A 57671-nucleotide genomic window follows, 5' to 3' on the forward strand; every position below is an offset into this window, starting at 1 on the left:
ATCCCGAACAGGACCGTGAAACGACTCTGCGCCAATGATAGTGCTGCAACCAGTGTGAAAGTAGGTTATCGTCAGGCTTGTATTCTGCGAACCCCCCGTTACTAGCGTAACGGGGGGTTTTGCTTTTTGCGCGCAGGATTATCATGTTTCGGCGCTGGTGGCTTTATTTCTGATCCCGACGCCTCTTCCCATTACCACTCCTTATTCAGCCGTCTTCTGCTCTTCGATCTTACTGACCAGCGGTCAGTACGCCGGGTAAAGAAAAAGGAGCCCGCAGGCTCCTTTGTTTGCTTTGCTGCCCCGATTCTCTACAACTTAGAAGTGGTAGCCAACTTTAACCGTGGCGACATTTACCCCGGGGTTGGGCTTTTTAATAGCGCCGTTGGAGAAATGCTGAATCTTGAGGCCTGCTTCCCAGCCGTTGTTGAACACGTAGCCTACGCCGATGTGATCTCCGAACTGGAATGCGGTGGAAAAGGCGCGGCCGTTATTTTACTGGTTTACGACTACGCTTTATTGCCAGCAATTCTGGCTAAGACTTCGTAAAGGATAGCGCGGTTGATTGGTTTGGTGAGGTATCCATCAAGGCCGGATTTTAATGCTTCTTCTTTTTCGTCCAACATCGCCGAAGCTGTTAATGCGTATATCGGTATTTTGTAAGCGGTCTTTTTTTCTTCTTCAAATTTACGTATTTCTTTCGTTGCTTCCATGCCCCCCATGACTGGCATTTGCATGTCCATTAAAATCAGATCAAATTCATTTTCTTTCCAGTAATTAATCGCTTCCAAGCCATTATTTGCCAAAGTAGTGGAGTGTCCTTGCCGTTCAACTAAATTTGTAATCAGCGTTTGATTAACGAGATTGTCCTCAGCAATTAAAACTTTTAACTGACGTTGAACTGAACTTTGATGTTGACGTTGTTTCCGTTCGCCTGACAGGGTTTGTTTCTCAGAAAATTTCAATGGAAAACTGAATGTGAACTTACTTCCTTTTCCTACTTCACTTTGTATGGAAATGCGCCCACCCATGAGTTGTGCCAGTTTATGGCTGATACTGAGCCCCAGGCCTGTGCCGCCAAAGCGACGTGTGGTAGAGGCATCTTGCTGAGAAAATGCGTCAAAGATATAGGTTTGTTCTGATGCCGGGATACCAATACCTGAGTCAGTAACTGAAACGAGTAACTGAGGCGCATCTTTTACATCGCGACTAACGGCAACATCGAAATGAACGCCTCCCCGATCTGTAAATTTCACTGCATTCGCAAGCAGATTGTGAACGATCTGGCGGATGCGAACTGGATCGCCGACGATGACATCGGGTAAATCTTCAGCGAAATGACATTGCATACTGAGGTTTTTCTTATGAGCGCTAATTTCGTGTAACTTGAATATTTCATGCAATAAGTCATGCAGTTCAATATCGATGAACTCCAGTTCAATTTTGTCGGCCTCTATTTTGCTGAAATCAAGAATATCGTTGATGATGACCAGCAAATTTTTAGCGGAACTATGCGCCATATTCAGGAATTCTCGTTGCTCAGCCGTGAGTGGCGTATCCATGCTTAGCTCCAGCATGCCGATCACACCATTCATTGGTGTCCGTATCTCGTGACTCATATTCGCGAGGAATGCACTCTTTGCCTTGTTGGCTCCTTCCGCAGCTTCTTTCGCTGTTATCAGATCCTGTCGTATCTGTTCGGCTTCAGCTACCAGTTTTTCTATGCTGCTCAGAATGACGGAAATATTTTCTCCTTCTATAGGTTTATCTTTGACGTCAGGTAGCAGGCTGATCAGAATTTGTTTGAGTGAAGTGAGGGTGTTTTCGCGTTCATTGAGTTCAGTGCGCAGTTGACTCGCAGTGTTTTGCAAGGCGATCAGTGTTGCTCTGATTTCCAGTGGTGCATTCTGGATCAGTTTGGCATATTCACTGTCGTGACCGCTCAGTGTTCCCAGTTGTAAAACCTTTGATTTTTGCAGACTTCCCAGCCAGAGTTTAAGGGGGAACCAAATCAATATCAGACCGAACAGGAAACTCGCTAACGTCAATGCTGACGCTACCTGCATCATTTGCCACATTCGATAAGCAATTTGGGCGTCATCGTAAACCAGTCGCAATACTCCGTAATCTTCGCCGCCGACTTTGATGACGCGATTATCGTCATACAGATGATCTTCTACCCGACGAATAATCCACGAAGGAATATCATTTTTATTGATGTTGCTTCTCTGAGAGCTTTCGATAAGACCTTGCTGCATGGGGATGAATTTTGCTGCAGCAAAATTAGGGCTGAGTACCATGCTGTCTAGCGTATGTTTGATACTGTCATAATCCCCGATGACGGCGCTGTCGGTAACGGTTCTCGCTGCGACTTCTAGCATGGAACTGGCGGATTCCTGCACCTCTTCAATTTCCTGCGTAAAACGCGTTTCGTAATATAAGGCAACGCCGGTACACATCAATAACAGCCAGGTGGCGGAGTACAGCAAGTACACTCGCAGTACCAGCGATTTCGGTAGAAAAAATCTTGAGAGTCGCACGTGATGGGCTTTTTAAGAAAGATTCAACGTAAGCTTGCAGGAGCCGATTGATAAAATTTTCTGTAACTCGCGTATTCACTGCCATCCGATGGGATGAAGTAAGTATCGCCCGTCAGGCCGATTTTTGTGGACGCCTGATGCAATATCTCTTTTCCTTGCGGATCATTTTTCATATTGAAGAAAGCGTCTGAGACTGCTTTTAAATCGGCTGGTTTTACTTTATTCGACGCCATCAATGCCAGATCATAATAAGGTTCAGACGACCACAGAATGCGGAATTTTTTCTTTTCGCGGGTTGAATAAGCAGCGATTAATTGCGAATTACCGCCGGTCGCCTGCACTTTACCTGCCAGTAACTGTGCGAGGGCGCCGTTCTGATTGCCGCCAAAAATAACATTCACGTCAATACCTTTGCTGATCAGGTGTGCCATCGGCACTTTGTAAGCGACCAGCGCTTCAGGGCCAGGAAAAGTGATGTCCTTACCTTTCAGTTGACTGATGTCGGTAATTGGTGAATCTTCAGGGACGACGATTTGGCCGCTGACGGGCGGCACATTTCTGCGACCAAACACTTTCCAGCCTAACTTTTCGCGATCAGGGGAAAATAAATGATTGGTAAATGCAAAATCGACTTCTTTGGCCAAAACAAAACTGGTTGTATCAGCAGATGTTCTGCCTATTTTTAAACTTAGTTTGACGCCGCTTTTCTCTGAGACATAATTAATGATCGGATTCCAGTATGCGGCGGTCAGATTGATGTCGTATTGATTGACCGGCGAGAAGCGGTACGCGGTATTTTCAGCGTATCCTTTCAATGGAACGAAGGTACAGACGATCAAGGCGACAGAGAGTAATTGTTGCCAGTAGTGGCGAAAAACAGTCGGATTCAACATGATTGACCTGATCAGATATGGTTGTCAGTGGAAGATTATAGTCATGTTGAAAAATGACAATGTAAATTCTCTATTCGTCGGATTGCTTACGAATGAATCGCCGTGAAGGAAATAGAGGATATCTTGCGCTTCAGTTTCATATCCGTGTCAACATGCGGCGGCACTTTTGCGTTATTACTGGATGCGATCTTTTTGGGAGTCAGACATGCGAACTAAAATACTGGTAACGACGTTGGTGATTACGGCACTTTCCGGCTGTGCAAATCAACGCTATACCGAAAACTACCCACAGCAATATCCAAATCAATATCCGCACCAGCATTCCCGACAATATCCGGATCGTCAGCCGAATACATATCCTCAGTATCAGAATCAATACCAGAACCAGTATCAGAATCAGCAAAATTATGGCGAACTGGCAACAATCGTCGGTATGCGTAATGTTGCTGTTGACGGAAATGTATCGGGTGCGGGAACCGTGGTTGGTGCGCTGGTTGGTGGTGTGCTTGGACATCAGGTCGGTAAAGGCACTGGCAATGACCTGGCAACGATAGGCGGTGCCATTGCTGGCGGTATCGTCGGTAACCAGATGGAGCGTGGTTCGGTAGGGCAGAAAATGCGCACCGAACTGACCGTACAATTTCCTAACGGCGAGACACGCACCATGCTGATCGATAACCACGCCGGTTACCGTGTCGGCGACCGGATACGGGTGACAACGCAAAACGGTCAGCTCGTCCCGATGCAGTAAGTTATCTATCGTGTCTATCTTCGGAAAACGAAGGGGCTATCACAGCATGGTCACGTTTTTAAGATAACAAAAGTCAATGTTGAGCGTCGATCAGGCGCTCAATTTTTTACCATCAACAATAGAGTCAGATCAAGCCGTGGTGGATGAAATCTGTTTAACCTCGTGCGTCACTTATCTAGTGCGGTAGTTTGTTACATTTCGCTTCTACTGGTAGGGTCCCGTCCTTGAATCTAAGAGGCTCATCGCATAGCACGTTGTGAGTACTTCGCGTATGAATGAGCCAGCGCGCGTTTTTCGAGCACATTCAACGAGTTCACTTATAGATTGCTTTGATGCTCATTGTAAATGTTGCATCTGTGTGATCTATTTATTGTTGCTTTATACTTTCTTACCGCTTATTAAAAAGCATCATATATTTCTTGAGTTATCATAATTTAATTAATAACAATCTGTGAGGGTTGCAATGACGTTTGCCAAGTTGAATCAATTCGTCTTCGGTGTTGTGGCATTGTTTGCCATTAGTGGTGCTGCCCAAGCGGAACTTTGCCCGGGTGTGCAAAAGATCAGCCTTATGTATGGCGGCAATGAATTGACCCATTGGGAAGGTAGCTCCAGTCAGATCCACAAGCTGACGTTGCCCAATGGTTTTGTGCTGGGTGTGAAAACCGAGCAGGGGGCAAGGGAAATTTATGAGCGCGATTTTCAGCGCAGTCTGACGCAGACAACAGAATTGGTCAAAATCAGTCTGTATGATTATTCTGCCGCCGTACCACGTTATCTGACATCGACCTGGGGCGGCAGCCAATCCCAGCAGGGCTATGGCCCCAAGGGCGGTGCTGACCGCGTGGATGAATTGGGAAGCGGCATCGTCCTGAATCTGGAGAAGCCAGCCTGCACTATTACCAAACTGGATCTGGCGGCCATCCCGACGGAAAAAGAACTGGGGCAAAGCAGTGAATCAATGATTCCGGATGAAAAAACAAAACAATGGATGCAGGTTGCCCAGCAGGACATCGCAAAAAAACGTTATGTGCTGTCGATGTTTAAAGATAGCCTGCCACCTGAGGTGGGAACCAGGTTAGCACAGTTGCTGAACAAGGACGGTATTGAGCTGGAACTCATAAAGTCTGGCGATGCGCATGATGCTAAAGCGTATATGGTGGGCTATGCTCAAACCATGCTAAGCGCTATTGAGACTCAATTCGGCAAAGAACATGGTAGAGATATCGAGCGCCAGTTAAAGTCTGAATTTGGGTTTTGATAAATTACGTGTATTCAATGATTGTTAGCCAAGTTAGCTAGTACTGTGTCATCTAAAGGTAGCAGTGTGTCATTGCTGCCTTCGGGATACAATGCGGGAATACGTACTTCATCATTCCTGAGCATGTGATATGACCGAAAAAAAATCTATGTTGAGCGTCGATCAGGCGCTCAATTTTTTATTGTCAGCGGCACGCCCGCTGGCTGACACCAATCTCATTCCGACGATCGATGCGCATGGCCGCGTGCTGGCACAGACACAGTCTTCACTGCTGCACGTGCCACCGATAGACAACACGCAAATGGACGGCTACGCGGTGCGGGCAGCCGATTGCGCCAGCGGCGAAGCGCGCCTGCGGGTCGCTCAGCGGATTCCAGCCGGACATATAAGCACGCCATTGGAAGCCGGAACGGCTGCACGTATTTTTACCGGAGCGATGATCCCAGCCGGAGCCGACGCAGTCGTCATGCAAGAGCAATGCGTGGTTGACGGTGACTATGTCGTCATCCGTCATCAACCGCAAACTGGCGAATGGATACGCCGTCAGGGTGAAGATATCGCTGCTGGTGCGACCATATTACAACCCGGAACCCGCTTGCGGGCGCAGGAACTTGGGCTGGCGGCCTCGGTTGGACTGGCGCAATTACCCGTCATCCGCAAACCACGGGTTGCGGTGTTTTTTACCGGTGACGAACTGGCGATGCCGGGTGAAGCGTTGAAACCGGGTGCAATCTATAACTCCAATCGTTTTACGCTCACTGGTCTGCTACAAGACATGGGCTGCGACATCACCGACTACGGCATCGTGCCGGACACACTGGCGGCGACGCGCGAAACCTTGTGTAAAGCGGCACAGGCACATGATTTGATTATTACCTCCGGTGGTGTTTCCGTCGGTGAAGAGGATCACATCAAGCCGGCGGTGGAAGCCGAAGGGCGCCTGAACATGTGGCAGATCGCTGTCAAGCCCGGTAAGCCGCTCGCCTTTGGCGAGGTTGGGCAGGCGTTTTTCCTCGGTCTGCCGGGAAATCCGGTGTCGAGTTATGTGACTTTCCTGTTATTTGTGCGCCCGTTTCTGTTACGTATGCAAGGTGTTGAGCAGGTCGCGCCGCAATCTTACGTCATGCGTGCCGATTTCAACTGGCCTAAACCCGATCGCCGTAATGAGTTTTTGCGCGCCCGCATCAATCCGCAAGGCGGGCTGGATTTATTCCCGAATCAGAGTTCAGGCGTGCTGACATCTACCGTCTGGGGCGATGGTCTGATTGACGTGGCACCGGGACAGGTCATTCAGGCTGGCGACCAGGTACGTTTTTTACCGTTCGCATCATTTTAGATTTTTCCGCCTTACCGATAAAATTGCATCATGAAAATTCAATTACGTTTTTTTGCCAGCGTTCGTGAAAAACTCGGCTTATCTGAAGAAACCGTTACTTTGCCGGATGAAGTCACCACCGTCGGCGGTGTGCGGGCGTATCTGCAGTCGCGTGGCGGTCTCTGGGCCGACGTGCTGGCCGATGACCGCGCGTTGCGCATGGCGTTTGCACATGTGATGTGCGATGCGGAAACACCCATCAGCGAAGGCGGTGAAGTGGCATTCTTCCCACCTGTGACCGGAGGTTAAATCATGACTGTGCGCGTGCAGACAGCAGATTTTGATCTGAGTACCGAAGTCGCCAACCTGCGTAAAAACAATACCGCGATTGGTGCCATCGTCAGTTTTGTCGGCGTTGTGCGTGATCTGAATGATGGTCAGAATGTGTCAGCGATGGAGCTGGAACATTATCCCGTGATGACGGAAAAAGCACTCGACGACATCGTTGCACAGGCAAACGCGCGCTGGGCGCTGCTCGATACGCTGGTCATTCATCGCGTCGGTGCTTTGATGCCTGCCGATCAGATCGTGCTCGTGGTTACTGCATCGAAGCACCGTGGCGAAGCATTTGCGGCCTGCGAATTCATCATGGATTATCTGAAAACGCAGGCGCCGTTCTGGAAAAAAGAACAGGCGCCGGAAGGAGCACGCTGGGTTGATGCGCGTGAAGCCGATGATCAGGCGTTGAACAAATGGGGCATCTCTGCAAACAATGCCGCGACAGATTCTGCCTCACCTGACGGAGCGTCAGCATGAACTGGCTGGGCTGGCTGGCGGTTGGCAGCGGTGCTGCAATAGGAGCGTGGGCACGCTGGGGACTGGGTTTGTGGCTCAATGGCGTAGTGGCCCAATTACCGGTGGGAACGTTGGCAGCAAATCTGGGCGGCGGTTATATCATCGGGCTGGCTGTGGCTTTCTTTACGGCTTACCCCGATTTGTCTCCGGCGTGGCGATTATTTCTGGTGACCGGATTTCTCGGTGGACTGACCACTTTCTCCACGTTTTCAGCAGAATCCATGACCTTGCTGCAGCGGGGCGAGTTTGGCTGGGCGCTGGCACATATCAGCGTGCATTTGCTGGGCTCTATTCTGTGCTGTTTTGCCGGCTTTGCCAGCTACCGCGCTATCGCTGGTTGAATTACTGAAAAAGGGGGAGTATGTGCTGTTTTTGCCTTATTCTCAGCGAAAACAAAGGGCTTTAAAATATACTCGGGGGAGTATATTTAGCTCTGAAAAGGCTGTTTTTTCTTGTTTTTGGCTTGCTGCAACTATTGCGCCGTGCCGGGTGTCCCCCTGCACATACTTTCCCTTCCGTAAACCACATCATCTGACTGAACTGACATCATGACAAGCGACACCATGCGCACTGTTTTTCCTGAAATCGAACCTTACCGAACCGGCACGCTGGCAGTGGATGAAATGCATACCCTGTACTGGGAAGAGTGCGGCAATCCTGATGGTCAGCCTGTGCTGTTCCTGCACGGTGGTCCCGGTGCGGGTACTTCACCGTCGCACCGACGCTTCTTTGATCCTGCGCATTACCGCATCGTGTTGTTCGATCAGCGTGGCGCCGGTAAATCTACCCCGCTGGGCGAATATCGGAATAACACCACAGCGCTGCTGATTGATGACATAGAAAAAATCCGCGTCATGCTCGGCATACAGCAATGGCTGGTCTTTGGCGGTTCCTGGGGTTCCACGCTGGCACTGGCGTACGGCGAAGCTCATCCTGAACGTTGTCTCGGCTTTGTCCTGCGTGGCATTTTCCTGTGCACCAGGGCCGAGGTTGATTGGTTCGTCAATGGCATGGGATATTTTTATCCTGAAATTCATCAGCGCTTTGCAGAAGCGATTCCTGTTGAAGAACGTGGTGATCTGCTGCAAGCGTATGTGAAGCGCCTGTTCTGTGATGACCCTGCGATCTACATGGAAGCAGCACGTAACTGGAGCCGCTACGAAGGTTCCTGCCTGTTTCTGAAACCGCAAGCTGAGGCAATTGCCAGTTTCGAGTCCGATGAGGTCAGTCTCGGCATCGGTCGCCTGGAAGCGCACTACATGCAGCATGGCGCTTTCATGGATGACGATGCCTTAATCCGCAACATCGCCAAAATCCGTCATCTGCCGGCCGTGATCGTACAAGGGCGTTATGACGTGATCTGTCCACCCGTATCGGCCTATCGCCTGCATCAGGCGTGGCCGGAAGCAGCCTACCATGTGGTTGGTGACGCCGGTCATGCCGCGATGGAGCCGGGGATTGCCTCTGCGCTGGTACAGGCCACCGAAGATTTCAAAACGCTGCGCCGATTTTCCTGAGCCCGGCCACATCTGTTGTAGTTGGTCATCGATTGCCTCTGAACTGTTCTTCTGAACAGCTCAGATTGTTTCTGACTTGCCAAAATTTGCGTCGTCAGAAAGTACCGCCGGAAAAGCGTGATATGGCGCAAACAAAGCGTAATTCAAGGCATATATTTTTAAATTTGATTTGCCGAAAAATAAGGCAGGCAGTATCGTTGAGAATGCTTGAAATCAGCATAGCCGTCCCAAATTGTAGCGATAATTCATCATACAGGAGCAGCAAATGCGTCTCGACAAACTCACTACCAAGTTGCAGGAAGCACTGGCTGACGCGCAAAGTCAGGCAGTCGGCAATGACAATCAATATATAGAGCCAGTACATGTGCTGCTGGCCTTAATCAATCAGGATGACGGCGGCAGCCGTTCACTGCTGCAGCGGGCGGGCGTGAATGTCAATGCGCTTGTGAACGCGCTGAAAAGTGCGGTGGACCGTCTGCCGAAAGTCACCGGCACCGATGGTCAGGTACAGATAGGCCGTGAATTAACGGGCTTATTGAATCTGGCCGACAAAGAATCGCAAAAACGTGGCGACGAGTTTCTTGCCAGCGAAATGGTGTTGCTGGCACTGACGGATGATAAGTCCGAAGCGGGTAAACTGGCGCGTGAAAACGGCCTGACCCGTAAATCCTTAGAGGCGGCGATTTCAGCGGTACGCGGTGGCGGTAACGTCAATTCGCAGGATGCCGAGGGACAGCGCGAAGCACTGAAAAAATACACACTCGATCTGACCGAACGGGCACGTCTGGGTAAGCTTGATCCTGTGATCGGGCGTGATGATGAAATCCGTCGCGCGATTCAGATTTTGCAGCGTCGCAGTAAAAATAATCCGGTGCTGATCGGTGAGCCTGGTGTCGGTAAAACCGCGATTGTCGAAGGTCTGGCGCAACGTATCGTGAATGGCGAAGTGCCGGATAGTCTGAAATCCAAACGCGTCTTATCACTCGATATGGCGGCATTGCTGGCCGGTGCCAAATTCCGTGGTGAATTTGAAGAGCGTCTGAAAGCAGTGCTGAAAGAAATCGCGCTCGATGAAGGGCAAACCATCGTCTTTATCGACGAGTTGCATACCATGGTCGGCGCGGGTAAAGCAGAAGGTGCGATGGATGCCGGCAATATGCTGAAACCGGCACTGGCACGCGGCGAATTGCATTGCGTCGGTGCGACCACGCTCGATGAATACCGCAAGTACATAGAAAAAGACGCGGCACTCGAGCGTCGTTTCCAGAAAATTATTGTTGATGAGCCTAGCGTCGAGGCAACGATTGCGATTCTGCGCGGCTTGCAGGAAAAATACGAAGTGCATCATGGTGTCGATATCACCGATCCGGCGATCGTCGCTGCGGCTGAATTGTCGCATCGCTATATCACCGACCGCTTTTTGCCTGATAAGGCAATTGATCTGATTGATGAAGCTGCATCAAAAATCAAGATCGAGATCGATTCGAAACCAGAGGTGATGGATAAGCTCGATCGTCGTCTGATTCAGTTGAAAATCGAACGTGAAGCGGTGAAACGTGAAAAGGATGAAGCGTCCCATAAACGTCTGGCGCTGATCGAGGAAGAAATCGACAAACTGTCGCGTGAATATGCTGATTTGGAAGAAGTCTGGAAAGCCGAAAAAGCCATGGTGCAGGGCAGTACGCACATCAAGGAAGAGATAGAGAAAATCCGCGTCCAGATGGAGGAGGCAAAACGCAAGGGTGACTGGCAAACCATGTCAGAGTTGCAGTACGGACGTTTGCCTGAGCTGGAGGCTCAGCTCAAACAAGCTGACAAACAGTCAGATAAAGAGCCCGAGGCTGACGGCAGCAAGCTGAAATTACTTCGTACGCAAGTGGGCGCAGAAGAAATTGCCGAAATTGTTTCACGTGCTACCGGTATCCCGGTTTCTCGCATGATGCAGGGCGAGCGCGAAAAATTGCTACACATGGAAGATGCGCTGCATGAACGCGTAGTTGGTCAGCACGAGGCGATCGTTGCTGTTTCTGATGCGATCCGCCGTTCGCGTGCCGGTCTGGGTGATCCTGGCCGTCCGTACGGTTCTTTCCTGTTCCTTGGCCCGACCGGTGTCGGTAAAACTGAGCTGTGTAAAGCGCTGGCAAATTTCATGTTCGATACCGAAGAGTCGTTGATTCGTATCGATATGAGTGAATTCATGGAAAAACACAGCGTGGCTCGGCTGATCGGTGCGCCTCCGGGTTATGTCGGCTATGAGGAGGGTGGTTATCTGACCGAAGCAGTACGCCGCAAACCATACAGTGTGATTTTGCTTGATGAGGTGGAAAAAGCACATCACGATGTATTTAATGTCTTGTTGCAGGTGCTGGACGATGGTCGTATGACCGACGGACAAGGTCGCACTGTGGACTTTAAAAATACCGTGATCGTAATGACATCGAATCTGGGCTCGCATCAGATACAGGCGATGGAAGGCAGTGATCCTGAGGTCGTGAAAATGGCAGTCATGGGCGAAGTGAAAACCCATTTCCGGCCTGAATTCATTAACCGGATTGATGAGATCGTGGTATTCCATGCGCTGGACGCTAAAAACATCGGTGCGATTGCGAAGATACAGCTCAAAACGCTGGAGCAACGTTTGTCGCAAATGGAGATGGGCTTACAAGTCAGCGATGCTGCCTTGCTGAAAATTGCCGAAGCTGGCTTCGATCCTGTGTATGGCGCACGTCCTTTGAAACGTGCGATACAGCAGGAAATCGAAAATGTTTTGTCGAAGCAAATTTTGCAAGGAAAATTCGGACCGAAAGATATTATTTCGGTTGATGCGAAAGATGGTGAACTTGTTTTCGGTAAAGTGTGATTAAATAGCCGGGAGCAAGTTACGGCGGTGCATCAGCACCGCCTTTTTTTATGTCTGCTGAATTGAGTTGCTGTTTTTTCTGCTGAGAGGTCTTCTATTAAAGAAAATAGTCGGAGTTGTACCCAGCGTCTTTTTGAACATCGCAGAAAAAGCAGACTGACTGGTATAGCCGAGTTCTGTTGCGACTTGTGATAATGACATGCCTGATGCGATGAGCGGCGTTGCCATCGCAAGACGCATTTGCTGACGCCAGTGACTGAAACTCATGCTTAGCTCTTTGTGAAATAAACGGCTCAGAGTTCGCGCTGATGCGCCACTATGTTTTGCCAACAGATCCAGACTTTCCTGATTGGCGGGATTGCTGAGCAGACGTTCGCATAAGTTTTTGAGCCTTTTGTCTTGAGGCATGGGTAAGTGAATGGGCAGCGGTCTGGCTGCCCGCAATTCGTCAAAGATCACTTCAAACAGGTGAGTTTCACGACTGCATCCCCGCTCAAATTGTGCCATTGCCGCGATCAGCTCGCGTAACAGGCCAGATACTTCGATGATTACGCAACTGTCGGTGGGAAATGGATTGAAATCCTTGTGTATTTGTAGCACGCGTAACTGCGAATTTGCAAAGGTGCGCACTTCATGCACCATGTCTGGCGGTATCCATACTGCACGCATTGGTGGTACAAACCAGATATTGCCATCAGCAAGCACCTGTAGCATTCCTTGAGGTGTATAGGTTAGTTGTCCCCATGCGTGCTGATGTGCTTCCAGATTTCTGGCATGTTTCATATCCCTGGAATTGAGCCGTATCGGACGCATTGGTGTCGGATGTCTTTCCGGCGGATGTGGTTGATAGCGCGTCAGTTGGCGAGTACGCATAATATGGCAGTTTTGAGATAAATAATGTCATGTTATCTTAAATCTGCCTGAGGGAAATTCCTTAGACTGACGCTGTTTTCTTCAAATTCCGGAGTTTTTATGTCTACAGCAGAAATTGTGCCCGGCTCGCCAGTGCCGCCTACTCAGGTAAAACAAGATGCGATGGTGATAGGTCTGGTCGGCGTCGCCCACGCTATTTCGCATTTTTTTCATATGATTCTGGCACCTTTGTTTCCCTGGATTAAAGAAGCCTTCAGTTTGTCGTATGCCGAACTTGGCTTGTTGATGACGGTGTTCTTTGTCATTTCAGGTATAGGGCAGGCTTTGTCCGGGTTTGTCGTCGATAAACTCGGTGCACGTACGGTCTTATTCTTTGGTATCAGTTGCCTTGGATTTGCCGCGCTGGTGCTGTCATCGGCACAAAATTATGCAATGTTGTTGCTGGGGGCGATGCTGGCCGGTGTTGGTAACAGTGTGTTCCATCCTTCTGACTATACTTTGCTGAATAAACGGGTGTCACCAGCGCGGCTGGGATACGCATTTTCTGTGCACGGCATCAGCGGTAATCTGGGCTGGGCTGCGGCGCCTGTTTTTCTGGTCACGATTGCGCAATTCACGACCTGGCGCACCGCCTTATTTTGTGCAGCCTTTCTGCCTTTCATGGTGCTGACGCTCTTGTTTATTTATCGCGATTTATTGCATACCGATATCGTTCATCCGGCGCATCCACATGCCAGTGCTCATACGAAAGAAGGTGTGCTGGATTTCCTGAAACTTCCCGCGATCTGGATGTGCTTCGGTTTCTTTTTTATGTCGGCGATGGCGCTGGGTGGCATACAAAGTTTTTCCGCCGCGGGTTTGCGTGACCTGTATGGCATGTCCTTAAACGCAGCGACCACGGCTTACACCATGTTCATGCTGGCGTCGGCATGCGGCATGTTGCTGGGCGGTTTTCTGGCCGCCAGAGCCAGTCACCACGACAGAATTATTACGCTTGCATTCAGTCTGGCCGGTGTGTTTTCACTGTTGCTGGCGACCGGTTGGTCGAACACGCTGATGGCGATAGTGCTGATGGCGGGAATCGGCTTTGGTTCCGGTATCGCCGGACCATCCCGTGATTTGTTGATTCGCGCTGCAACGCCGAAAAATGCGACTGGCCGCGTGTATGGCATCGTCTATTCCGGTCTGGATTCCGGGCTGGCAGTTGCGCCGTTGCTGTTTGGCGCCATCATGGATGGCCGTCATTCTTCGTGGGTGTTTATCTGCGTCGGTGTATTTCAGGTGCTGACGATACTGACTGCAGTCAATGTCGGCGGTCGTACCCGGGCATTGGCTGCCGCATAGTCTCAGGCTAAAATGATTCGGTCTGCCACTTTTGGCAGGCTTGAATAATAAGAAAGAGGACAACTCATGAGCTTTGCAAGCTGCGATATCTGTGATGCTAACGAAGATAAATTGGCGAGCGGTGAGCTGGCAGCACTGCCACCGGTATTCAAGAGTTACGGGGCGATGACAAAGTTCAGCGGACCTGCTACCACCCTGAAAGCGTTTGAAGATAATGGCATGGTGCGCTCAGTGCTGGAGACTCCGGGTAACGGTCATGTTCTCGTGATTGATGGCGGAGGAAGTCTGCGCTGTGCTTTAGTTGGCGGCAATCTGGCGGTGCTGGCTGAGAAAAATGGCTGGGCCGGTATCGTCGTTCATGGTTGTATTCGCGATGTCGATGAAATTAACGCCTGTAACATCGGTGTCCGCGCGTTGGCTGCGATGCCCGTCAAGAGCGTCAAACGGGGCGGCGGTGAGCAGAATCTGCGCATCGCTATTGCTGGCGTTGCGGTTTCTCCAGGAGACTGGATCTACGCGGATGCCGATGGCGTGCTGGTCGCCAGACAACAATTACACTGACCCGCAAACGCTGTGATACAGAAAAAGACTTAAGGAAAGTTATCTGCATGTGGATAGACACACACTGCCATCTTGATGCTTCTGAATTTGCCGGGGCATCCCTTGCTCTGGCTGAGGCAGCGGCGAAATCAGGTGTGTCTGCAATCGTGATTCCTGCAGTACATAAAAATAATTTTGCCGCCGTCGAAGCTTTATCGCAACAACGTGAGGATTGTTTTTACGCGCTCGGTATTCATCCTATGTATGTGCCGACTTCGGATGAAAAAGACTTATTGTTTTTGCGTGAAAAAGTGGCTGCATTGATGAACCGGGACAACACGTCAAATGTGGTGACAGATGTGCAGAATCAACAGCCTGCGAATCGCTTTGTCGCCATCGGTGAAATCGGGCTCGATTTTTTTGTCCCCGCGTTGAAAGAAAGTCCTTTGCGGGAAAAGCAGGAATTTTTTTTTAGCGAGCAACTGAAAATTGCCCGCGAGTTTGAACTTCCGGTGTTACTACATGTGCGACGTTCGCAGGACACGGTACTCAAGTATCTGCGCCGTATTCGCGTACTGGGTGGTATTGCCCATGCGTTTAACGGCAGCCATCAGCAGGCGCAGACATTTATCGATCTCGGTTTTAAGCTGGGGCTGGGTGGGGCGATGACCTATACGCGTGCGTTGCAAATCAGGCGGCTGGCGACAGAGTTACCCCTGACTTCGCTGGTGTTGGAAACAGATGCGCCGGACATGTCTCCGAGTTGGATTCCGCACGCGATCAATACACCGGCAGAATTGCCCGCCATTGCTGCGGTGCTTGCCGGGTTGCGCGGCGTGACGCCTGCCGACGTCGGCATGGCAACGACCGCCAATGCACAGGCGGTGCTGCCGCGCATGCGCAGATCCTGATATGCAGGCACTGTGCATCGGCCTTGCGATCGGTGTCACTTTGTTGCAGCAGCAAGCTGCCTTGCTGGAGGTGCATACTCTTTTCTTGATGTTGTTTGCTGCAGTCTTGCTGATGCTGGCAAGCTACCGTTTTTCTATCTATCAGAAACTGCCTGCCGTCGTAAGAGTGTTATGCCAGATGCTGTTTGCTGGCATTGTTGGCTTTGTCTGGGCCAGTCTGTTCGCCCATTTTTATCTGACGAGGTCTTTGCCGGCAAAGTATGAAGGCAAAGATCTGGTTGTGCTGGGAACGATAGATAGTTTGCCCGCAAATTTTGACCAGGGTGAACGATTTAATTTTGCTGTGGAACACGTTATCAGTCCCGATTTATCGGTCGACGAGCAGCGACATTTTCCAGAAAAACTCGCTCTGTCGGCGTATCAAGGCACTGAAGATTTGCATGTGCGGCCGGGCGAGCGTTGGCAATTCAATCTGCGTTTAAAACGCCCACATGGTTCTGCTAATCCACATGGCTTTGATTACGAGGTCTGGTTGCTGGAGCAGGGAATACGCGCAACGGGAACCGTCAGACCAGCATCATCTGCTTATCCGAATCAACGTCTGCAAGAATTTGTCTGGAATATTTCTAACGTCGTTGAGCGTTGCCGCGCCACGCTGCGCGATCATATTCATGCCGCGTTGCCCGGGAAAGCCTATGCCGGAGTGATTGTTGCGCTGGTGATCGGCGACCAGCGCGAAATCTCACAATCGGACTGGACGGTGTTCAATCGGGCAGGGATTGGGCACCTCATCAGCATCTCAGGATTACACATCACAATGATCGCCGGTTTGTTCGCCGGGCTGATTTCTTTTCTCTGGCGACATTCGTTTTTCCTCAACTTATCACTGCCGTTGATGGTGCCTGCGCAAAAAGTAGCGGCGCTTGCCGGAGCGGTTATTGCGTTTTTGTATGTGGCATTAGCGGGATTTGGTGTGCCCGCGCAGCGTACCTTATACATGCTGTGCGTCGTTGCGCTGGCCGTCTGGAATGGTCGGGTGACCAGTTTTTCATCGGTATTGTGTCTGGCACTGGGATTGGTTGTGGTACTTGATCCGTGGGCCGTGCTGTCGGCCGGATTTTGGCTTTCTTTCGGCGCGGTCGGCGTTATTTTATTTGCTGTAGTTGGCTATGAAGACAGTGGTGCTGTCACCCAGCGACAGCAGCTTGCATCGTCCTTGCGTGTGGCGACGCGAACGCAGTATGCCGTGACCGTGGGGTTGGTTCCTCTGACGATGTTTTTGTTTGGGCAGTTTTCCCTGATCAGTCCGCTTGCCAACGCCGTCGCGATTCCTCTGATCAGTTTTGTTGTGACACCTCTCGCTTTGCTGGGAAGCGTTCTGCCTTCAGGTGCGTCTGCTGTGGTGTTGTCGCTGGCGCATGACACTGTGCAAATGCTGGCAACTGTTCTGAGTTGGCTGAGCACTTTCCCGGCAGCCGTATGGACTGCGGCTTATCCTCCTTTCTGGGTGTTTGCGCTGGCACTGGCAGGTGTTGTCTGGATGCTGCTACCGAAAGCCTGGCCTATGCGCTGGCTAGGGATATTTTGCTGTCTGCCTTTAATTTCTTTTCAGCTCGTGCCAGTCGCTGAGGGGCAACTGAAAGTGACTGCGCTGGATGTTGGGCAGGGCATGGCTTTGTTAATCGAGACCAGCACACATCGGCTGTTGTATGACACCGGCCCGGCTTATTCTGCGGAATCGGATAGCGGCAGCAGAATTATTTTGCCTTACCTGAAAGCGCAAGGTATCAATGGGCTCGATGCCATGATCGTGTCGCATAACGACAGCGATCATTCGGGTGGTGCATTGAGCATACTGAAGCAAATGCCTGTCAGTCTGGTGCTGAGTTCATTGAATTCTGACAGTGCGATTGTGGCTGAATCGCGACAACATCGGCGTTGCCAGTCCGGTCAGGTATGGCGCTGGGATGGCATTTTGTTCGAGATATTGCAGCCGGGTGCGGCGAGCTATGACAGTACGAAATGGAAGCCGAATGCGCGCAGTTGCGTCTTGAAAGTATCGACCAGTCATTACGCCATGTTATTGCCGGGAGATATCGAGGCAGTGCAGGAAGATGAGCTGGTGAACAGTATTCCGGATAAGCTCAGAGCTGATGTGTTGCTGGCGCCGCATCACGGCAGCGGCACATCGTCCACGCCGGAGTTTCTGCAAGCTGTGCGGCCAGAGTTAGCTATTTTTCAGTTGGGCTATCTGAATCGTTACCACCATCCTAAAACTGAAGTGTGGAATCGCTACGCCGATTTTGGAATAAAACGTCTAAGAACCGATGAATCGGGTGCAATCACATTACAATTCGGTACATCATTGCAGTTTTCTCAATTCAGACAGGAGCATGCGCGTTATTGGTACGCACAATAATGCAGTATTCATTATGGTGGAAAAAACCGCTAAGCCAGTCCTTCATTTTGTTCATGGGAATAGTTTCCCTTCCGGTACTTACAGGCTTTTTCTTGATCAGTTGCGTGATGTCTATGATGTGCATTCCACGGATATGGTTGGTCATAACGCTGCTTATCCAGTGACGGATGGCTGGCCTTGCCTCGTGCAGGAATTGATAGCAACTCTGCTTGAACGCTACACACAACCAGTGATACTGGTGGGGCACTCTCTGGGCGGCATTCTCTGCTTGCTTGCTGCTTCTGAACGTCCAGATTTGGTAAGGGGCGTGGTTGTTCTGGATTCGCCTATCGTCGCTGGCTGGCGCGCTTTCCTGCTGCGTATATTCAAGGCATTTGATCTGGATAAAAAAGTGTCGCCAGCACGCTTTGCTGAAAAGCGCAGGCATATCTGGAAAGATAAGGAAGCAGCCTACCAGCATTTCGCTGCCAAAGAATTATTCGCCATCTGGCCGCCTGAGGTATTGTGGGATTACATACATGCAGGCGTTAAGCCTTGTCCTGAAGGTGTGACTTTACGTTTTACACGCGAAGTGGAAACAGCAATTTATCGTACCTTGCCGCACAATTTGGGACGTTTGCTGCGGCAGCCACCGCAGGTACCTATCGGTTTTGTCGGTGGAACTGAGTCTGTTGAGTGTCGTCAGGCGGGAGACTTTTACACTAAAAAACTGATGGGTAAGCACTACACCCTGATACAGGGTGGGCATCTGATCCCGATGGAAGTGCCCTTGCAAACAGCGGCTGCGGTTCTGCAGATGCTGACTGAATTAAATTTATATCCGAAATAAAAAATGATGAGATCAAGAAAATTAGTTTTATCTTTGTCTGCGCTGACGACGTTGTGTCTGAGCAGTTTTGCTTTTGCCGACGACAGCGTTATCTTGCCATCCTGGTCTGAATTTGTGCAGGTCAGGGAATCGGGAAAAGCCATCTGGCAACTGGAAATTGAAAACGATAGTCTGTTGATGAATAAGGACGATCGTTTTTATACCAGCGGTAATCATTTGCAGCAAAGCTTTGTCCGTCAGACAGCCGAGCAATCGACCGAATACGGATGGCGTATTGGGCAGGATTTATATACATCGTCCGACATCAAACTACTGCCGTCGCAGTTGGCGCGAAATGACCATCCCTATGCCGGCTGGTTATATGCCGGGGTGTTCGGTCAGAAAACGCAGATGACAGGACGCAGCTGGCGCTGGAGCGTGGATGTTGGCTGCCTCGGACCTTGCGCTGGCGGCGAGTGGACGCAAAATCATCTGCACCGTATTTTGCAGCAGGCGCAGCCTCAAGCCTGGAGCACGCAATTGCGCAACGAGTGGGGTCTGGTTTTGGGTACAGAAATGTCGCCGGGACGTTTATTGCCGTTTGAGGGAGTGGATATTTCGCCACGCTTCAAAGCGCGGTTCGGCAATATATTTACGGATGCCAGCGCACAACTGGAGTTGCGTGCCGGCACCTTGAATCGCCTGCCGCACCAGCCTGCAAGTTATGCATTTGCCAGAGCAGAGGCAAAAGTCGTGGGCTATAACGCAACGATACAAGGCGGCTACTTCAATAACGAACAGGGAAAGCTCACACCTAAACGATCTGGCGGCGAAATAGAGTTGGGTTATTTATGGCAGGCTGAAAAATATGCTGTCAGTGCATCCGTGTTGCGAAGAGCAAATGAAATCAAGGAAATATCGGATGCGACTGGCGCACAAAATTTTGTCAGATTGCAATTTTCTTATGCGATGTAAGGCAAAATAAGTTGTTAGTGCGAAGGGGGAATTCGCGTACATGTCCGAGAGTGATGTATAATTCGAATTTCCCGCTTGTGCCGTTCGGCACCTTCTGCAATGACTAAGTTTGTATTCGTTACGGGGGGCGTAGTCTCCTCATTGGGTAAAGGCATCGCTGCCGCCTCTCTCGCCGCCATCCTTGAATCGCGCGGCCTCAAAGTTACCATGCTCAAACTGGATCCGTACATTAACGTTGATCCGGGTACCATGAGCCCATTCCAGCACGGTGAAGTATTTGTGACCGATGACGGTGCTGAGACTGATCTGGATCTGGGACACTATGAGCGTTTTATTTCTTCAAAAATGAAGAAAGTAAACAATTTCACGACCGGTCAGATTTATGAATCTGTGATCCGCAAAGAACGTCGCGGCGAATATCTCGGTAAGACCGTGCAGGTGATTCCGCATATCACCAATGAAATTCAGGAATTTATTTACCGTGGTGCTGAAGGCGCAGATGTGGCGCTGGTTGAAATCGGTGGTACCGTCGGTGATATCGAATCATTGCCTTTCCTTGAAGCCGCACGTCAGTTGAGTCTGCGCGCAGGGCGCAACGCCGCTGCCTTCGTACATCTGACGCTGGTGCCTTACGTCGCCGCTGCCGGTGAATTGAAAACCAAACCAACGCAGCACAGCGTACAAAAACTGCGCGAGATCGGTATCTTCCCAGATGCCTTATTGTGCCGCGCTGACCGCCGTATCCCTGATGATGAACGGGCGAAAATTTCTTTGTTTGCCAACGTTGCAGAAGACGCAGTGATTTCTGTGTGGGATGCCGACACCATCTATAAAATTCCTCAGATGTTGCATGATCAGGGGCTGGATAAAATCGTATGTGACAAACTTGCTTTGTCACCGAAACCAGCAGATTTGTCCATGTGGGACAAACTGATCTATGCGCTGGAAAATCCAAAAGAAGAAGTGACTATCGGCATGGTTGGTAAGTATGTCGATCTGACCGAGTCTTATAAATCGTTGACAGAAGCGTTGCGTCACGCCGGTATTCATACCGAAAGCCGCGTGAATATCGAGTACGTTGATTCCGAAGAAATCGAAGCGCATGGTACAAAGGCGCTGGAAAAATATGATGCGATTCTGGTACCAGGCGGATTCGGTAAACGCGGCGTCGAAGGTAAGATTCTTGCTGCGCGCTATGCACGCGAAAACAAAATACCTTACCTCGGCATCTGCCTCGGTATGCAGGTTGCGTTGATTGAATATGCCCGTAACAAAGCTGGACTGACATTGGCAAATTCCACAGAGTTTGACCCTGAGACAGAGCAACCAGTGGTTGCGCTGATCAACGAATGGCAAAACCATGACGGCAAAGTTGAGAGTCGCGATGAAAATTCAGATCTTGGTGGCACGATGCGTTTAGGTGCGCAGACTTGCGAGATTAAACCAGGCACGCTGGCTGCAGAAATTTACGGTAGTGCAGTGACCGAGCGTCACCGTCACCGCTATGAAGCGAATAACCATTACCTGGATCGTGTTGAAGCGGCTGGTCTGGTGGTCTCTTCCCGTACAGCGACAGAAGGTCTGTGCGAGATCATGGAATTGCCGCGTGATGTGCATCCTTGGTACATGGGTGTTCAATACCATCCGGAATTCAAATCAACTCCACGTGATGGTCACCCATTGTTCATTTCTTTCGCCAAAGCTGCACTTGCCCATAAAAAGGCTCAAGGAAAATAAGCATGAAATTATGCGGATTTGATGTTGGTCTCGACCAGCCGTTCTTCTTAATCGCTGGTCCTTGTGTGATCGAATCTCAGCAAATGGCGTTTGATACTGCAGGTCAGTTGAAAGAGATTACGCAAGTATTGGGGATTCCGTTTATCTACAAATCCTCTTTTGACAAAGCGAATCGTTCGTCCGGTACTTCTTTCCGCGGCCTCGGCATGGAAAAGGGATTGGACATTCTGGCTGAAGTTAAAAAGCAGATTGGTGTTCCAGTATTGACGGACATCCATGCGATAGATGAAATCGCGCCAGTTGCGGCGGTGGTCGATGTGCTGCAAACGCCCGCTTTTCTGTGCCGTCAGACTGACTTCATCGAAGCTTGTGGTCGCTCCGGTAAGCCAGTGAATATCAAGAAGGGGCAGTTTCTGGCACCGCATGATATGGTCAACGTGATTGCTAAAGCGCGAGCAGCGGCGAAAGCGGCTGGTCTGAATGAAGATAATTTCATGGCCTGTGAACGTGGTGCTTCGTTCGGCTATAACAATCTGGTGTCAGATATGCGCTCGCTGGCGATTATGCGTGAAACCAATTGCCCGGTCGTTTTCGATGCAACGCATTCTGTGCAATTGCCAGGTGGGCAAGGTACAACATCAGGTGGGCAGCGTGAGTTCGTGCCTGTGCTGGCGCGTGCCGCGGTTGCGGTTGGCGTTTCTGGTTTGTTTATGGAAACACATCCGAATCCGGCGGTGGCAATGTCTGATGGTCCGAATGCAGTACCTTTGGGACGCATGAAAGAGTTGTTAGCCACTCTGATTGATCTGGATCGTGTGGTTAAAAAGAACGGATTCCTCGAATCCAGCTTCGCATAAATTGACATGTGCATGATTCGCCGCTGTCGACAGTGAATGGCAGCCGGCGAAAGATAAAGCGACGTTTTCTCCGCGATGTCCGGCTCTGTGATGAGTGGGGCGTCGCGATAGTTTTATCTGCAGCTTGGTTTTCCGCTGTGTGCAGAGTCAGAACAGGTTTTACTTTGTTATCTATATTGATCGTTGAGGAGAATTAAATGAGTGCCATCGTTGATATTATCGGTCGTGAAATTATCGATTCACGCGGTAACCCGACAGTTGAATGTGACGTTTTGCTGGAATCAGGCGTCATGGGGCGCGCGGCGGTACCATCCGGTGCTTCTACCGGTTCACGTGAAGCAATTGAATTGCGCGATGGCGACAAATCCCGTTACCTCGGTAAAGGCGTTTTGAAAGCCTGCGAACACATCAATACTGAAATCGCTGAAGCGATCATGGGTCTGGATGCAAACGAGCAAGCTTTTCTTGACCGCACGCTGATCGATCTCGACGGTACAGAAAACAAAGCCCGCCTCGGTGCCAATGCGATTCTGGCGGTATCGATGGCTGTGGCGAAAGCAGCAGCAGAAGAAGCTGGCTTGCCTTTGTATCGTTATTTCGGCGGTTCCGGCGCAATGCAATTGCCCGTGCCTATGATGAACGTCATCAACGGTGGTGCCCACGCAGACAATAATCTGGATATTCAGGAATTCATGATTATCCCGGTTGGCGCGCCGACTTTCCGTGAAGCGATTCGCTACGGCGCGGAAGTATTCCATGCCCTGAAAAAAATTCTGCACGACAAAGGTCTGACAACAGCCGTTGGTGATGAAGGTGGTTTTGCTCCTTCCGTTGATAATCATGAGTCTGCGATCAAAATGATCATACAGGCGATTGAAGCAGCAGGTTACGAGCCTGGTACACAGATTGCTCTGGGTCTGGATTGTGCTGCATCTGAATTCTACAAAGATGGCAAATACCACCTCGAAGGCGAAGGCCTGACACTGTCTTCTACAGATTTCACCAATCTGCTGGCGACTTGGGTCGATAAATATCCTATCATCTCTATCGAAGATGCAATGGCAGAAGGCGATTGGGAAGGTTGGGCGATTCTGACCGAAAAACTGGGTAAAAAAGTACAGTTAGTTGGCGACGATCTGTTCGTGACCAACACCAAGATCCTGAAAGAAGGCATACAGAAAAATATCGCCAATTCTATCCTGATCAAAATCAACCAGATCGGTACGCTGACTGAAACTTTTGCTGCGATTGAAATGGCAAAACGTGCTGGTTACACAGCAGTGATTTCTCATCGTTCCGGTGAAACTGAAGACAGCACGATTGCTGATATCGCTGTCGGTATGAATGCGTTGCAGATCAAAACCGGCTCCATGTCGCGTTCTGACCGCATGGCAAAATACAACCAGTTACTGCGTATTGAAGAAGATTTGGGTGAAATTGCGAGCTATCCAGGCCGTGATGCATTCTACAATCTGAAGTGATCTGGTAACATGGTGCAAAAAAGGGGAACGCTGTTCCCCTTTTTACTATTTTTATTCTGATGTGAGTCTTTGTGCGACTGATTGCTGTTTCCTTCGTTATTTTGCTGGCGCTGATCCAATATCCTTTGTGGTTGGGGAAGGGCGGCTGGTTGCGTGTGTGGGAATTTGAACGTCAGGTCGCTCAGGCGCAAAGTCAGAATGAAAAACTCAAAGAACGTAATGCCAAACTGGAATCGGAAGTCGCCGATCTGAAAACCGGTACCGACTCTGTCGAAGAGCGTGCCCGGTTTGAATTAGGCATGATCAAAAAAGATGAGATTTTTGTTCAGATTCTGGATAAAAATGCGCCATCTCCCGCTTCTGTCACCAGCACTTCTCCCGCCGAAAAGTCGCAAGCCGTCATTAGTCACTGATTCATCCCCGATTCGACGCTGATGCAACGCGGATGTTGTTGCTATTCTTTTTTCTGTTTTTTTCTTAGTTTTTTCTTTGCTTTATTAACGTGAAGTTGCCACGTCTCGCGTTATCATAAGAAAACAGTTGAAAAATATCCAATGATGTCAGTCTTTCTGTGTGCCTGAATTCTGCATGATGAAAACGGGCAAACAGCTTGAATGTAATGATGCAGGAGTCGTGAATATGATACGAGTAGTCGCTGTCGTTGGTGCCGGTGCGATGGGGCGCGGCATTGCGCAGATCAGTGCTCAGGCTGGCTTGCAGGTATTGTTATTCGACACAAATGCGGCGGTTGTTGAAAAAGCCCGGGCTGATATTTTTGCGCAGTGGGATAAGTTGCAGCAAAAAGAAAAAATCACCCATCATCAATGTTCTGTCGCTAAATCAAAACTACATATCGTCAATGAGTTGCAGGCACTGGCTGCCAGCGATCTGGTGATCGAAGCCGTCGTCGAAAATATTGACATCAAACGCGATCTTTTCCGCCAGCTTGATCAGATTGTTCGCGACGATTGCATACTGGCGACGAATACATCATCCCTTTCTGTGACTGCGATTGCCGCTTCCGGCAAGCTGCCGCAACGCGTGGCCGGACTACATTTTTTCAATCCCGTGCCGCTGATGAAAGTGGTTGAAGTGATCGACGGCTTGCTGACCGATGCGACGATAGCGCCACGGCTGATGAGTTTTGTTGGTGAGCTAGGTCATACGCCCGTCAGGGCAAAAGATACCCCCGGCTTTATCGTTAATCACGCTGGCCGCGCATACGTGACGGAGGCGTTGCGGCTGCTGCAGGAAAACGTGGCGGACTTTTCCCAGATCGACCAGATCATGCGCGACGCTGCGGGGTTCAGGCTGGGGCCGTTTGAATTGATGGATCTGACCGGCCTCGACGTCTCACATCCGGTGATGGAAGCGATCTACCACCAATATTATGAAGAGCCACGTTATCGCCCCAGCGTGATTGCCGCACAACGCGTGCAGGCGGGCATACTCGGGCGCAAAACCGGGCGCGGGTTTTACACGTATCCGGCGGAGCCAGTCGCACCACGGCTACCTGACAGCACAGCCTGGACAGGTAAAGTCTGGCTCAGTCATGAAAATATGCTGGCGTCAGATGCCCTGACTGATTTATTTGTGCGTAGTGACGTCATCATCGATGAGAATGAGGCGCCATCGCCAGAATCAATTTGCATCGTCAGCCCTGATGGCGAGGATGTGAGTACCTGTGTTGCGCGGCTGGGATTAGACGCTCGCCGTACGCTGGGAATCGATAGTCTGACCGGCTGTCACGGCCACCTGACTCTGATGTTGAATCCGGCATCCGATCCGGCTTTGGCACAGCGATTGGCGCTGAGTTTGGGTAAATATGGGCAGTCTGTGAGCCTGATACGCGATAGCTACGGCTTTGTCGTGCAGCGTATGCTGGCAAGTATCGTCAATGTTGCTTGCGATATTGTGCAGCAGGGCATCTGTACGCCGCAGGATCTGGATAAAGCGGTCGTTGCTGGCCTGGCTTATCCAATCGGGCCGCTCGCGTGGGGCGACAAACTGGGTGCTTTGCGTATACTATTGATACTAAGAAATTTGTTGAACAGCACAGGTGATCCCCGTTATCGCCCTAGTCCGTGGCTGGTGCGCAGGGCGCAACTGGGTTTATCGCTGTTGCACGTATCACCTGCAGAAGGAATCTCTGTCAGTTAAGAGATTCCGGTACGGTAGCCCGATACATGGAAAACAAATTTCAAGAGACAGCAATCAGAGTGGAAAGCAGTGCATGAATCAGGATAAATCACTGGCGTATGAAGGCATATCAAAATACGTTGTCAGCTTCATCCGTCCGGTGTATGCGGTTTATGTGCTTGCGGGATTCAGATTAATAAAATTCAAAAATCATTCAGGAGAATTTGATGGCCAAGGCAGTATTCAGTTGGGAAGATCCTTTATTGTTGTCCTCGCAGTTAACGGATGAAGAGCGCATGGTACAAGATGCCGCCCGCGCTTATTGCGAAGAAAAGCTGGCGCCGCGTGTGCTGGAGGCTTTCCGTCACGAGCGCACTGATCCATCGATTTTCCGTGAAATGGGCGAGCTGGGTCTGCTTGGTTCTATGATCCCTTCCCAATATGGTGGTGCGGGCCTGAATTACGTTTGTTATGGTCTGGTCGCGCGTGAAGTCGAGCGCATTGATTCCGGCTACCGCTCTATGATGAGCGTGCAAAGTTCGCTGGTGATGGTGCCTATCAATGAATTCGGTAGTGAAGCGCAAAAGCAGAAATATTTGCCGAAACTGGCGTCGGGTGAATACATAGGATGCTTCGGCCTGACAGAGCCAGATCACGGTTCTGACCCCGGCAGCATGGTCACTCGCGCCAAAACGGTACCGGGCGGCTATTTGCTGACGGGCGCCAAAATGTGGATCACCAATAGCCCGATTGCCGATATTTTTGTGGTGTGGGCAAAAACAGATGATGGCCGTATCCGCGGCTTTATTCTGGAAAAAGGCTGGGAAGGTCTGACTGCACCGGCGATACACGGCAAGGTAGGCTTACGTGCATCCATTACCGGTGAAATTGTGATGGATGAGGTTTTTGTTCCCGAAGAAAACCTGTTGCCGCATGTCGAAGGCTTGAAAGGGCCATTCACCTGTCTGAATTCAGCGCGTTATGGTATCGCTTGGGGTGCGTTGGGTGCGGCAGAATTTTGCTGGCACACGGCACGCCAGTACACACTCGACCGTCTGCAATTCGGTCGCCCGCTGGCGGCAAATCAGCTCGTGCAGAAAAAGCTGGCGGATATGCAGACCGAAATCACACTGGCGCTGCAAGGTTGCCTGCGCTTGGGACGCATGAAAGACGAAGGCACGGCCGCAGTCGAAATCACCTCTATCATGAAGCGTAATTCCTGCGGTAAGTCGCTCGAAATCGCCCGCACTGCACGCGATATGCTGGGCGGCAACGGTATTTCAGATGAGTATGGCATTGCGCGCCATCTGGTGAACCTGGAAGTTGTGAACACCTACGAGGGCACACATGATATTCACGCCCTGATTCTGGGCCGGGCGCAAACGGGGATCGCCGCATTCTGATTGCGTCGCCATTCAAAAAAAACCGCAGTGTTCGCTGCGGTTTTTTTATTTCTGGATACTGCTGACAACTGCATCGTATCGGCCGGGTGTGGCGCACACATCTGCCTTCCAGATTCAAAAAAAATAGCAATTCCAGGGGAGTATATTGCGTTTTTTGCTTATTCTCAGCGTAAATGCTGGGCTTTAAAATATACTCCGGGGAGTATATTTACCCTGTTTTTAGCTGTTTTCATTTGTTTTTGCCTGTCCGTGACGAGTTTTGCACAGTCAGCCTTGAAGAAAAAAATGGCGGCGAAATGCGTATTCCAGTAAAAACCAACCATTCATTCCAGTTCAAAAACAGCCAACCATTCTCGTTCAATGGCGGCCAGTGATTTCGATCCGCAGTAGTCCATTGATTCCAGTCGGATACCGAAACGCCAGAAGTGATCATGTGAATTTGGAATGATGATTTTATATAACCGACGGCTTTCGCCCCGTTGCGGACATACGATTTTCTCAATAGCGGACATTCAATTCGGCATAACTCACTGAATTTTTTCTTCGGATGGGCTAAAGCCAATAGGTGTTCAGTCGCAATGAATTTCGTAATTAGAGGTTACGCTCGTTAACAAGCTCCATTGTTAGCCGGGTCATATTTCAAGCGAACTTGCTCTGGTCGCAATATCTACAGGATAGTTTGGGGACACGTAAATCGTTGCTGTGGGACGCTCTGGACTCAGCTGATTGATGGCGATTGTGGCCAATTCAAGGTTGAACTTGTCCAAGTTGGCATTCATCGCTTCGAGAAAACCTTGGAAGCCATTGACTTCCCAATCAATGTCCATGCTGTGGAACTCCGCCATTATGTCGTACACATACTGGCCTTCGTTGAACGGCTTGCGCAACGCTACTTCAACGTTTTGAAATAAGCACCACGGCAGCCAATATGTCTCGCCAGTCTCAATAAGGCGCATTCCGACGGCCTCATTTTCATAAACCAACTCAAATGCGCGCGGACTACGTTTAACGGAAACCGGAGGCGTCTCGGTTGAGACCAATGGCTGTTCCGCCTTCGTTTTCTTTCCAAAAATTTTCGATAGGAAATTCATTCAAAATTCTAACGTTGTTATTCGCGGGTAAACATTTCATTTCACCTTCCGCTTCTGGCCGTCAATCGCCATCGCTCAATTTATCTATCAATACAGAATCGAACCATACATCCTCGTACTCAGGAGCCAGCAAGACACGCCATCCTGGCGGCAGAGCTAAGTATGGAACAATCTTAGGGCAGCGGTCCACTAGATGAGCAATGTGAAGTGGCTGATAAAAATCGGGACCGTCCGAACTCTCTCCTCCATAGATATACCAGCCGCTTGCGCCGTTCTCTGGGTTTATGCGAAGAGCATTAAGTGGTAATTTACCAAGGGAACCGAGAGCAATTCCTACCTTCTCATTTTCTTCAGGTGGCATGTGTCCTGCGCCGAAACGCTGACAGACACCCAACTGGCCATTTTCTTTCGTCATAAATTATCGATTACATGAACGGCAGCTTCTGGCCGACTAGTGCCTTTGTAAAGCGTCTAATGGCGGAAAGGAGCATTGATAAACCAGAACTACCTTTCGTCCTCTATTGAGGTCAAGGCACATTTCACCATCAATCATATAAAGATATTTACCGTCTGGCCCTATGTATAGTGGAGTTATTTCCAACCTAAAACCGGCGTCTAATTTCCGTACGGAATATTCAAAATCATATTTTTCTTTATTGACGTTGTAATTACTTGACGCCCAGCTTTTCGCGACAATTAGAACATCTTTATCTGCCGTATTAAGTACGTATGACTTCTTTGGAATCCATTTACTTTCATAGCTAACAAAAGCAAATGACGATGAAGATGTTACAAACAATAAGAATGCCCAGATGAATTTCATGCGTTGCTTCGCTAGTCAAGTTTGAAGGAGAGGCCAGATACATTATTACATAAAGTTAATAATATAGCATCTAATTGAGAGCATGGTCGAATGACCGTTATTGGCCGCTAGGCGCCTTTTTTGCGAGAAAAATTCTGCCAACAACTAATTAAAACTAATGCCAGAAATGCGGATGGGAATGCGGTCACCAAATGCTCAGGTAAGACAAACGGAAATACCTTGTCGAAAATTGTGTAGGCTAGTGAGAAGAACCAAGCCAACGACAAGACCCACTGCTTACGCCAAGCGTAGGCTGCGCTCGCAATAACAGTACCAACAAGAATCAAAATAGTAGCGATTTGCATTTTAAGCCTCATAAAAATTTGAGCGTCCGCTCCTGGCACATTCTTCCACTGGTACGCCTTGCGCTTCTCAACTGAAGAGGAACTTGCTGACCTCGAGATTGAGCTGGGCGAAAAACGGTTCGCGTTTCTCAATAGTATCTACGACGTTTGGCGGCAGTTCGTTCATGAAGGAGAAGTGACCTGCACCCTCAATAAAACGGGCGTCCACCAGCGAACCCAGGGTGTTTTTTAGAAATACGGTCTGAGACGGGAGGGTAATAGAATCTAGCAAACCGGCCCACGCTTGCATCGGAGTGCGCACCTCATCAAGAGCGCCAGGCACTGTGAAGAAATCCATTGCCGGAGTGAACACCACCATTCGTTCTATTCTTTTGTCTGCTTCAAAGTCTAGCTTTTTGCCGTCATGCATCCACATTTGACCGCCGGCCAAACCAATCAGTATCGCTGAGCCTATCGAATGTCCGACGGCGTAGATAGCTTGTTCCGCTCGCGCTGCGAAGTCGAGTGCGAGACGAAGCCTCCGAATCCTCATTGCCAGTTCAGTCGCCGAAACCAAGCGGCTAGTTATCCGCTCGAAGTGGGGCGCTATTACCGTACATCCCTGTTCAGCCAACATGTTCAACAGAGGCATGTGGCGACACGGGTTCCCACCGCCCCCCACTGCGAAAAGTACAGTCCGGGATGCACCAGGTGGCTGGAAGATGGAAACCGTAAATTCTCCCGTATCGTCTTTAAGTACAATTTGCTTGTTCATATTTCCGATATCCGAAAAAAGGCGTTTTATACTGTCACGATTCATTTGGCAGAACAACATCAGATTGGAGAGTGGCGTGATTGTCCGCAACTGGCCGAACTCGGACTGTGTCCGTAAGGATAGCATCTTGCTTCGCTGAAAAATAGGTGGAATATCACAACTTCGAATGGCGATGCCGACAATTCCACGAACACTAGCCGAGCTTCAAACTATCCTTAGAATGGATGGCATTGGGCCGGAACGAGCAGCATGGCTGGAGCGAGAACAGCCGACGGAAGTAGATGAGAATACGCAGTGAAATAAAAAAAGCTGCCAGAGTGTGGCAGCCTTCTTTGAAAAAGTACGGCAGATCAGTGCTTGCTGTCGCCCGGGGGCAGGATGCCTTCTGCCAATGTTTTAGCAACGAATAACTGGGCGCAATCAACCGGATCGAAACCGTAATGTTTGCCGCAAAAATCGCAATTGATATCGAGCTTGCCGAATTCTGCAATCGCGCTTTCCACTTCATCTATCCCCAGCATTTTCAGCATGTCGCCGACTTTTTCGCGGGTACAGCTGCAATGAAAACTCGGCTGCAGCGGGTCGAATACGCGCAGCGTCTGTTCCCAGAATAAGCGGTGCATCAGCGTTGCGATGTCGTGATTCAACATTTCGTCTTTTTTTAAAGTATCACCCAGCATCACCGCGTGATTCCAGGCTTCGGCTTCATCCTCGACCTGCGATTCGCTGCCACCGGTTTTCGGTAACTTTTGCAGCAACATACCGCGCGTGACTTTATCGTTGGCGGCCAGCCAGAGTTTGGTGTCTAGCTGTTCTGAACGCTGCATATAATTTTCAATGACGGTCGCAATGCTGTCGCCATCGAGCGGGACGATGCCCTGATACGCCTGTTGCCCCGGCATTTTGTCATTCGGATCCAGCGTAATCACAAAGCGCCCATGTCCGTGCGCATGCACCAGATCTTTCAGGGTTTCATGGTCTTCGATCACGGCGTCGTCGGCCAGTTTTGCCGTGGCACGCAGACGCAGTTCAGAGTCGCATTCAACCACCATCAATTTGACCGGGCCATCACCGTGAATCTGCATGATCATCGTGCCGTTGAACTTCAGATTGGCAGAGAGCAGGGCAGCGGCGGCCATCAGTTCGCCAAGCATCGTTTGCACCGCAGGCGGATAGGTTTGGTGCGACTGCATTTGTTGCCAGGCGCTTTCCATTTCGACCAGCTCGCCGCGTACGCCAGCGTGTTCGAACATAAATTTTTGTAAGGTGTCTGTCATGGTGATTCTGTTTTTCTGAAGCGGGTAAAAATTTTCAGGATGCCGCCAATACAAGCCAGCATCCTTTCATTTTTAATCAATACGTTTGAGTTGTGTTTTATACGCCTGGCCACGGCTGGCATAGTTTTCAGCGTTGTAGCGCATGCCCAGAATATCTTGTTCTGTCAGTTGGCGCACGGCTTTGGCCGGAGTGCCGATAATCAGCGAATTATCGGGGAATTCTTTGCCTTCGGTGACCAGCGCGCCAGCACCGACCAGACAATTTTTACCGATCTTCGCGCCATTCAATATCACTGCCTGTATGCCAACCAGTGAACCGTCACCGATGGTGCAGCCATGCAGCATCGCCTGATGGCCTATGGTCACGTTTTTGCCTACCGTCAGCGGGTAGCCGGGGTCGGTATGCAGGATGCAGCCTTCCTGCACATTGCTTTTTTCGCTGATCGTGATCAGTTCATTGTCGCCGCGTATCGTGACATCAAACCAGATGCTGGCTTGCGCTTCGATTTTCACCTTGCCGATAATTTTTGCGGTATCGGTGATGTAAGCGGAGGCATCGATTTCCGGCGCGATATCGCCTAATTGGTAGATGGGCATGATAATTCCGTAAAATAGCGGCTGATAAAACTTCGTTTGCGGTCGCTCACACAAGCAAGGGCATAGTTGTGTGACGATAGTAACAAAGACTGCGTTTCGAACTGGTATCGATGCAGCATGACCGTGACTCGGATGAAGCTGCGGACTGGCCTGGCCTTGCTGATGCATCGACAAGTATTTAACCCGTTATTTTAACGCTCCGCGCCCGATGATGCCGGAGTAATTAGGATTGACGGAAAATTGCCCCGGCAAGGCGTGGCGACGAAGACAGTACGAATGTACGGCTAGGAGCCATAACGCAGCTGGGGCGGTTTTCCGTTAGTCCGATAATCGATAAGAAGAGTATTTTGCAAACAAATTCACCTATGGAATTACGCGCTGCGGCACTGTCTGCTTTGTTGGCCAACGACACCGGCGTTAAATGCGCAACCCTGCGGGCGATAGCGGATGATGCGCCCATCGATACGCAGCAGCAGTTCGCGATTCCCGACGGCATCCCCGGGCGTCCTGCCAAGCCAGAGCTGATTCCTCCCGGTCAGGTCGGGCGTAGGTCGATGCAGACGCTGGAGGGCAGACGCATCCTGATCCACGCACTCGCGCATATCGAGATGAATGCGATTAATCTGGCAGCTGATATTCTGTGGCGCTTTGCCGGGATGCCAGAGCAGTTTTATCGTGACTGGCTGAAAGTGGCGAAAGAAGAGGCATATCACTTTCAGTTGCTGGAAACGCATTTGCATTCGATGGATAGTTACTACGGCGCTTATCCTGCCCACAATAGTTTGTGGGAAATGGCAGAAAAAACCCGCGACGATTTGCTGGCAAGGCTGGCGCTGGTGCCGCGCACACTCGAAGCACGCGGGCTCGATGTCACGCCCGGTGTTTCTGCGAAACTGGCGCAGGCAGGGGATAAAGCCGGTGCTGATATTCTGATGATTATTTATCGCGATGAAATCGGCCATGTCGCGATTGGCAATGCATGGTACAAGCGTCTGTGTGATGAGCAGGGGCTGGATGTGATTGCGACCTATGCGCGCCTGGCCACACAATACGCAGCACCGAAATTACGCGGCCCTTTCAATCTGGAAGCCAGACGTAGCGCCGGTTTCAATGAAGATGAGCTGACGGCATTGCATCAGGCCTAACCTGCGTTTCTCTGCCTGATTTGCCAGTTATCGTTCAAGCAGCATTGACGCAAAAAATCCCCGGAAGGCAGTCTTCCGGGGTAAAACCCTCCTGCTATTACTCTTGCTCGCGGCGACTAAGGAATAAACCGCCGCGTGTATTTGATCTGCATTTGATCTGCACGCCATTGCGCTCGATCTACACTCAGTCGCCCGCCTTGATGCTGCCTATGCCTTCGACCGATTTACTCAGGCTGCGCGGATTGCCGTAATACGTCAGACTGCCTATGCCCTGTACCGAAGCATTCAGCCTGTCACGCGCATACACAGAAACGGCACCCACGCCTTCGATGTTGACATCAGCACGCTCTGCTATTAATTCCTTGGTGTCGACTAAACCGATACCGCGTGCCGCGAGATGCAGCGAGCGGGTTTTGCCGCTGGCCACCAGCTTGCCTGCACCTTCATAAGAAATAGAAAAATCATTGGCATTGATATTTTTCAGCCGCGTCACACCCGCACCTTCCATTTTGAAACTATTTAATTCCGGCACTGTGATGATGACTTGTGCGTCATCGGCAATCCGCACCGAATTTTTTTCTTTATACGAGATCAGCAGTTCATTGCCGAATACTTCGGTCACCACCTTGCCGGTAAATTTGTCATTGCCACGGATAGTGATGGACTGCGCTTTGCCGACTTCGACCGTGACATTAAACGCACTGCGGCTGCGGATGGTATTGAAGGCAGGCACATCGCGGCTGACATCTTCAGCCGATGCAAGGCATGAGATGAACAGTAAAGGCAAAATCAACATATAGCGCATGAGGCTCTCCGGTAAAGTTGAAACGGTAGTGATCCACTATGAATCCTTGCATCAACGATGCGTGATCGCTGAGTGATGGGGCAGAGTATGTGCCGCGAAAAATGGAAAGCCCAGCGATTTGCGATGGAATGCAAAATCCGTGGTTTGGGCTGCGTAATCGACGAACCATCCGGTGGGGCGTGGTGATGAACGTTTCCCAGTTCTATCGCTTTAGTACGCTAAAAATGATGTGCGTTGGTAGTGTGCTTCCCATGCACTAACTCCCAATGGAAACGTCAGCGAAAATTAATAGTCACAAGCATTTTGAGAGGGGTGAAACCTTGTTGCTAAAATTGCATTGGTATGTTAACGTCGGTTTTTTTCGCTTTAAAACAAGTTATGTCGTTCAATAGGAGTCGACGCAATGAGTAGCACAAAGGAATGGTGGTTTGACCAAATCGAATCTAAGAGAAACAAGCGGTTAGCTGATCTACTCGGCATCACCAATGACGAGCTTGAGCAGATCAGCTACGAAATCGACGTTGATCAGAGCGATGACGGGTTGGTGTATGGCCACATTGTGCAGTTTGATGCCGACAACAACCCAGCAATAATGTCAAAGATTATTGGACTTGAATCTGGCTCATATGTGAGCTTGTCGCCATGGGATCTAGATGACCCTGAAGAGGATGAGCTTGAGTGGGAGGTTGATAACTCCGAGCAGCTTAGAACGTTCAACAAGCATTTATCCAAAGTGCCGCAACTCCTCCTAATTGACGTAGATGTGAATATTCAATTCAGTCTTCTTGTCATGATGCAAGTCCATATTGTTTCCGCTCTTGAGCAATTCTTGTCTGCAACATTCATACACAACGTAACTAACTCGGATGTCCTGACGAGAAAGCTATTAGAAACAGACCCTGAGTTTGGATGTCGAAAATTCACTATCAACGAGATCTACGCTCAATATAGCAATATCAAGTCGACAGTGGCCGTGTACCTGAAGGATATAATTTTTCATGACATGCGTAAGGTCAAGCCAATGTATGCAAATGTGCTCGGTTATGATTTTGGAGACATTGCGTGGCTATTTAAGGCAGTGCGTCTAAGGCATGATTGTGCTCACAGGGCAGGTTATGACAAGGAAGGCAATCAAGTTTCCGTGTCGGTGGCGAGCATCAATGAGCTGGTTGCACAATGTCGGCATTTGGCTGAGAGCATAGATGCGCATGTTCAGAAAATTAACACACAATGACATACCTTTCGCTCAACACACACCCGCGCAAACCCGGCGCGCGCCGGTTAGCTCGGATGTTAGGCTCATCCGCACCACACGCAAACCAATCATCGTCATAAGCGCTCAGATAATCGCGAACTCGCTCCCATGTTTTTCGTAATGCAGTAAATCCATCCAGACACCGTGGCGCAATACTGCTTGCCGTGAGTGGCCGTATTGTTGGAATCCGCATTTGCGCATCACGGCCTGTGATTGCAGATTATCGGCAATCACCACGGCTTCAATGCGCCAGAGATTGAGTGAGCGGAACGCTTCTTCGACCACATGATTGACCGCCTGACTGGCGTAGCCTTTGCCGCCGTGCTGTGCGCTGAAACGATAGCCGAGCGAGGCTTTGAAATAATGTTCGCGTTCTGCGCCGCGCAGAGTCACGCGACCGACGATGGCATCGTTGACCCAGGCCAGATAGTGATATTCCTTTTGCGCATTTCTTGCCCATTGCGCCTGTTCCAGACTGCTGCGAACGGCTGTAGCATTATAAAAAGCATCGCCGCGGCTGGCGATCCATTGTTCAAAATGCGTGCGGTTGTCGAGTTCAAAGGCGAGCAGGGCATCGGTGTGCTCTGGCATGGCGAGTGTGATGCGTAAGTCGTGGTTCATGTGCGTTTCAGATCGGGGTGTTATCGTTTGATGTCTCATTGATGTAGGGCTTACGCAAAGTTGTACCAGCAAGGCATGGCGACGAAGACAGTACGAAAGTACGGCTAGGAGCCACAACGCCGCTGGGGCGGCTTTGCGTAAGCCCTGTGATGGTTCAGCGATATTTCAGCGGTATTTAAGGTGAAATATAAGCGTGCCATCCGTTTCTGTTTGCAGTTTATCTGAATCCGGCGGGCTGCTATGATGAAACGGTATTTAAACGGTATTCAACCTGAGAGAAAATCATGCGCGTTTATCGATTGGCGGTCATTCACTATTTTTTGCTTACTCTCGCCTGCATCACGCCTTTGATCGTGCATGCGCAGACGCCTGAGTTATCGCCGGATGGCGCGCGCAGTATTTTGTTGACGGGGTTTGCGGTGAACAAGCAGGCACAACTGAAAGACATTGATAATATTGCGCAAGGCATGCCAAGGGAAATCGGACATCGCCTTGAAAAGCAGTTATGGAAAGTGAAAACGACGCCGGATTTATTATCGACGGAGTGGCGCTTGTCTCCGGCGAGCCCGCAACTGTTGGGGCAAATCGCCGGTTTATATGATGTGCGCTATGTGGTCGCGGGTGAAGTCCGCGATGCCGGTATCAGCACGCAGTCGATGTTGTGGGGATTGCGTGAGAAGCAGAGCCGGGTGATTGATATTGAGATCAGGGTTTATGATGCGCGCGCTGGCAGTTTGCTGGGGCGTTTTGATTTCAGCGGCAAGGCCAGCGGTGATGTGCTGATCGGGGCGGAACATGTCTTCGCCGGTGATGCTTTCCGTTCAACCGCGTATGGCAAGGCGATTGATGAAGTGATAGAGCAGGCGGCGCAGGCGATCAGCGCCACCTTGCTGAGTCAGGCGCAATAAGCCGCTGCTTATCTGCTACGCCTTTGCTGCTTAATCGCCGTTTTTATTCGCACGTTCCAGCTCCTGCAAACGTAATACCCGTCTTTGCACTTTGCCTGTCGTTGTCATCGGCAGGGCGGCGATAAATTCAATTTCTTTTGGATATTCATACGGTGCGAGTTTGCCGCGCACATGCGCCTGCAATTCCTTGGTCAGCTTGTCATTCGCTTTGATGCCGGGGCTTAATACGACGTAGGCTTTGACCAGATTGCCGCGCTCTTTGTCTGGCTTGGGTACGACAGCGACGTTGGCGACCGCCGGGTGTTTGATCAGGCAGTTTTCTATTTCAGACGGGCCGATTCTGTAACCGGCAGCTTTAAACATATCGTCGGCACGACCCTGATACCAGAGATAACCGTCGTCGTCGCGCAGAGCCAGATCACCGGTACGGCACCAGTCGCCGGTAAATTTATTACGGGTTGCTTCATCGTTTTTCCAGTAGCCGAGAAAAAACACAGGATCAGGGTGACCATGAATGTCGTAGCGGTTCACGGCGACTTCACCGGTTTCGCCAGTGCTGACTTCATGCCCGTCATCGTCAATCACTGCAACCCTGTGGCCGGGATACGGGCGTCCCATGCTGCCGGGCTTTGCGGGCCATTGCTGATGGCTATTGCCGACGATGTAATTCATTTCTGTTTGTCCGAACATTTCATTCGGCGTGACTTTCAGTGCTTTTTCACACCAGTGAAACACGGTGTCGCCAACGGCTTCGCCTGCGCTCATGATGGCGCGCAATTTCAGCCTGTATTTGTCGCGTGGGGCGGGGACTGCCTTCATCATCATTTTCAGGGCAGTCGGGAACAAAAAGGTGTTGGTCACCTTGTATTTATCGAGCAGGTAAAACGCGGTTTCAGCGGTAAATCTGCCCTGATAGCCAACGATAGGTTTGCCAAAATACAGTGCCGGTAACAATGCATCCATCAGGCCACCAGTCCAGGCCCAGTCTGCCGGTGACCAGAACACATCGTGCTTTTTAGGGAACCAGTTTTGCGAAGCGACGAAGCCGCTGAGATTGCCTATCATCGCTGAATGCGGAATCAGTGCGCCTTTTGGTGCCCCGGTGGTGCCGCTGGTGTAAATCAGAATCGCGGGGTCGGTCGCCCGCGTTTTTTCACAGGTGAATTCAGCGGGCATGTTGGCGGTATAGGCTTCCCATTCCAGCGGATGAAAATCGGCAGGCGCATCGGGACAATCGACCGTGATCACCGTTTTTAAATGCGGGCAACGCGCTGCAATCTCCAGATAGGCATCCAGGCCACTGGCATCGAGCACCAGTGCAACGGCTTCACTATGCTGCAAGCGATATTCCAGTGCTTCCGGGCCAAACAAAAATGACAGCGGCATCGCAATCGCACCCAGTTGCAGGCAAGCCATCAGCGTAATGGCTGTTTCGGGGCGTTGCGGCATGATGCTGGCGACGACATCGCCGCGATCCACCCCTTGTAGACGGAGTAAATTAGCGAGCTGATTTGCCTGTCTTTGCAGCTCTGCATAGGTCAGACGACCGCTGATTCCTTCGCTGTTTTCATGAAAAATAGCAACGCGTTTTGGGTCGTCGGCCCAACGATGGCAGCAGACTTCGGCGATATTAAAATGTTCGGGAACGTTCCAGCGGAAGTCTTGGTACAGTTGCGGATAGTGATCAGTTGGCGTTGATTTTTTCTTTGAGGATGTTGTTTTCAGCGGCTTCATTCTGTCTCCGTTATAATTATCGAACGGTCGTTCTATTGTTGTTATTGTTTTGACGGCCTACATTTGCATCCTACTGCATATCTCTGCGTCTGAAGATGGATGGCACAGAGTTTCTTGATGAAAAAAATTAATTTGCCATGACAATTGCCCGTAATGCCTCCCGCTCTGAATTCATTCCCATCCGTGGTTTGCAATACCATATCCGCCACTGGGGTAATGAAGACGCGCCAAAAATCTTTATGCTGCATGGCTGGATGGATGTGTCTGCCTCGTTTCAGTTTGTCGTTGATCATCTGCAGCAAGACTGGCACGTGATCGCGCCTGATTTGCGCGGCTTTGGTCTGACGGAAGCGCCGGGCAGCGACACCTACTGGTTTCCTGATTATCTGGGTGATCTGGATGCGATTTTGCTGCACTACGCACCGGAAGGCGCAATCAATTTGCTGGGTCACAGTATGGGTGCAAACGTGGTCGGCTTGTATGCCGGTGTGCGCCCTGAGCGGGTGCGTCGATTGGTGAATCTGGAAGGGTTTGGTTTGCCGACGACATTCCCGGCACAGGCACCGGGGCGCTATGCGAAATGGCTGAATGAATTGCGCCAGCCGCCGGTATTGCGCACTTATGCTTCGCAAGCGGAGGTGGCAGCACGTCTGCAAAAAACTAATCCGCGTTTATCGGATGAGCGTGCCAACTTTTTATCGGCGTTCTGGTCGAAACAGAATGCCGACGGGCGCTGGGAAATTCTCGGTGATCCTGCGCATAAACAAACCAGCCCTTTGTTGTTTCAGGTAGAAGAGGTGATGGCGTGCTGGAAAAAAATCAGCGCGCCGGTACTGTGGATGCAGGCCGATGATACCGATGTCTGGCACTGGATGGGACCAAGAGAGCAGGCACAGGTAGAAATTGACCGTCGTCTGACCCATATTCCTGATCTGCAAAAAGAAATGATCGCTGATGCAGGACACATGTTGCATCACGATCAGCCTGAATTACTGGCACAATTGATTGAAGCGTTTTTCTTAAAATAAAGCACGTCCGGCACGCTATCGATGGCCGTGTAATTTGTATCAGTGCTGCGGTCTCAAACGATATGTTTTAAAAGATGTCATTTAAAGGATGTGTTTTGCCGGATCAGAATTTATTTGTCTCAACTGTTGACGAAGCACGGCCAGAGCGCGCGCCTGACAATGAACAGTTTCAGCGTTGTCTGGTCATGGCGGGCGGTGGTTTTCGGTTTGGCTATTATCTCGGCATGTATCGCGCATGTCAGTTGCAGGGAAAAGCGCCGGATGTGATCGTTGCCAGTTGCGGTGCGGCAATTGCCGGCGCACTGATTCGCCATCTGCCGGACGATGAGCAACGTCTGGCGTGGATCAGTTCGCCGCAGATGCATTCGTTCTGGCGTGGCTTGCAAGCCAATCCCGATATCAGTTTGTGGCGCGCAATCCGGGCCTTAGCCCAGCGCGCTTTGTTCGCCAACGATGCCAGACGTATTCCTGATCTGTTTCAGGATTATTTGTTCGATATTCCACCTGATTTACCGCTGCCGCCGGAAATGAGTTATCCCGCTGCGCCTGCGCTGGCGATTGTTGCGGGGCGTTTGTTATACGGGCAGGACGAAGTAGGCACACTCCGGGGCGGGAAAAAATTATTTGCTGAAACCATTTTTACGGAGCCGCGCGTTGCTGGGTTGTTAGCTGGTATGCCTTCGCCGATTGCCAGCAATGCCCACAAAAACAGCGTGGTTGCGCCGCAAATCGAGTTTGAAACGCAGATCGCGGTTGCCGATGCGGTGCGCGCCTCGATTGCGGATATGTATTATTTCCGTTGCCATCAGATCGGTGAGCATTATTATTCGGGCGGTGTGATTGATCTGTTTCCGATAGAAATCGCCCGCCGTCTGGCGAAGGAAGTCATGATGGAACGCAAGGGCTGGTATGGCCGACATATAGAGTTGCCTGCTTTACGCATGGTGTTGGGCATCAACGGTAATCACCGTCTGCGCCATGTCTTGCAGCAAGAAGCGGATGTCTGGATCGATACGGCGGATATGGAAACGGCGTTGGTGCAGCATCAGATCAGCAAGCAAATTCAGTGGCTGCGCAATCGTATCGTCTTGCGTGTGCCGGAGCGTTACGATGGCTTTGTCAGCATGGTCAGACTGCAATGGGAATACGGCTATCAACGCGCATCGCAGGCGCTGGCGCAGGCTGCAGGCAACAGGTGATGACTTTGGTCTGAGCCAGTTCAGGTGCGGCTAATTTCTTTTGATAAGGTCAATTTTGTGCCGCGCTCGGTCGGATACGTGTTTGCCCGCTCGGTCGGATGCCGACATCTGGAGTACACTGGCAGTCTTCCTGTTAGCAGCAACTTTGCGTATTTCTGATCATGAACGAAAAAAATTCCTACGGTTTTACCACGACTATTCTGCATAGCGATAGACAAAAAAACATTGAACACGGCTCTGTCCATAAACCTGTCCATACTTCGGTTTTGTTTGGTTACAAGGATGCGCGCGACTTAGCCGCCGTCTTTCAGGGCAAACAATCCGGTTATCGTTATGGACGTCAGGGTAATCCCACGGTGTCTGCGCTAGAAGACAAAATCACCAGCATGGAAGCGGGTGTCTCGACGATTACCTTTGCAACTGGCATGGCGGCGATTGGCGCGGTGTTTCAGGCATTGTTGCGTGCAGGTGATCATATTGTTTCGTCGAAATTCTTATTCGGAAATACGAATAGTCTCTGGCAAACAGCGAGTGCACAGGGTTTGGACGTATCTTTGGTGGATGCCACTGCCGTTGCCAATGTTGAAGCCGCACTGACGCCAGCGACCCGTATGGTGTTTGTGGAAACCATAGCGAATCCGCGGACGCAGATCGCTGATCTCAAGCGCATTGGCCGCTTATGTCAGGAACGCGGCATTTTATTTGTCGTTGATAACACCATCACCTCGCCTTATTTATTTCAGCCTAAGACCGTGGGCGCCAGTCTGGTCGTGAATTCGCTGACTAAATATATCGCCGGACATGGCAATGTACTCGGCGGGGCATTGACTGACACTGGCTTATTTGACTGGGCTGCGTATCCAAATATTGCCGATAATTTCCGTAAGCAGGCACCTGCTCAGCAAGGCATGGCGCAGGTGCGTGCCAAAGCCTTGCGTGATTTCGGCGCGACCTTATCGCCTGAAGCTGCTCATCAGATCGCGGTTGGCGCTGAAACCATGGCGTTGCGGATGGAACGTGAATGTGCGAATGCGATGGCGATTGCGACGATGTTGGCAGCAGACCCGCGCGTGGCAGCAGTGCATTACCCGGGGCTGGCATCGCATCCGCAACATGCGCTGGCGAATGAATTGTTCCTTGCCTATGGCGCTTTGTTCAGTTTTGAGCTGAAGCCGGAAATCGATTGTTTTGATTATCTGAACCGTCTGAATCTGGCCATTAATGCGACCCATCTCGGCGATACCCGTACGCTGGTGATACCGGTGGCGCATACCATTTTCTTTGAAATGGGCGCTGAACGCCGTGCCGAAATGGGGATTGCTGATTCCCTGATCCGCGTTTCTGTCGGCATCGAAGACACTCAGGATTTGCTGGACGATTTCAGTCAGGCGTTGAATTCCTGATCATCTGCGCTTGCTGTGACTGCCGCCCGGCGTCTGTTGATGCACAGAATACGTTCAGAAGGCAAAAATATACTGGGGGGAGTATGTTAAAACATGCCTCTATCCCCATTTAAATATGTAGGGAGTAATTGATTTCTGGTCGATACTCCCTATTTAGGACTGACGTAAAATCGCCCCTGCGGCGTTATGGCTCCTAGCCGTACTGTTCGTACGGTCTTCGTCGCCATGGTGTAGCCAGGGTTTCAGGCAACATGTTGCCTGCTGGCGAAACGGACATCGCTTACCAGCGATGTTTCCCAAAGCAGAAAAAAGCTTTTTAGTTTTACCGGGGCAAATTGCGTCAGCCCTATTTTTACTCATGTCAGCAGTGTGGCAAGGCTTTTGGCGCTGTTTATGTAGCGCAGCGACCTGCCAGAGATGTTGATATTGTTGTTATTCCTGATGTAGTCGATGTTGATCTTTCTGGAAAAGGTAGGCGAATGATATTTGGTTTATCCTGGCGTATGACCATGCGCGACTGGCGTGCGGGTGAGTTGCGGTTTCTGATCATTGCATTAATGGTTGCCGTGGCTTCCTTATCTTCGGTCGGATTTTTTACCGACAGACTGCGCAGCGGTCTGAACCGTGACGCGCATCAATTGCTGGGAGCGGATTTACTCGTCAGCGCAGACCAGCCGGTGAAGCAGGAATGGCGCACTGAAGCGGAACGACGCGGATTACGTGTTGCAGAAACTGTCGTTTTCCCCAGCATGGCGATTGCCGGTGAGGGCGATCAGGCACAAGCAAAGCTGGTGTCCTTGAAAGCGGTCAGTCATGCCTATCCTTTACGCGGCAATCTGAAATTACATCAGCTTGGCGGCGCGCAAAACAAGTCAGGTGCGGCTGAAGTTCTGACGCAGGATATTCCGGCTTCACGCACGGTCTGGCTTGATCCTGCTTTGCAACTGGCGCTGAACCTTAAAATCGGCGATAAACTGAAGCTGGGTGATCTGGAATTCAGTTTTACGCAGACGATTGCGAATGAACCTGATCGTGGTGCAGGTTTTATGAACTTCGCCCCGCGCGCGATGATTTCCTTAGACGATTTAGCCGCGACTGGCTTGATACAAGATGGCTCACGCGTCACTTATCGCTTGCTGATGGCGGGTGATGCGAAAGCGATTGCGGCTTATCAGACACAACTCAAACAAACGATAGAACGTGAACAACTGAAAGGCGTACGTCTGGAATCGCTGGATTCCGGTCGCCCTGAAATGCGCGCGACGCTGGATCGTGCTGAGCAGTTTTTATCGCTGGTGAGCTTGTTGTCAGCGATGCTGGCGGCAGTGGCGATTGCGATGGCCGCACGGCGTTTCATGCTGCGCCATCTGGATGCCTGTGCGATGCTGCGTTGTCTGGGTCTGACGCAAAATCAGGTCAGCGCCATGTATCTGATCGAATTTCTGATGCTGGGGCTGGTCGGCAGCGTGGCCGGCGTCGTGCTTGGTTATGCCGGACATTATGTGTTGCTGGAATGGCTGGGCTCGCTGGTCGCCAAAGATCTGCCGCTGGCGGGCTGGTTGCCTGCAGCGCAGGGTGTTGCGACTGGTTTGCTGTTACTGGTTGGTTTTGCATTGCCGCCGGTGCTGCAGTTGCGCAATGTGCCGCACAACCGCGTCATTCGTCGCGAACAAGATGCACCGCAGCCGCTGACACTGGCGACTTATGCGCTGGGTCTGGCGATGTTTCTTGGCTTGTTGTTATGGCAGACGGGCGATCTCAAACTCGGCATGTTGACTGCGGCTGGTTTCCTCGGCGGCATGCTGTTGTTTGCACTGATTGCGTGGGCGGGCGTGCTGTCGCTCAAACGTATGCGGAATCTGTTTCATTTTTCTGCGTGGCGCTTTGCCGTCACCGCATTGCAGCGGCGCCCGGGTGCCACGGTGATACAAGTCGTTTCGCTGGCATTGGGCTTGATGGCGTTACTGTTGCTGACTGTGGTGCGCGGTGATCTGATCACTGCGTGGAAAAAATCGACACCACCGGACGCACCGAATCAGTTTGTCATCAATATCCAGCCCGATCAGAAAGACGAGATCGCGCAGCGTCTTGCGAGCTTTGGGCAGCCACGCATGTACCCGATGATACGTGGCCGTCTGATCGCGGTGAACAGCAATGCGATTGGCCCTGATACTTATGTCGAGGATCAGGCGCGACGCATGGTGGACAGAGAGTTTAATCTCTCGACGATGACAGAATTGCCGGAGCTGAATAAGCTGACAGCCGGAAAATGGTATGACGATGCCAACGCAACGGTACCTGAAGCATCTGTGGAAGAGGGGATTGCCAAAACACTCAAGCTCAAACTTGGCGATCAGTTGACGTTTGATATTGCCGGGCAGCAGACCACGGCAAAAATCACCAGCTTGCGTAAGCTGGATTGGGGTTCCATGCGGGTGAATTTTTTTGTGGTGATCAACCCCAAGGCCATGGTTGATATGCCACAAACCTGGATTACCGCATTTCGTGTCCCGCCATCACAAATGGCGTTCATTAACCAGTTGACGCTGGATTACCCGAATCTGACGGTGGTGGATGTCGGCGCGATGATCAAACAATTGCAGGATGTGCTTGATCAGGTCATCACTGCGGTTGAATTTTTATTCATGTTCACACTGGCTTCCGGCGTTCTGGTGTTGTATGCGGCACTGGCTGGCTCGCAGGACGTGCGTATGCGTGAAGCAGCCTTGCTCAGAGCCTTAGGCGCGACCCGTTCGCAATTATCCCGCGCGCAGTGGGTGGAATTTTTACTGATCGGCGGCCTCGCTGGTTTACTCGCTGCCAGCGGCGCTTCGGCAATAGGCTGGGCATTGGCGAAATTCAGTTTCAATTTTGAATGGACGTTTTCACCATTGGTCTGGATCGCAGGCTTGTTTGTCGGCGCCATCTGCGCGATGATCGGCGGCTGGCTGGGTTTGCGGAATGTCCTGAATCAGCCGCCGTTGCTGAGTTTGCGCGAAGCCTGAAGACAAAATAGCAAATACAAAATTTATAGAAAAAATGTGAAAACAGACTGTTGCGAAACATAAAGGAGTTTGCATGAACCAAAATACAAAAGACACGATCCGTTTGTACGTTGACGCAAAGTACACCAGCCCGTATGCGATGTCGGCCTATGTGGCCTTGCTTGAAAAAGGTGTGAAATTTGAGTTGGTGACGGTCGACCTGGCGGCGAAAACCCATCACCAGACTGCGTACACCAGGATTTCATTAACACAGCGCGTACCGACGTTGGAGTGTGGAGATTTCAGTCTTTCTGAATCGTCGGCGATTACCGAATATATTGACGAAGTTTTTCCGGGGATGGCTTTATATCCGAAGTCGCCGGAACTGCGTGCCCGCGCACGTCAGGTGCAGGCATGGCTGCGCAGCGATCTGATGCCGATTCGCGTTGAACGCAGCACACTGGTGAATTTTTATGGACAAAAGTATCCGCCTTTGTCGGCGGAGGCTAAAGCTGCGGCAGACAGCCTGATATTTTTTGCCGAATCTTTATTGCCGCCCGGAGCAGAAAATCTGTTTAGCGAATGGAGTATTGCCGATACCGATCTGGCATTGATGCTGAATCGTCTGGCGATGCATGGCGATGAAGTTCCGGCGCGTTTGCGTGAATATGCGCAGCATCAATGGCAGCGCGCTTCAGTACAAAGCTGGGTTCATCAGAAACGTCCGGCTTTATAAGAACCTATCGCAGACGCGTATCTGACGGCGGACAGATAACATAACAGCAAAACAGTGACTTACACGTTTAGTGGCAAAGAGTGAACAATGAATCAAGACGAGCAAACAGCAAACGCAGCAACAACAACGGCGACAAGCGTTGACATCGAAGAAGAAAAATCCAATCTGTATGAACTGATCGGCGGCGCTGAAAAATTGCGCGAAATGGTTGATCGTTTTTATGATCTGATGGAACTGGAACCTGAATTTGCTGGCATACGGGTCATGCACCCGACGCCGCTGGATAGTTCGCGTGACAAGCTGTTCTGGTTTTTATCCGGCTGGATGGGCGGGCCGGATTTGTATATCAGCCAGTTCGGTCATCCGCGTTTGCGTGCGCGTCACTTGCCGTATGCGATTGCCAGTGATGAGCGCGATCAATGGCTGCGTTGCATGGCGTGGGCGATGCAGGATGTCGGCATTGCAGAACCCTTGCAACAACACCTGATGCAGTCGTTTTATCAGACCGCGGACTGGATGCGCAACACGCCGGGCTAAGCTGTAATAAGGTATCAGGCAACGACGTAGCTTGATGCCTGGTTCAATGCCCGATACTGCCCCTGTTTTATTTGTCGTCGATATTCTTCACACATGACTTTATTTGAAATTCTGATCCTGATTGCATTGACGGTTTTGATCGTCTTAACGGCGATCGTATTGTTGCGTCACCGTTCCGGCCATAGTGATGCGCAGACGCTGGATTTGCTGGCGCTGCAAAATTTTTTGCAACAGGCGCAGCAACAGCAAATGCTGAGTCAGGAGCGCACTGAACGTTCGTTACGTGAGCAAGTACAGTCAACCGCGCTGGCAACCCGTCAGGAATTAGGTGCCAATTTCAGCCGGTTTCAGCAAGGTCTGGCGACACAATTAACCAGTGTGGCGACCTTGCAGAAAAATCAGATTGATGGTTTTTCCCAGCAGTTGGTCAAGCTCAGCGAAAGCAATGCACAGCAGCTGGAGCAGATGCGTCTGGCCTTGATACAGCAAAGCCAAAGTGCGCGCGAAGAGCAGGGCGTCAGTCTGAAAGCATTTGCGGACACGCTGAATCAGACCTTGACCAGCCTGACCGAATCCAATGCCCAGCGTATGGCGGAAATCCGTGCGACGCTGGAGCAGAAAATACAGCAACTGCAAGCTGAAAATGCCAGCAAGCTCGAGGAAATGCGCAAGACCGTGGATGAAAAACTGCATGCAACACTGGAGCAGCGCTTAGGCGAATCATTTAAGCTGGTGTCTGATCGTCTCGAAAAAGTTCATCAGGGGCTCGGCGAGATGCAGCAGCTGGCGATAGGTGTCGGTGATTTAAAACGTGTGCTCACCAATGTGAAAACCCGCGGCACCTGGGGGGAAGTGCAACTGGAAATGGTGCTGGAGCAGATGCTGACACCGGATCAATATGCGAAAAATGTTGAAACGATACCGGGCACAGGCGAACGGGTCGAGTTCGCGATTAAATTGCCAGGCAAGGAAGATGACAAAGCCCCGGTCTGGATGCCGATCGATGCCAAGTTTCCGAAAGAGCAGTATGAGCGTTTGCTCGATGCAGCCGAGCGTGCCGATGCCGAGGGTGTGGCGACGGCTGGTAAAGAATTGGAGCGTGCCATACGTGGCGAAGCAAAAACGATTTCTGAGAAATATCTGTCGCCGCCATTGACGACCGACTTTGCGATTCTGTTTTTGCCGACCGAAGGTTTATATGCGGAAGTCATGCGTCGCCCCGGTCTGGCGGATGACTTGCAACGTTCCTGCCGCGTTTCTATCGCTGGCCCTTCCACGTTATCGGCCTTGCTGAATAGTCTGCAAATGGGATTCCGTACGCTGGTACTGGAAAAACGTTCATCCGAAGTCTGGCAGGTGCTGGGGGCCGTGAAAACTGAATTTGGTAAGTTTGGCGATGTGCTGGCAGCGACCAAACTGACGCTGGAACGGGCGGCGAAAAATATCGACAATGTCGAAGTACGAACCCGTCAAATGACGCGCAAACTCAAGCAGGTAGAGGCGTTGCCGACCGATGTTGCGCAAAGTTTGCTGGGTGTTGCTGACGATGATTTAAGTTCAGAATAGCGATTTCGCAGCATAGCTCTTTTTATTCTGCTGCATTTTGAATAGCCCGCGCTCAGATGGATTGCGGCTGATCTGGGCTTGTTTCGTATCTGGCGATCGCATACGCGCTGCGGCCGCTTTGTTTCGCTTCATACATGGCCAGATCCGTTTCGGCGAGCAATTTGTCTGCCGAAAAAGAGTCCCCCGAAGCGTAATTGATACCGATGCTGGCGCCGGTGCTTGCGCTGATTCCATGACCAATATCGATAGGGCGACATGCTTCGGTAATGATCTTGCCTGCGATTTCTATCGCCTTCTCCTGATCGCTCATGTCGCATAACAGGACGACAAATTCGTCGCCGCCAAGGCGGGCAATGAAGTCGGTTTTTCTTAATATGCTTGTCAAGACGTTGCTGAAATAAATCAGCACCATGTCGCCCGCTTTATGACCGTAAGTGTCGTTGACTTCCTTAAATTTATCGAGGTCGATCAATAGCAGAAAAAATGGAGAGGGATGCCCGTGCGCGTTTTCCTTCATCAGGTGAGCGAGTTTACGCTCTAAGCCCAAGCGATTGTTCAGTCCGGTTAAATGGTCGGTGATCGCCAGTTGCTGCGCTGCTTCTTCTTTGTACTTGCGCTCAGTAATGTCGTTGATTAAGCCTTGCAGTAAATCATTTTCAGCCGCATGCAAAACAATATTGATCCATTTTTTCTCTTTCAGTCTGCCTGGCTCTATGCAAAAATCTTCCGATACCACCCGGGATTCATTTAAGGCCGCATCGATCATCAGATGCAGACGTAATTCCTGCCCGCTGATCAGCTCAAGCAGCGCCGCGGAAGGTGCGCCGTCGTCAGTTGCAATGTTGAGCATGCGTGTCAGAGCCTGATTGTAAGAGAGTAGTTCACCCTTGCAGTTCATTTTGAAAATACCTGTTTCAGCATTTTCAAAAAAGGTTTGAAATTTTCTTTCTTCTAATGCATGTTGAAGCCGCAGATTTTTTTCTTCGTCGAGCGACGAAACCAGATCGGCGATAATTTGATTCACGTCGTTAACTAAACGCCCCAATTCATTTTCCTTATTGTTTTCAGGGTGTTTCAGTAACTCGCCTTTTTGTGGTGACAAGGCATGTAATCTGTCAGATATTATTTTGATTGGGCGCGTAAAAAAGACGAAGACGATCAACGATAAAACAGATGCGATCAGCAAATTCTGAAACAGCAGCAATTCAACAATAAAAAGGGCTTTATCCGTACTGTTTTTATTGACGGTTGCCTGATTGATTTCCATGTTTACCGTACATACTTTTTCTCTGGGATTGAATGGCGAGAAAATTTCTCTGCTGATGAAATCCGGATAGTGCTTGAAGGCGAACGGCAATTCAAATGATGTGGGAATCGAAGTTTTTTGTGATACGGCCAGCATTGTTTTCCCGCTATGAATCGTAACTTTGCTGACGACATTATTTTTACTGATGCCGTTGACGACTTCATTGGCAAGATTTTTGTCAGACAGGTAGCAGGCGATACTGGCGGTATTTTCTGCTGAATTCAGCAGATCCTGCATGGTGCTGATGGTGTGCTTTTGTTCGTCATCAAAAAAATAAACATAGCTGGCCAATGAAAAAAAGATGCCGATGACCAAGCTGACTCCCAGCAAGGCGAGGGAGCTGCGTATCGCGATATTATTTCGAATAAGTTGGCGCATGCAGAAGGGGAATCAGTTGCTCAGAAGGAGTATGAGTTTAACTCTTTTGTCGATTTTCTTACTGTCAATATAGGCAATTGCACCTTTATTCTCACTGACGAGATTGATTGCATCTTCCATGCTGTTGACTTGTAATGGCGGTTGCCCGAGTCCGGAGAAACGTAATCTGGCCCAATACGAGTTGATCTCTGCCAGTTCTTTACCTACCAGCAGAGAGTAAAACTGCATTTTTTCATGATGGGTATTACTCAGATCGATGGGCATGCCGGTTAAACCATTCGGTAACTTTCTGGTTCTCCCCATATAAATGTTGATGACTTCGTCTTTGCTGAGTTTATCTATGCCGCTATTGAGGTTCGCAACCACGGCAAGCTCTGCTGATGCGTTGCCGCTGATCAGCAGCAACACCAGACATAAAAATTTGATCAGGTATGGCATGCAGATTCAGAATACAAAATTGTAGGCAACACTCAGCAGGTTCGCATGGCCATCCCATCCTTCTTGTGGATTGCGAACCAGGAAATGTTTCTGACTGCGGATATGATCGAATTGCACTTTGATATTGGCGTTGTCGCCGAGATCGTAACGGATACCTGCGGTAAAAGTCTGCTGGCCGTTTGGTGTCAGTTGTTTGTTGATTCCGGAAATTGTATTCCTCAGGCGTGTTGACAGCGCCGGGTCTGTCGTTATTTGCTTATCAGCACCTTGCTGGCGGGAAGCTGAAACTGTAGCGTAGGGGGTCCATTTTTTTATGCGGTAACTCATCGTCAGATACGCTGCATCTGAGTTTTGCAATAGCACTGAATCAGATTCTATGCGGCCCAGCATGAATTGCGCCTGAAGCGATCCATGGTCAAGCACGGCGCCAATTGACGTATATTTTAATTTTTTCCCATGCGTAGTCAGCTGATCTGCGATACCCGACGATGCCGGAACGGTTGCTGCGATTGACGGGGATGTTAGCTCTGCCACAATGGGGTCAAACGGTCGGTAGTCGTCGGCGAGTTTCAGTTCAGAATAGCCTGCCCTGATTGTCCAGTTTTTTTGCTGGTACTCAAGATGAGCGCCGCTTAACTCCGAATGATTCAGCGAGTAGTATTTTTCCGGTGACCCGAGGTAAATTTTTTCACGTGCTAATCCATAAAAAAATTTCGCCTTGAGATTACCATTTCCCAGAGGGTGGGACAGCACTGTGTCAACACCGTCAAAATAAGACACAACGAGTCTGCCGAAAAAATCTACAGGCGGTCGTACCCATGTGTAGGAATAGCCGATATTTCTGGAATCTGCCAGCATATAGACGTCAAATCCTAAACGCCCTGCGCGTAGTTGAAATTTGTCGTCGGGGCTGTAGCTGGCATAGGCCCAAGTCACAGTGGGGGTGAAATTATCTGCACTTTTCCGGCTGACGACCTGGATTGCCGCATCAAAATTGTCGCTGAAGCTGCGGTTGATTTGCAGGCCCAGATTACTGTCGATACCAGCATCGGTCTGGCGCGTGTAGCCAACCCCGGATTCCTGCGATAAATCACGCACAATGTCTGCTTGACGGGTATCGCTGTGTGATATGCCCAGGGTGCCGAAACCCGTAATTGAGTAGTCTTTTTCGTCAGCAGCGGCAGTGTTTTGTGTGCTGAGTACGGCAAGCGCCAGGATGGGAAATTTTAATGACCAGGCAGACATAGATGCATTTTTATATTGCGCTACCCGTTGTGTTTAGCAGCGGGTAGCGGATTCCGGCAGTGTTGAATAATGCTCTGATTTTTGTCTGAACAAAGGGCTTATTTCTTTTCAGCTGGCTTTTGTTTGGCGATGATCAGATCTTTGATGCCGTTGTACACGTCTTTCGTCAGAATTTTTTTCGTCAGCAATTCATCTTTACCTTTGTAAGGGCGACCTTTGATGATGGCATCAGAACGGACATCGCCAATTTTTGGCAGGGTCGCCAATTCTTCTTTGCTGGCGTTGTTAATGTCTAGCAGTTCAGTCTTCGCACTTGCGGAAGCAGAGGCTGCCGCCGGCGCTGGCGCTTTCTTTACCTCATCTTTAGCATGAACGGCACCAGTTGCAAGTAAAGTAAAACCCGCACATATCAACAATTTCTTTAACGTATTCTTCATATTAACTCCCATACCAGGTTGAATAACTAAGGCCATGTTGTACGTGATGCGTACATGATTTAATCGATATTTATCGACGAAATGCTATTGGTATGGATAGCATACAGCAGCTATCCATACACGCACATCTTATTGCGTTTGCTTTGCTGAAGTAATGAAGACCGGAGTCACAGGAACATTACTCAAACCACCTTGTGTTGATACTGGTACCACGCGGATCAGATCAACCACATCCAGACCCGCAACGACTTTACCAAACACCGCATAACCGGCATTCGTGCTGCTGTAATCAAAAGCAGTGTTATCGACAGTGTTGAAATAGAATTGAGATGTTGCAGAATCCGCGACACTGGTGCGTGCCATGCCGATGGTGCCACGGGTATTGCTCAGACCATTACTTGATTCAAGCTTAATTGCCGCAGAGGTTGTTGCCAGTTGCAGATCAGAGGTATAACCGCCACCCTGAACCACAAGATTGGCTTCAACACGGTGGAAGATTTTATTTGGATAAAATCCGCTCTCGACGTAATTAAGGAAGTTATCAACGGTGACGGGTGCTTTGGCCGGATTTAATTCGATGAGGATATTACCTTTGCTGGTACCCATCGTGACTTGTGGCTGAGCGCTCAGTGAGGATGTCAGCGAAGCCTGATACAAACTGCCACCGTTGGCATTGGTGATGGTTGCTACGCCTGTACCAACACCGACGATTTTGCACGTGAATGTACGTTTTGTGGCAGAACCGCCTGCGACTTCCGTCAGGCTAAGGCAGAGTGGGTTAACAACAGTAATTCCCTTATCCAGATTCTGGCCATTGACTGTCATCGTGTATGTTTTACGATAAGCAATCTGGGAATTTTCGACGCTGCTGACCGTTGCAAGCACGGTCGGCGTGTCTTTAGAACCGCCGCAGCCGCTCAGTAAAACGAGGGATGTACATGTACCCAGTAACCATGTTGAAGCTTTCACTCTGATCTCCGTCTAAATAGAAAAATGAATTGTACTTTGTCTCATGCCAGAATAGCTGGAAATGATGGTTTTATAGCATTCCGTCGAACAGCAGAACAGTGACTTTGTCGCCGGCCGACACCTGATCCTGATCGTGCTGCAAAACGATCATGCAATTGGCTTCGGACATCGAGCGCAGGATACCCGAGCCTTGCGAGCCGGTCACGCTGACTTCTAACTCGCCATTGGTGTTCGTCGTGAGAATGCCGCGTTGGTATTCAGTGCGTCCGGGGCGCTTGCGTATCGCGGTTTTGCTGATGACCGGAATCAACGGCAGCGGCGCTGCATCCGCGCCCATCATGTGCAGCAAAGCCTGGCGTGCAAAGAAATAAAACGTCACCATCACAGCGACCGGATTACCTGGCAAGCCGAACAGATAGGCGCTTTTCCCTTGCGAATGAATTTTGCCGAACGCCATAGGTCGTCCTGGACGCATACCGATAGTCCAGAATGCGACATCGCCCAGCTTGCCCATGATTTGTTTGGTGTAGTCGGCGGCACCGACGGACACACCGCCCGAGGTGATGATGGCATCGGCATTTTCGCAGGCGGAGCGGAAAGCGGCTTCCAGCTCGGCCGGATCATCCTTGATGACGCCCATATCTATCATGTCGCAACCGAGACGGCTCAGCATGCCATACAAGGTATAGCGGTTGCTGTCGTACACGCAGCCTTCATCCAGTGGTTCACCAAGTGAGCGCAGTTCGTCGCCGGTTGAAAAAAAAGCGACGCGCAGACGACGCTGTACCGGCACTTCTGCAACACCGAGCGAGGCCAGCAGACCAAGATCTGCCGGGCGCAAAATTTTGCCGCGTTGTAAAGCTGTTTTGCCATTCGCCAGGTCTTCACCTTTCAGGCGCCGGTTGTCACCAGTACGCACTTTCCCGGCTGGAATGCCGACCTGGTCGTCGCTGGCATTTACAGTAAATTCTTGTGGAATCACGGTGTCGCACGACGCAGGCATGACCGCGCCTGTCATGATGCGCACACATTCTCCGGCACCGACGTCGCCGTGATAGGCTCGTCCGGCAAAGGCCGTACCGATTATTCTGACATCACGGACGCCGGTAGCTGGCAGGTCGCTGCCGTTGAGAGCATAACCGTCCATCGCCGAATTATCGTGCGCCGGAACGTCAATGCCGGAAACGATATCCGTTGCCAGCACGCGGCCTAATGCCTGACGAATCGCCAACTTTTCGATTGCCTGAACCGGTGTGATGAATTGCGCAATGATGTCTTGCGCTTTGGTGACGGGAAGCGCATGCGGATCGTAATCCGACATACAACTGACGATGTCGTGCAAGCTGGATGGGCTGGAAGCGTGAGTCATATCAGGTCTCGAATTGTCGTAGTTCTTGCAGGGTATTAATATTACGAAAGCCAGTATTGTCCTCGAAAACGACTTCAGCAATACGCAAATGTTGGAACCATGCGTCAACTTTGCGGCCGCCCTGCATCAGAAAAGCGGTCAGGTCATCCAGTAACGAGGCTTTCATCAGAGAAAATACCGGATGAGACTGACGGCGGGCAATGCCATCTTCATATTCTGTGGTGACTGCAACTGCCAGATCGGCATCATTACTCAGCAGACCTAACGATAAACGCTCGGCCAGATCAGTTGGTAAAAAAGGTGAATCGCATGGCACTGTCAGCAGATACGGCGTTTCGCAATGCACCAGACCGGCCTGTACCCCCGCCAGCGGGCCAGCGTAGCCGTCGATCTGATCCGGCCAGACTTGCGTGCCGAAACTTTCATAGACCGCGAGATTCTGATTCGCGTTAATGATCATTTCGCCGACTTGCGGTGACAGCCGCATCAAGGCATGCAGGGCCATCGGCGCACCGCGAAAATTCTGTAAGCCCTTATCGACCTGGCCCATGCGGGTGCCACGTCCACCGGCCAGAATCAAGCCGGTGATCAGTTGTTTATCTATGCCAGTCATGTTGTTTGTCTTTACTCTGAAGTGTTTGTTTATTGTGGCGCTGATTTTTTGGATTGATCTGCGGCATTGCTGCTTTTCAAGCAGAGCCGTTGCCGGTCAGCCGCCGATGTACGACATTTCTATCTTTTTACGCTGTTCCTGATCGGCATCCGTTTGTTGGCTGCGCAGTTCGGAATAACGATCACTTCTCGCTTGCCAGATGCTGGCGACGACATTGGCGATCGCGAGGTCGGAATGGTTCGCCGGGTCGCGCAACAATGCCCGCAAATCATGGCCGTGGGTGGCAAACAGGCAGGTGTACAACTTACCCTCGGTGGATAAGCGCACACGGCTGCAATCTTGGCAGAACGCATGGGTGACGCTGGAAATGACGCCGATTTCACTCTGGCTTCCCAGATGCTGCCAGCGTTCTGCGGTTTCCCCTGCATAGTTAGCGGCCATGGCCTTGAGCGGCATGCCTGCATCCTGAATGCGCTGAACGATCTGCGCCGATGGAATAACTTCATCCAGTTTCCAGCCGTTCGACGCGCCGACGTCCATGTATTCAATGAAGCGCAGTATATGCGGTGTGTCTTTGAAATAGCGCGCCATGGCCGCGACTTCGTGGTCGTTGACTCCCGCCTTGACCACCATGTTGATTTTGATCGGGCCTAGTCCTGCCGCCTGCGCCGCATCGATGCCATCAAGTACCTGCGCGACAGAAAAATCGACATCGTTCATACGTTTGAAAATGACGTCATCCAGCGAGTCGAGTGACACCGTTACGCGATTTAATCCGGCATCTTTCAGGCTTTGCGCTTTTTTTGTGAGCAGCGAGCCATTGGTTGTCAGCGTCAGATCGGGCGGGCTGCCATCGGCAGTGCGCAGGTTAGCCAGCATCCCGACTAGTCTTTCTATATTTTTTCTGAGCAGGGGTTCGCCCCCGGTCAGGCGAATTTTTTTGACGCCATGTGCAATGAAAATGCGCGCAATGCGGGTAATTTCTTCGAAGCTCAGTAATGAGGTATGCGGCAGATATTGATAGTCTTTATCGAAGACTTCTTTTGGCATGCAGTACACGCAACGGAAGTTGCAACGATCTGTGACCGAGATGCGTAAATCGTGCAATGGCCGCGCCAGCGTATCGCTGAGAAAACCGTCAGGCTCGACGAGCCGAGTCGGTATTTTCAGTTGCGATAACTGCTGTCTCAGGTCGGTCAGGGGGATAAATTTTTCCGTCATTGAAGTGCTAGCTCAGACTGTTTTTTGCATAAGCCGAGACAATACCATGAGAACGAAAATAAGATTTCTCCCCGCTTGTTTCAGGTAGATTCAGATCAATTTTTGACACAACAATCCAAGCACGCCAAATATGGCCAGCAAAGTTATTGTGCCGGGTTTGAAGCGAAATACGAGGATACAGGCGAGCAGCGTTAAGGCGATGGCGGGCACATCCCATTGTTGTTGCTCAGTATAAAAAACGTGGCTCGCAAAGAATACTGCCAAGCTGACGATCACGCCGACCACGGCGGCTGAAATTGCACTCAGCGGCGCGGTGAAGCGCAGTTGGTTGCGGGTCGATTCAACCAGCGGACCACCGGCCAGAATGAAAATAAACGATGGCAGAAAAGTGAAGAAAAAAGCGATACAGGCACCCAGCAATCCGGCCAGTAACTGGCTGTCTGCGCCCAGTGGCAGTTGATTCCAGCCGCTGACGAAACCGACAAAGGCTACCACCATAATCAGCGGTCCCGGCGTGGTTTCTCCCAATGCCAGACCATCCATCATTTGCGCCGCGCTCAGCCATTGAAAATGATCGACCGCTGACTGAAAAACATACGGTAGCACGGCGTAGGCACCGCCGAAACTCAGCAATGCTGTTTTCGTGAATAACCATGCCATTTCGGTCAATGGATTGTGCCAGCCCGTCGCATAAGCAATCAGGCTCCAGCCGCCAGCGCACAATATCAGGCCAGCGAGAGCAACCAGTATCAGATGGCGCAGTGAAAAACGTGCATGCGCTGGTGTGGGGGTGTCATCGTCGATCAGCGCGCGCGGATGGGTTCTTTGCCCGCTGTCTGCCGCTGCGTGTGACGGTGGTAACTGACAATGTTGTCTGAATAAGGCCCCTGCAACTGCGGCGAGCAGAACGATGGCGGGGAAGGGCAGCTTAAGCACAGTGATGGCAAGGAAAGCGCAGGCGGCAATCCCTTTCAGAAAATGCGTGCGCAGGCTGCGGCTGCCGATACGCCAGGCCGCTGCCAGTACAATCGGGACGATCGCCGGTTTAATCCCATACAACACGCCGGAAACGATATGGTGTTTGCCAAAGACCATATACGCCCACGACAGACCAATCAAAATAAACAGGCTGGGCAGGATAAACAAGATACCCGCCATCAGCCCGCCTATGGTTCTGTGCATTAGCCAGCCGATATACACCGCCAGTTGCGTCGCTTCCGGCCCCGGCAGCAGCATGCAGTAGTTGAGTGCGTGTAAAAAACGTCGCTCTGAAATCCAGCGTCGCTGATCGACCAGTTCTGCATGCATCATCGCTATTTGTCCGGCTGGACCACCGAAACTGATAAAACCTAATTTCAGCCAGTACCAGAATGCAGTTTTGAGAGAAATAGCCTGATCAGGATGGGTGGTCG

General features: G+C 50.6%; 52 protein-coding genes and 1 pseudogene (1 of these 53 running past the window's edge). 30 read left to right on the plus strand and 23 right to left on the minus strand.

Annotation, left to right across the window (positions count from 1 at the left end):
* Positions 1 to 315: 315 nt before the first annotated feature.
* The 3 genes and pseudogenes from H8K26_RS04405 to H8K26_RS04415 form a co-directional block, all read right to left on the minus strand.
* Positions 316 to 492 (minus strand): annotated as a pseudogene (locus H8K26_RS04405) (acyloxyacyl hydrolase); the annotation flags it as partial.
* 14 nt (positions 493 to 506) lie between these two features.
* The gene (locus H8K26_RS04410; protein WP_190477683.1) at positions 507 to 2492 is read right to left on the minus strand and encodes an ATP-binding protein; all 1986 of its coding nucleotides are present in this window, start codon (positions 2490 to 2492) and stop codon (positions 507 to 509) included.
* A gap of 68 nt (positions 2493 to 2560) precedes the next feature.
* Positions 2561 to 3430, minus strand: a complete 870-nt coding sequence (locus H8K26_RS04415) for a phosphate/phosphite/phosphonate ABC transporter substrate-binding protein (protein WP_190477686.1) — start codon at positions 3428 to 3430, stop codon at positions 2561 to 2563.
* Between the two features lie 205 nt (positions 3431 to 3635).
* On the opposite strand from H8K26_RS04415, the gene H8K26_RS17675 reads away from it, so the two are divergent.
* The 8 genes from H8K26_RS17675 (at position 3636) to clpB (ending at position 11989) form a co-directional block, all read left to right on the plus strand.
* Positions 3636 to 4181, plus strand: a complete 546-nt coding sequence (locus H8K26_RS17675; protein ID WP_223826852.1) for an outer membrane lipoprotein — start codon at positions 3636 to 3638, stop codon at positions 4179 to 4181.
* Between the two features lie 463 nt (positions 4182 to 4644).
* Entirely contained in the window at positions 4645 to 5442 is a 798-nt protein-coding gene (locus H8K26_RS04425) for a hypothetical protein (RefSeq protein ID WP_190477688.1), read from the plus strand.
* Between the two features lie 130 nt (positions 5443 to 5572).
* The gene (locus H8K26_RS04430) at positions 5573 to 6778 is read left to right on the plus strand and encodes a molybdopterin molybdotransferase MoeA (protein ID WP_190477690.1); all 1206 of its coding nucleotides are present in this window, start codon (positions 5573 to 5575) and stop codon (positions 6776 to 6778) included.
* 30 nt (positions 6779 to 6808) lie between these two features.
* Positions 6809 to 7066 (plus strand): molybdopterin converting factor subunit 1, encoded by a 258-nt coding sequence (gene moaD, locus H8K26_RS04435; RefSeq protein ID WP_186885609.1) that lies wholly within the window; start codon positions 6809 to 6811, stop codon positions 7064 to 7066.
* A 3-nt stretch (positions 7067 to 7069) separates the two neighbouring features.
* A complete protein-coding gene (gene moaE / locus H8K26_RS04440) occupies positions 7070 to 7573 on the plus strand; it encodes a molybdopterin synthase catalytic subunit MoaE (protein ID WP_190477692.1) in 504 nt (167 codons plus the stop codon).
* A 5-nt stretch (positions 7574 to 7578) separates the two neighbouring features.
* Entirely contained in the window at positions 7579 to 7953 is a 375-nt protein-coding gene (crcB, locus tag H8K26_RS04445; protein ID WP_190478764.1) for a fluoride efflux transporter CrcB, read from the plus strand.
* Positions 7954 to 8160: 207 nt separating this feature from the next.
* Positions 8161 to 9129, plus strand: a complete 969-nt coding sequence (pip, locus tag H8K26_RS04450) for a prolyl aminopeptidase (RefSeq protein ID WP_190477693.1) — start codon at positions 8161 to 8163, stop codon at positions 9127 to 9129.
* A 265-nt stretch (positions 9130 to 9394) separates the two neighbouring features.
* Positions 9395 to 11989 carry an ATP-dependent chaperone ClpB gene (gene clpB / locus H8K26_RS04455; protein WP_190477696.1) on the plus strand — a complete coding sequence of 865 codons (2595 nt, stop codon included), beginning with the start codon at positions 9395 to 9397 and terminating at the stop codon, positions 11987 to 11989.
* A 48-nt stretch (positions 11990 to 12037) separates the two neighbouring features.
* Here clpB and H8K26_RS04460 read toward each other — a convergent pair whose 3' ends face one another.
* A complete protein-coding gene (locus H8K26_RS04460; protein ID WP_186885605.1) occupies positions 12038 to 12862 on the minus strand; it encodes an AraC family transcriptional regulator in 825 nt (274 codons plus the stop codon).
* Positions 12863 to 12961: 99 nt separating this feature from the next.
* Here H8K26_RS04460 and H8K26_RS04465 point away from each other — a divergent pair, with 99 nt between their 5' ends.
* The 12 genes from H8K26_RS04465 to H8K26_RS04520 all read left to right on the plus strand — a co-directional run bounded on the left by H8K26_RS04465 (position 12962) and on the right by H8K26_RS04520 (position 27476).
* Complete coding sequence (locus H8K26_RS04465) at positions 12962 to 14206, plus strand: MFS transporter (protein ID WP_186885604.1); 1245 nt, start codon at positions 12962 to 12964, stop codon at positions 14204 to 14206.
* Between the two features lie 66 nt (positions 14207 to 14272).
* The gene (rraA, locus tag H8K26_RS04470) at positions 14273 to 14767 is read left to right on the plus strand and encodes a ribonuclease E activity regulator RraA (protein ID WP_190477697.1); all 495 of its coding nucleotides are present in this window, start codon (positions 14273 to 14275) and stop codon (positions 14765 to 14767) included.
* A gap of 47 nt (positions 14768 to 14814) precedes the next feature.
* On the plus strand, positions 14815 to 15657 hold the full coding sequence (locus H8K26_RS04475) for a TatD family hydrolase (protein WP_190477699.1): 843 nt from the start codon (positions 14815 to 14817) through the stop codon (positions 15655 to 15657).
* Position 15658: 1 nt separating this feature from the next.
* Positions 15659 to 18076, plus strand: a complete 2418-nt coding sequence (locus tag H8K26_RS04480; RefSeq protein ID WP_190477701.1) for a DNA internalization-related competence protein ComEC/Rec2 — start codon at positions 15659 to 15661, stop codon at positions 18074 to 18076.
* Entirely contained in the window at positions 18051 to 18905 is an 855-nt protein-coding gene (locus H8K26_RS04485) for an alpha/beta fold hydrolase (RefSeq protein WP_223826853.1), read from the plus strand. Before H8K26_RS04480 ends, H8K26_RS04485 begins: the two co-directional genes overlap by 26 nt.
* 3 nt (positions 18906 to 18908) lie before the next feature.
* Positions 18909 to 19859 (plus strand): lipid A deacylase LpxR family protein, encoded by a 951-nt coding sequence (locus H8K26_RS04490; RefSeq protein ID WP_190477703.1) that lies wholly within the window; start codon positions 18909 to 18911, stop codon positions 19857 to 19859.
* A 99-nt stretch (positions 19860 to 19958) separates the two neighbouring features.
* Positions 19959 to 21596 carry a CTP synthase gene (locus tag H8K26_RS04495; RefSeq protein WP_190477704.1) on the plus strand — a complete coding sequence of 546 codons (1638 nt, stop codon included), beginning with the start codon at positions 19959 to 19961 and terminating at the stop codon, positions 21594 to 21596.
* Between the two features lie 2 nt (positions 21597 to 21598).
* Positions 21599 to 22453, plus strand: coding sequence for a 3-deoxy-8-phosphooctulonate synthase (gene kdsA / locus H8K26_RS04500; RefSeq protein WP_190477706.1), 855 nt, complete (start codon positions 21599 to 21601; stop codon positions 22451 to 22453).
* Between the two features lie 197 nt (positions 22454 to 22650).
* The gene (eno, locus tag H8K26_RS04505; RefSeq protein WP_190477708.1) at positions 22651 to 23934 is read left to right on the plus strand and encodes a phosphopyruvate hydratase; all 1284 of its coding nucleotides are present in this window, start codon (positions 22651 to 22653) and stop codon (positions 23932 to 23934) included.
* 71 nt (positions 23935 to 24005) lie between these two features.
* Positions 24006 to 24347, plus strand: coding sequence for a cell division protein FtsB (ftsB, locus tag H8K26_RS04510; RefSeq protein ID WP_186885596.1), 342 nt, complete (start codon positions 24006 to 24008; stop codon positions 24345 to 24347).
* 226 nt (positions 24348 to 24573) lie between these two features.
* On the plus strand, positions 24574 to 26094 hold the full coding sequence (locus H8K26_RS04515) for a 3-hydroxyacyl-CoA dehydrogenase (RefSeq protein ID WP_223826854.1): 1521 nt from the start codon (positions 24574 to 24576) through the stop codon (positions 26092 to 26094).
* Positions 26095 to 26300: 206 nt separating this feature from the next.
* The gene (locus tag H8K26_RS04520; RefSeq protein ID WP_222610865.1) at positions 26301 to 27476 is read left to right on the plus strand and encodes an acyl-CoA dehydrogenase; all 1176 of its coding nucleotides are present in this window, start codon (positions 26301 to 26303) and stop codon (positions 27474 to 27476) included.
* A gap of 323 nt (positions 27477 to 27799) precedes the next feature.
* Here the strand turns inward: H8K26_RS04520 and H8K26_RS04525 are convergent, their stop codons facing one another.
* From H8K26_RS04525 to H8K26_RS04555, 7 genes are all read right to left on the minus strand, one after another.
* A complete protein-coding gene (locus tag H8K26_RS04525; RefSeq protein WP_190477711.1) occupies positions 27800 to 27988 on the minus strand; it encodes a hypothetical protein in 189 nt (62 codons plus the stop codon).
* 120 nt (positions 27989 to 28108) lie between these two features.
* Positions 28109 to 28567, minus strand: coding sequence for a hypothetical protein (locus H8K26_RS04530; RefSeq protein ID WP_190477713.1), 459 nt, complete (start codon positions 28565 to 28567; stop codon positions 28109 to 28111).
* 61 nt (positions 28568 to 28628) lie between these two features.
* Positions 28629 to 28982: an immunity protein Imm33 domain-containing protein gene (locus H8K26_RS04535; RefSeq protein ID WP_190477715.1), complete on the minus strand. Its 354-nt coding sequence runs from the start codon at positions 28980 to 28982 to the stop codon at positions 28629 to 28631.
* 515 nt (positions 28983 to 29497) lie between these two features.
* Positions 29498 to 29734, minus strand: a complete 237-nt coding sequence (locus tag H8K26_RS04540) for a hypothetical protein (protein ID WP_190477717.1) — start codon at positions 29732 to 29734, stop codon at positions 29498 to 29500.
* 67 nt (positions 29735 to 29801) lie between these two features.
* Positions 29802 to 30488 (minus strand): alpha/beta hydrolase, encoded by a 687-nt coding sequence (locus tag H8K26_RS04545; RefSeq protein WP_190477719.1) that lies wholly within the window; start codon positions 30486 to 30488, stop codon positions 29802 to 29804.
* A gap of 350 nt (positions 30489 to 30838) precedes the next feature.
* Positions 30839 to 31765, minus strand: a complete 927-nt coding sequence (gene hslO, locus H8K26_RS04550; RefSeq protein WP_190477721.1) for an Hsp33 family molecular chaperone HslO — start codon at positions 31763 to 31765, stop codon at positions 30839 to 30841.
* Between the two features lie 72 nt (positions 31766 to 31837).
* Complete coding sequence (locus H8K26_RS04555; protein WP_186885591.1) at positions 31838 to 32362, minus strand: gamma carbonic anhydrase family protein; 525 nt, start codon at positions 32360 to 32362, stop codon at positions 31838 to 31840.
* 365 nt (positions 32363 to 32727) lie between these two features.
* Here H8K26_RS04555 and H8K26_RS04560 point away from each other — a divergent pair, with 365 nt between their 5' ends.
* Positions 32728 to 33507 carry a ferritin-like domain-containing protein gene (locus H8K26_RS04560; RefSeq protein ID WP_190478769.1) on the plus strand — a complete coding sequence of 260 codons (780 nt, stop codon included), beginning with the start codon at positions 32728 to 32730 and terminating at the stop codon, positions 33505 to 33507.
* Positions 33508 to 33691: 184 nt separating this feature from the next.
* Here H8K26_RS04560 and H8K26_RS04565 read toward each other — a convergent pair whose 3' ends face one another.
* Positions 33692 to 34312, minus strand: a complete 621-nt coding sequence (locus H8K26_RS04565) for a GIN domain-containing protein (protein WP_190477723.1) — start codon at positions 34310 to 34312, stop codon at positions 33692 to 33694.
* Positions 34313 to 34715: 403 nt separating this feature from the next.
* On the opposite strand from H8K26_RS04565, the gene H8K26_RS04570 reads away from it, so the two are divergent.
* Positions 34716 to 35546 carry a hypothetical protein gene (locus tag H8K26_RS04570; RefSeq protein WP_190477725.1) on the plus strand — a complete coding sequence of 277 codons (831 nt, stop codon included), beginning with the start codon at positions 34716 to 34718 and terminating at the stop codon, positions 35544 to 35546.
* 105 nt (positions 35547 to 35651) lie between these two features.
* On the opposite strand, the gene H8K26_RS04575 is transcribed toward H8K26_RS04570, so the two are convergent.
* Positions 35652 to 36188, minus strand: a complete 537-nt coding sequence (locus H8K26_RS04575) for a GNAT family N-acetyltransferase (protein ID WP_190477728.1) — start codon at positions 36186 to 36188, stop codon at positions 35652 to 35654.
* A 284-nt stretch (positions 36189 to 36472) separates the two neighbouring features.
* Here H8K26_RS04575 and H8K26_RS04580 point away from each other — a divergent pair, with 284 nt between their 5' ends.
* Positions 36473 to 37096 carry a flagella assembly protein FlgT middle domain-containing protein gene (locus H8K26_RS04580; protein ID WP_190477730.1) on the plus strand — a complete coding sequence of 208 codons (624 nt, stop codon included), beginning with the start codon at positions 36473 to 36475 and terminating at the stop codon, positions 37094 to 37096.
* Between the two features lie 30 nt (positions 37097 to 37126).
* Here the strand turns inward: H8K26_RS04580 and H8K26_RS04585 are convergent, their stop codons facing one another.
* Entirely contained in the window at positions 37127 to 38830 is a 1704-nt protein-coding gene (locus H8K26_RS04585; protein ID WP_190477732.1) for an acyl-CoA synthetase, read from the minus strand.
* A gap of 137 nt (positions 38831 to 38967) precedes the next feature.
* Between H8K26_RS04585 and H8K26_RS04590 the strand changes: the two genes are divergently transcribed.
* The 7 genes from H8K26_RS04590 to H8K26_RS04620 all read left to right on the plus strand — a co-directional run bounded on the left by H8K26_RS04590 (position 38968) and on the right by H8K26_RS04620 (position 48283).
* A complete protein-coding gene (locus H8K26_RS04590; RefSeq protein WP_190477735.1) occupies positions 38968 to 39858 on the plus strand; it encodes an alpha/beta fold hydrolase in 891 nt (296 codons plus the stop codon).
* 74 nt (positions 39859 to 39932) lie between these two features.
* Positions 39933 to 41057 carry a patatin-like phospholipase family protein gene (locus tag H8K26_RS04595; protein ID WP_190477736.1) on the plus strand — a complete coding sequence of 375 codons (1125 nt, stop codon included), beginning with the start codon at positions 39933 to 39935 and terminating at the stop codon, positions 41055 to 41057.
* Positions 41058 to 41218: 161 nt separating this feature from the next.
* The gene (locus H8K26_RS04600; protein WP_190477738.1) at positions 41219 to 42460 is read left to right on the plus strand and encodes a cystathionine gamma-synthase family protein; all 1242 of its coding nucleotides are present in this window, start codon (positions 41219 to 41221) and stop codon (positions 42458 to 42460) included.
* 479 nt (positions 42461 to 42939) lie between these two features.
* Positions 42940 to 45465: an ABC transporter permease gene (locus tag H8K26_RS04605; RefSeq protein ID WP_223826855.1), complete on the plus strand. Its 2526-nt coding sequence runs from the start codon at positions 42940 to 42942 to the stop codon at positions 45463 to 45465.
* Positions 45466 to 45538: 73 nt separating this feature from the next.
* Positions 45539 to 46180, plus strand: a complete 642-nt coding sequence (gene yfcF, locus H8K26_RS04610; RefSeq protein WP_190477741.1) for a glutathione transferase — start codon at positions 45539 to 45541, stop codon at positions 46178 to 46180.
* An 87-nt stretch (positions 46181 to 46267) separates the two neighbouring features.
* Positions 46268 to 46717, plus strand: coding sequence for a group II truncated hemoglobin (locus H8K26_RS04615; protein ID WP_190477743.1), 450 nt, complete (start codon positions 46268 to 46270; stop codon positions 46715 to 46717).
* Between the two features lie 93 nt (positions 46718 to 46810).
* Positions 46811 to 48283, plus strand: a complete 1473-nt coding sequence (locus tag H8K26_RS04620; protein WP_190477745.1) for a DNA recombination protein RmuC — start codon at positions 46811 to 46813, stop codon at positions 48281 to 48283.
* Positions 48284 to 48335: 52 nt separating this feature from the next.
* Here H8K26_RS04620 and H8K26_RS04625 read toward each other — a convergent pair whose 3' ends face one another.
* From H8K26_RS04625 to chrA, 9 genes are all read right to left on the minus strand, one after another.
* Positions 48336 to 49967, minus strand: coding sequence for a sensor domain-containing diguanylate cyclase (locus tag H8K26_RS04625; RefSeq protein ID WP_190477746.1), 1632 nt, complete (start codon positions 49965 to 49967; stop codon positions 48336 to 48338).
* 12 nt (positions 49968 to 49979) lie between these two features.
* A complete protein-coding gene (locus H8K26_RS04630; protein ID WP_186897206.1) occupies positions 49980 to 50405 on the minus strand; it encodes a type 2 periplasmic-binding domain-containing protein in 426 nt (141 codons plus the stop codon).
* A gap of 6 nt (positions 50406 to 50411) precedes the next feature.
* Complete coding sequence (locus H8K26_RS04635) at positions 50412 to 51650, minus strand: porin (RefSeq protein WP_190477748.1); 1239 nt, start codon at positions 51648 to 51650, stop codon at positions 50412 to 50414.
* Between the two features lie 98 nt (positions 51651 to 51748).
* The gene (locus tag H8K26_RS04640; protein ID WP_223826856.1) at positions 51749 to 52087 is read right to left on the minus strand and encodes a ComEA family DNA-binding protein; all 339 of its coding nucleotides are present in this window, start codon (positions 52085 to 52087) and stop codon (positions 51749 to 51751) included.
* A gap of 129 nt (positions 52088 to 52216) precedes the next feature.
* Entirely contained in the window at positions 52217 to 53056 is an 840-nt protein-coding gene (locus H8K26_RS17925; protein WP_317889243.1) for a peptidylprolyl isomerase, read from the minus strand.
* A gap of 70 nt (positions 53057 to 53126) precedes the next feature.
* Positions 53127 to 54425, minus strand: coding sequence for a molybdopterin molybdotransferase MoeA (gene moeA / locus H8K26_RS04650; protein WP_190477753.1), 1299 nt, complete (start codon positions 54423 to 54425; stop codon positions 53127 to 53129).
* Position 54426: 1 nt separating this feature from the next.
* Positions 54427 to 55038 (minus strand): molybdenum cofactor guanylyltransferase MobA, encoded by a 612-nt coding sequence (gene mobA, locus H8K26_RS04655; protein WP_190477755.1) that lies wholly within the window; start codon positions 55036 to 55038, stop codon positions 54427 to 54429.
* Between the two features lie 96 nt (positions 55039 to 55134).
* Positions 55135 to 56259 carry a GTP 3',8-cyclase MoaA gene (moaA, locus tag H8K26_RS04660; protein ID WP_190477758.1) on the minus strand — a complete coding sequence of 375 codons (1125 nt, stop codon included), beginning with the start codon at positions 56257 to 56259 and terminating at the stop codon, positions 55135 to 55137.
* Between the two features lie 90 nt (positions 56260 to 56349).
* Positions 56350 to 57671 carry the 3' portion of a chromate efflux transporter gene (chrA, locus tag H8K26_RS04665; protein WP_190477760.1) on the minus strand. It continues 7 nt past the right edge of the window, so the window shows 1322 of its 1329 coding nt (coding positions 8-1329); its start codon lies beyond the right edge, outside the window; its stop codon occupies positions 56350 to 56352.

Source organism: Cognatundibacterium aquatile, assembly GCF_014699135.1.
Lineage (GTDB): Bacteria > Pseudomonadota > Gammaproteobacteria > Burkholderiales > Burkholderiaceae_D > Undibacterium > Undibacterium aquatile.

Bases quoted from the DNA above. Each gene is read 5' to 3' on its own strand.
- H8K26_RS04415 (WP_190477686.1), bottom strand. From the start codon at position 3,430: ATGTTGAATCCGACTGTTTTTCGCCACTACTGGCAACAATTACTCTCT.
- H8K26_RS17675 (WP_223826852.1), top strand. From the start codon at position 3,636: ATGCGAACTAAAATACTGGTAACGACGTTGGTGATTACGGCACTTTCC.
- H8K26_RS04425 (WP_190477688.1), top strand. From the start codon at position 4,645: ATGACGTTTGCCAAGTTGAATCAATTCGTCTTCGGTGTTGTGGCATTG.
- H8K26_RS04430 (WP_190477690.1), top strand. From the start codon at position 5,573: ATGACCGAAAAAAAATCTATGTTGAGCGTCGATCAGGCGCTCAATTTT.
- moaD (WP_186885609.1), top strand. From the start codon at position 6,809: ATGAAAATTCAATTACGTTTTTTTGCCAGCGTTCGTGAAAAACTCGGC.
- moaE (WP_190477692.1), top strand. From the start codon at position 7,070: ATGACTGTGCGCGTGCAGACAGCAGATTTTGATCTGAGTACCGAAGTC.
- pip (WP_190477693.1), top strand. From the start codon at position 8,161: ATGACAAGCGACACCATGCGCACTGTTTTTCCTGAAATCGAACCTTAC.
- clpB (WP_190477696.1), top strand. From the start codon at position 9,395: ATGCGTCTCGACAAACTCACTACCAAGTTGCAGGAAGCACTGGCTGAC.
- H8K26_RS04460 (WP_186885605.1), bottom strand. From the start codon at position 12,862: ATGCGTACTCGCCAACTGACGCGCTATCAACCACATCCGCCGGAAAGA.
- H8K26_RS04465 (WP_186885604.1), top strand. From the start codon at position 12,962: ATGTCTACAGCAGAAATTGTGCCCGGCTCGCCAGTGCCGCCTACTCAG.
- rraA (WP_190477697.1), top strand. From the start codon at position 14,273: ATGAGCTTTGCAAGCTGCGATATCTGTGATGCTAACGAAGATAAATTG.
- H8K26_RS04475 (WP_190477699.1), top strand. From the start codon at position 14,815: ATGTGGATAGACACACACTGCCATCTTGATGCTTCTGAATTTGCCGGG.
- H8K26_RS04480 (WP_190477701.1), top strand. From the start codon at position 15,659: ATGCAGGCACTGTGCATCGGCCTTGCGATCGGTGTCACTTTGTTGCAG.
- H8K26_RS04485 (WP_223826853.1), top strand. From the start codon at position 18,051: ATGCGCGTTATTGGTACGCACAATAATGCAGTATTCATTATGGTGGAA.
- H8K26_RS04490 (WP_190477703.1), top strand. From the start codon at position 18,909: ATGATGAGATCAAGAAAATTAGTTTTATCTTTGTCTGCGCTGACGACG.
- H8K26_RS04495 (WP_190477704.1), top strand. From the start codon at position 19,959: ATGACTAAGTTTGTATTCGTTACGGGGGGCGTAGTCTCCTCATTGGGT.
- kdsA (WP_190477706.1), top strand. From the start codon at position 21,599: ATGAAATTATGCGGATTTGATGTTGGTCTCGACCAGCCGTTCTTCTTA.
- eno (WP_190477708.1), top strand. From the start codon at position 22,651: ATGAGTGCCATCGTTGATATTATCGGTCGTGAAATTATCGATTCACGC.
- H8K26_RS04515 (WP_223826854.1), top strand. From the start codon at position 24,574: ATGATACGAGTAGTCGCTGTCGTTGGTGCCGGTGCGATGGGGCGCGGC.
- H8K26_RS04520 (WP_222610865.1), top strand. From the start codon at position 26,301: ATGGCCAAGGCAGTATTCAGTTGGGAAGATCCTTTATTGTTGTCCTCG.
- H8K26_RS04525 (WP_190477711.1), bottom strand. From the start codon at position 27,988: ATGTCCGCTATTGAGAAAATCGTATGTCCGCAACGGGGCGAAAGCCGT.
- H8K26_RS04530 (WP_190477713.1), bottom strand. From the start codon at position 28,567: ATGAATTTCCTATCGAAAATTTTTGGAAAGAAAACGAAGGCGGAACAG.
- H8K26_RS04535 (WP_190477715.1), bottom strand. From the start codon at position 28,982: ATGACGAAAGAAAATGGCCAGTTGGGTGTCTGTCAGCGTTTCGGCGCA.
- H8K26_RS04540 (WP_190477717.1), bottom strand. From the start codon at position 29,734: ATGCAAATCGCTACTATTTTGATTCTTGTTGGTACTGTTATTGCGAGC.
- H8K26_RS04545 (WP_190477719.1), bottom strand. From the start codon at position 30,488: ATGAACAAGCAAATTGTACTTAAAGACGATACGGGAGAATTTACGGTT.
- hslO (WP_190477721.1), bottom strand. From the start codon at position 31,765: ATGACAGACACCTTACAAAAATTTATGTTCGAACACGCTGGCGTACGC.
- H8K26_RS04555 (WP_186885591.1), bottom strand. From the start codon at position 32,362: ATGCCCATCTACCAATTAGGCGATATCGCGCCGGAAATCGATGCCTCC.
- H8K26_RS04560 (WP_190478769.1), top strand. From the start codon at position 32,728: ATGGAATTACGCGCTGCGGCACTGTCTGCTTTGTTGGCCAACGACACC.
- H8K26_RS04565 (WP_190477723.1), bottom strand. From the start codon at position 34,312: ATGCGCTATATGTTGATTTTGCCTTTACTGTTCATCTCATGCCTTGCA.
- H8K26_RS04570 (WP_190477725.1), top strand. From the start codon at position 34,716: ATGAGTAGCACAAAGGAATGGTGGTTTGACCAAATCGAATCTAAGAGA.
- H8K26_RS04575 (WP_190477728.1), bottom strand. From the start codon at position 36,188: ATGAACCACGACTTACGCATCACACTCGCCATGCCAGAGCACACCGAT.
- H8K26_RS04580 (WP_190477730.1), top strand. From the start codon at position 36,473: ATGCGCGTTTATCGATTGGCGGTCATTCACTATTTTTTGCTTACTCTC.
- H8K26_RS04585 (WP_190477732.1), bottom strand. From the start codon at position 38,830: ATGAAGCCGCTGAAAACAACATCCTCAAAGAAAAAATCAACGCCAACT.
- H8K26_RS04590 (WP_190477735.1), top strand. From the start codon at position 38,968: ATGACAATTGCCCGTAATGCCTCCCGCTCTGAATTCATTCCCATCCGT.
- H8K26_RS04595 (WP_190477736.1), top strand. From the start codon at position 39,933: ATGTCATTTAAAGGATGTGTTTTGCCGGATCAGAATTTATTTGTCTCA.
- H8K26_RS04600 (WP_190477738.1), top strand. From the start codon at position 41,219: ATGAACGAAAAAAATTCCTACGGTTTTACCACGACTATTCTGCATAGC.
- H8K26_RS04605 (WP_223826855.1), top strand. From the start codon at position 42,940: ATGATATTTGGTTTATCCTGGCGTATGACCATGCGCGACTGGCGTGCG.
- yfcF (WP_190477741.1), top strand. From the start codon at position 45,539: ATGAACCAAAATACAAAAGACACGATCCGTTTGTACGTTGACGCAAAG.
- H8K26_RS04615 (WP_190477743.1), top strand. From the start codon at position 46,268: ATGAATCAAGACGAGCAAACAGCAAACGCAGCAACAACAACGGCGACA.
- H8K26_RS04620 (WP_190477745.1), top strand. From the start codon at position 46,811: ATGACTTTATTTGAAATTCTGATCCTGATTGCATTGACGGTTTTGATC.
- H8K26_RS04625 (WP_190477746.1), bottom strand. From the start codon at position 49,967: ATGCGCCAACTTATTCGAAATAATATCGCGATACGCAGCTCCCTCGCC.
- H8K26_RS04630 (WP_186897206.1), bottom strand. From the start codon at position 50,405: ATGCCATACCTGATCAAATTTTTATGTCTGGTGTTGCTGCTGATCAGC.
- H8K26_RS04635 (WP_190477748.1), bottom strand. From the start codon at position 51,650: ATGTCTGCCTGGTCATTAAAATTTCCCATCCTGGCGCTTGCCGTACTC.
- H8K26_RS04640 (WP_223826856.1), bottom strand. From the start codon at position 52,087: ATGAAGAATACGTTAAAGAAATTGTTGATATGTGCGGGTTTTACTTTA.
- moeA (WP_190477753.1), bottom strand. From the start codon at position 54,425: ATGACTCACGCTTCCAGCCCATCCAGCTTGCACGACATCGTCAGTTGT.
- mobA (WP_190477755.1), bottom strand. From the start codon at position 55,038: ATGACTGGCATAGATAAACAACTGATCACCGGCTTGATTCTGGCCGGT.
- moaA (WP_190477758.1), bottom strand. From the start codon at position 56,259: ATGACGGAAAAATTTATCCCCCTGACCGACCTGAGACAGCAGTTATCG.